The following is a 57671-nucleotide window of genomic DNA, read 5'->3' on the forward strand; positions in this document are numbered from 1 at the left end:
AGTTGCGTGGAAGGTTTGAGGCAGACGGGCTCACCACCAGTTCTGCGATTGCCCGCGCTGCGAGCATTGGCCAGCCTCAGGTCTACCGGAATTTGTTCGGTGGGCCCAAGCGCGTTACTCGGACATTGAAGCATCTATGCAAATATGCAGGCATTGATGCATACGAGGGCACCAGTGATCCCGGGGAGTCCAAGGTGTTGATGGATGCTCTGTCGGCTGTATGGGATGGAACCGACGGGCACGCTCATCGCCTGGCGAAGCTTCTTTTTGCCCACCAGCGGGCCCACATGTAAGAATTGGCCTAGGCCCAACGGAGGCCAAGGATGAACAAGAACACGCCAACGGTGACGGTCAAGAGCGCATATCACGCGCTCGGCGCGGCCGGCTACCCTAAGAGTTTTGTATCTCGCCTTTTACCGGACTGGTGGGACAACGCACTTTTCAAGACAAGCAGCGGGGCTATCGAGTTTGCCTCGATACTCAAGCAACGGCTTGGCTTGGATGTCCGATTTGGTGACAGCGGTGAGCTTGAAGTGCTCGCCTCAAATCGCCCTGCCCGTTACAAAAAGAGATCTGCCACGCTGGTGAGCGAGCTGCAGGTCTGCTCGAGCCTGGGCATGGCCCTGGGCAAGCTTGCGCTGTATTGCACTGATGGCACCGCCGACCCGCTCCCGGCAGACCCCAAGGAGCTGTCCAAGAGGGTGCGCACCTCGACCGGGGCTGCGGCAATAGGATTCGGGTCGTTGCTGGATTTCTGCTGGCAGCACGGTATCCCCGTGCTGTTCTTGAAGGAGCTCCCCCGCGGCAGCAAACGCATTACCGGTATGGCCATGCGGATTGAAGACAGGCCGGTGATCGTCCTAGGCTTCCAGTCTGGCCAGAATGCAAAGCAGCTGTTCGTGCTAGCCCACGAACTGGCCCATATCTGCCTTGGCCACGTCGCCGGTACCGGCGTGCTGATCGATGAGGGAATGGACGCCATCACGGAGGCTATCGAGCGTGAGGCGGATCAGCATGGCGACGCAGAGGAGCGCCAGGCCGATCAGTTTGCACTGGCCATGCTACGCAACGGGCGACTTACCCTTCCCCTCGATAACCACGGCACGATGTCGGCTGCCCAGCTGGTAAACATGGCCATGAGTCTCGGCGACAGCCTCAGTGTCGACCCAGGACACATCATCTTGAGCTACGCACGCGATCATGATGACTGGCTGTTGGCTAATCAGGCCCTTGGCTACTTCCCAGACCAGGCCAACGCAAAGGAACTGCTCAAGGATCGCTTCCTGGCCAACTGCGATGTTGACAGGCTCACGGACGACAATCGCGCCTACCTGCTCAGCATGCAAGGATTCTGATGAGCGCCAAGCACTACCTCTTGGACAGTGACGCCGCCAAAGCGCTTTGTCAGTACGGCCTCCTTCAGGACATGGCCACCGCCCTGCGGGTCGAGCTTCGGGACTTTTCGATCCTGGCCCAGCTGCGGTTCCAGCTGCACGCAGCCAATCCCGCCAAGGCGCTTGCCAAACTGGGGAGCGCGCTGGCGGTTGAGCAGCTCAACCTACTCGTAGCGCAGGCGAGCGAGGTCGTGGTTCTGGTTGAATCGGCGAACTACGCCCTGCTGGATGGCACACCGGACATAGATGGCGGAGAGCTGGCCCTGTTTGCCGCGCTCTGTGAGGACAGTAGCGCCGGCCTGATCACCGGCGACAAGCGATCGCTCGTTGCGCTGTGCAAGGTCGGCGGGACGGTGGAAGGAAGTTTCAGCTGGGCTCAGATCCTCTGCCTGGAGGACGCCATCGCAATCATCATCGGCCACTTCGGGTTGGCCTATGTATCGGCCAAGGTAAGATCCCGTCCGGACGTCAACAGCGCCCTGTCCAGCATCTTCGGAAGGTCCGTGGCGGCTGACGAACAAGCCATCTCTGATGGGCTATTAAGCTACCTAAATGACCTGCATCACAGGACCGCAGGAAAGTATCAATCTCCTTACGTGGCCGCGGTTTCCCGGTAGCAACCCGTCTTCCTGCATTCTGCGAAGGCGCTTAGGGATGTAGTGACCTTCCCTACAGCAGCAGCAGTGCATTGTCGCTTTTTATAAATTCTGTACGTCATGTCCTATGGCCGCGTCAGCCGATGCGCTGCTACGATTCGCGTAGGGCTGGACTGCCGAGGGCAACACCTCGGCCTGGAACAGCGTTGTCTTCGGCAAAGTGTGCACAGGGGGTGCCATGGCTTTGGTGAACTGCCGCGAATGTGGCAAGCAAATCAGTGATCAGGCTTCGGCTTGTCCGAATTGTGGATTCCCGATGTCCGCAGGAGTCAACCCGACTCCTGGCATCCCAACTCCAACACCGCTGGGCCCGTCTTCAGATCTGAACCGAGCCGCGCCAGCAGCGCCTGTTGCGACCTCCATTCCGGCACCGCGCCCAGCACCGAAGAAGTCGGGCTGTGGAACATTCGTTATGCTTGGACTCGTCGGCCTTCTCGTCCTGTTGGTCTTGGGCTACGGCATGGGGCCCGAGACGAAAGTAGCCACTCCATCGGCAAGCCGCGGCACTGCCAGCCAGAGCGGGGCAGCCTCCGGTCACGCATCGGACCAGAGCGCTGCGAAGGCAACAACGGTCGAGGTGTCTGCGCCCGAACTTCTGGCTGCCGCAAAGGACCAGGCCCGGCCAACTTCCGAACGCTTGGCGAACCTCACGCTGATCCTCAAGAATCATGCCGGCTCGGCCCAAGCCAAGGAGGCTGATGCAATGCGGCCGAAGCTGGAGGCTCAACTCCACGCCGAGCTTAACCCGATAGGCCTGCAGTGGTCCTATTCCACCCAGCAGGATGACATGTCGGGAAAACCCGTCCGCACGGCACGGGTAACCAGCACCAACAGCTTCAACTTTGACTTCCCCTACTCAGGCCGGCAGAAGGCAGAGCTCACGATCAGGCGTCACCCTCGATGGGGCAACGATGTAATGGTCAGCATCGAGAAGGGGCAGATCCTGTGCCATAGCTTCAGCTCCTGCCCCGTGCGTATCCGATTCGACGATGAGTCCGCCAAAACCTTCACCGGAACTGAGCCATCCGACAACAGCAGCGAGATGGTCTTCATCCCGGGATACAAGACCCTCACGAGTAAGCTGGGTAAAGCCAAGCGCCTCCGAGTGGAGTTCAATGTGTATCAGCAAGGCTCGGTCATGGCCGAATTTGACGTCAGCGGATTTGACGCAAAACGCATGACTCAGTAGCAGACTCTAACGGGAAACGAGGTGGTGGGTACATCGCGGTACGTAGCCTAGCCGGAGCCAGTACCGCTCCAGCGAGGATTCAAATCCGGCCATCTCACCGCCGCCCAAAGTTTGGAATATGTGCTTACCTCGTCCGCTCAGAGGAGAGCTAGAGCTAATTTTCAAGCCGATTTCGACCGATTCTGTGGAAGTTTCCGCTTCTTCGTACGTTGCTTCAGCCTCCATTGACTCCATTCCGTTGTCGACCCCTCAGCTATGAAGGTTACCAGGAGCCGCTTGAGTAAGGGCGAGAACTTCACCTCAGAATCGCGCAGAAGATTTGTCCAATACCGGCCCACAAGGAACGAAAGCAGACCCATGGATGCAACAGATGTCGCAAACCAAGATCGGCTAGTAACGCTGACGTTTGTTAGCACGCCCTTCCGGTACATGTATGCTGCAAACACGAGGGCGCTGCACTCAACAAAAACTACTAGCGCTGTGGGCATTGCCCGAGCTCTGTAGTACGCGGCAGACGTTAGCGTCTCCCCAAATGACAATCCAATCAAAAGAAGAACAGAGCTCAGCAATATTGGATCGAACGCTGCGGCTCCGGAAAGAGTGAGACCGATCGGGAACAGTACGAAAGGGACCAACTCAGAGCAAAGACTGGGGTAGGCCTTACTGAAGCCTCTCCATCTCTTCAGTCCGAACAAGAACATGTCTTGCAGGATTGCGGCAACCGATGCTATCGCCGCGCTCGTAAGTGCTAAGGACACCGGTATCCAGAACATATCTTCGTCCGGCCCTGGTGCGAACGGCACCATGGCTGCAGCGCCCCAAATTGCTGCGCCCATGAACGCAGCAAGCGGAAGAGCCGAGAGCTTCAACATGCTCATGAGCCGCTCAGCGCCCACAGCCAAGAAGTTGGCCGCACCACGTTTGCACTGACCTTTCCGAGATCATGGCTGCTCCTCACCATTAGCAGGGGGCGAGTGCACAGGTGCCGATACTGATATCAGCCGATAACCAAAGCGCGGCAACGTTTGGATCATTTTCTCATCAAACGGGCCGTCAAGAGCTCGGCGAAGGCTGGACATCTGTGAACGCAGAAGGTCGTCGTCAGGAGGGTTATCGCCCCAAAGCCGGCTCTCCAGTTGCTGCCTGGTGACAGCGGCAGGACTTGCCCGCATCAGCGCCTCAAGGAGCTTCCGGCAAGCTGGATAAAGATGCAGTCGCCTTCCAGCCCTTGTAGCTTCCAATGTCCTAAGATCTAACGTCAGATCTCCAACCACCAGTTGTCTCCTTGTCACCCGCCCTTCTGTGCGAGTGACCAAGGCCTCCAGTCGAACCTCAAGCTCGGTGAGATCAAAAGGTTTGGTTACATAGTCGTCGACACCAGAGCGGAACGCGGTGATCTTGTCCGAAAGGTCGTCCTTCGCGGTCAGCATCAAAACCGGCACTGGAACACCGTGGTCAAGCCGCATCCTTTTAAGAACCTCCAGTCCTTCCATGCGAGGAAGCAACCAGTCAAGCACGACTGCGTCGTATAGATTGGTAGCCGCCAGATGTAGGCCCGCCAGACCATCGGCCACTACATCAAGCTGATGACCACGGGACTCGAAGTAGTCCAGAATTTGCGCTGCGTCCTTGAGGTCGCGCTCAATCAATAGAATGCGCATGTCAGGATTGGCGGTAGCCGAGGAGTCTCAGCGCATTGAACACGACCAACAGAGTCGATCCCTCATGCACTGCTACAGCAGGACCAATCCCAAGACCCATGACTGTCGCAGGCACCAACACCGCCACTACGCCCAGGCTCACGTAAACGTTCTGGCGGATCACACTTCGGGTGCGTCGACTAAGCGCCACTGAGAACGCTACCTGCCTCAAGTCTTCGGACATGAGTGCTACGTCGGCCGTCTCCAGAGCAACGTCCGAGGACGCGGCGCCCATCGCGATGCCGACGCTCGCACTCGCCATCGCAGGCGCGTCGTTCACACCATCACCAACCATCGCCACTCGCTCCGTATCCTTGAGCTGGCGGATGGCCTTCACCTTGTCATCGGGCATTAGATTGCCCCAAGCATCGTCTAGGCCCACGTCCGTTGCCACGGCCTGTGCCACTGTCTGATGGTCGCCGGAAATCATGATCATCCGCTGGATGCCCAAGCTTCGCAGCTTGTCCAATGCTTCTCGTGCTTCTGGGCGCGGCGTATCCATAAGGCCAATGACACCGATATCACGGTCACCTAGGCGAACTGCCATCGTGGTTCGTCCAACGTTGCGAAGCTCGTCGATGGCCGACTGCGCCTCCGCAGTCAGGGTGCTGATGCCGCCGGTGCCGAACATCTCTGCCTTTCCGATCCAGACGTTTAGGCCATTCACCCTCGCCTGAACCCCGCTTCCAGTGAAGTTAGCGAGATCCGTGGCTACTGGCACGGGAACCTCTCCCAAGCGAGCGTTGCCATCTCGAACAATGGCTGCCGCCAGTGGGTGATCACTCAAGGCCTCTACGGCGACCGCAACCTGCAGCAGTTCCTGCTCTGTAGAGCCTTGCATCACCTTAATGTCGGTGATTCGCGGCTTTCCCTCGGTGAGGGTTCCAGTCTTGTCAAACGCGATGGCGCGAACCATTCCCAGTTCTTCTAGCGGGGCGCCACCCTTGATGAGCACTCCGCCCCGGGCCGCTCTAGCAATACCGGCCAGAACGGCACTTGGTGTGGCAATAGCCAGTGCGCACGGGCTTGCCGCGACCAGTACTGCCATCGCTCGATAGAAGCTATCTCGGAATGGCTCGTCGATCACTACCCACGAGAAAAGCAACAGCACTGCCAGAATCAGAACTGCCGGAACGAATACTCTTTCGAATTTGTCGGTGAAGCGTTGAGTTGGCGACTTTCTGGTCTCGGCCTCACTCACCATCTTGACGACGCGGGCCAAGGCCGACTCCCCTGATCGGCGGGTCACCTCAACTTCCATTGCGCCGGAGCCGTTAATGGTGCCGGCGAAGACGCGGGACTGCATCTCAACGGAGTCCGGACGCACCCGCGCCAGCGCACGATCACCTACCGGCAGCTTATCTACCGGGATGCTCTCACCGGTTACAGGCGCTTGATCAACGCTGCTGGTTCCTTTAACAACGAATCCGTCCGCCGGCATCCGATCATTGGGACGAACAACCACCACGTCTCCAGGTATCAGCGACTCAACCTGGACTTCAGTGACCTTCCCGTCTTTGACAACCCTGGCTGTCTCCGGGGCCAACTTGGCAAGCGCCTCAATCGCTCTCTTTGCGCGGCCCATCGCATAGTGTTCGAGCGCGTGGCCGAGGCTGAAGAGGAACAGAAGCAGTGCGCCCTCTGCCCATGCGCCCAGCGCAGCAGCACCTGCCGCCGCAACAAGCATCAACGTGTCGATCTCAAAGCGCTTTAGCTTGATGTTCTCAATAGCTTCGCGGAGCGTGAACCAACCTCCGAACAGGTAGGCAGCCACGTAAAGAGAAGTAGGGACCCAGTCGTTTGCGAGCAAGCCGAGCTTTTCAAGTGCAAAGCCAATCAGGAGGAGCAGGCCACATGCGAGTGAGAACAGTAGCTCACTGTTGGCACCAAGGATTCCACCATGGGAATGAGCATGGTCCTGCCCATCCTTATGATTGTGACCTTCGTGCTGACCTTGCGCGCCTTGGTCGGGGGCGGGGCCGCTCCTTCCCACTCCAAAATCCTCGAGCTTCGCCCTCAGATCAGCTTCTCCTGTCTGGGTCCGGTCGTACTCGATGTTCACCCTTCCAGCAGGGCTGGTGGTCGCTTCAACGACACCGGGTATAGCTTGTAGCTGCCCCGCGATCGTCCTTGCCTTGCGGGCATGCACGGACGAGTCCATCTCCAAGGACAGATGGCCGTATCGCTCACCCAGGCCAATCCCCATAGACGACGCTAGTTCGCGCACGCGCTGAAGTGAGATCAGCTCGGGGTCATAGTGAATGCATAGGGCCTCCGGAGCTCCTGCGCTTACCCCGCGCAGATGCACGCGTGATATACCGGCCATTTCCTCCAGCTCATCGGCCAGTCTCTGTACGCAGTGGTCCTCTTGAGGTACGCCGGGGAGTACGACCGGCAGTTCGACTTCTGTGGTCATGTTCACGTATTGCCTCCAACGTCAAGAGATTGGATCGGGAGGCCCGGCAGGCAGATGCGCTGCCGGGCCCAAACACTCATTCAATCAGTGGGCGGTCTCCGGCTCCACCTTAGGATCTGACTTGGCCAGTCGCCCCGCGAAGGTCGGCAAGACAAGCAGCGTCAAGACCGTTGCAGTCAACAAGCCACCAATGACCACCGTAGCCAGAGGCTTCTGCACTTCGGCACCCGAACCACTCGCAATAGCCATCGGAATGAAGCCGACGATGGCGACCAACGCGGTGGTCACCACGGCCCGAATTCGGCTGCCGGCGCCATTCATCGCAGCAATCAGAGGGCTATCGCCGGCGTCCAGGCGCTCTCGAATAGCCTGCATGAGCACCAGACCATTCAGCGTTGCCACGCCAGAAACCGCAATGAATCCGACTGCAGCAGACACCGAGAACGGCATGCCACGAACGAGCAAAGCGAGAATGCCGCCGACCAGTGCTAGCGGAACGCAGCTGAACACGAGGCCCGCTTCCTTTGCACTGCCCAGTGCCATGAACAACAGGCTACCGATCAGCAGGAACACGATCGGCACGACGGTCAAGAGTCGCTTTTCCGCCCGCTGGAGGTTCTCGAACTGCCCGCCCCAAGTCATGTGTGCACCCGGGGGCAACTGAACATCCTTCACTGCAGCTTGGGCTTCACCTACGAACCCGCCCAAGTCACGGCCGCGTACATTGGCCTGAACCACTACACGCCGGCTACCGTTGTTCCGGCTGATCTGATTAGGTCCCTCGCTGATGTCGATGCGTGCAACAGATGAGAGGGGCACAATCCCGCCGGTGGGAGTTGCAATTGGCAGTGATGCAAGCTGATCGGGATCATTGCGGGCATCGTCTCCGAGGCGAACGACGACATCGAAACGACGATCCCCCTCAAAGATCTTGCCGGCCGCCGCGCCGCCGATGCCCGTTGCAAGGGCGTCGCTAACATCTGCAGCCGTCAGACCGTACTGTGCTGCTGCAAGGTGGTCGATCGCTACATTGAGCGTGGGCAGACCAGAGATCTGTTCCACACGAACATCCGCAGCGCCCTCCACGTTCCTCAGCTTCAGCGCAACCTGATCGGCAACAGCCTGAAGCTGCTCGAAGTTGTCGCCGTAGATCATGACAGCCAAATCCGTACGCACACCCGAGATCAACTCGTTGAAGCGCAGTTCGATGGGCTGACTGAACTCGAAGCTGTTACCTATCTGCGAGGCTGCGATCTTCTCAAACCTGGCGATTAGATCCTCCTTGCTCAAGGAAGAGTCAGGCCAATCCTTGCGCGGTTTGAGCACGATCACGCTGTCAGAGATGTTGGTTGGCATTGGATCGATAGCAGCTTCGGCAGTACCTGTTCTTGAGAAGACGGTCACTACCTCAGGCTCAGCCGCGATGGACCTCTCCAGCGCCAGTTGCATAGCCAGCGATTGCTCCAAGGACGTCGAGGGAACGCGAAGCGCCTGCATGGCAAGGTTTCCCTCATCAAGCGTTGGCATGAACTCCCGACCCAGCATCGTGAAGCCGACCACGCCCATCACAAGCATCATCAGAGCGCCAGCAAGCACAGCCTTGGGCCTACGAATGGCACCTTGGATTGCTGGCTCAATGCGCCTTCTCAGGACGCGGATGATTGCAGTCTCGTGCTCTTCATTGTCGTGAGAATCCTTGCCGTCCTTGTTCGCATGAGGCTTTGGATCTCTCACAAGGAGCGCAGCCATTGCAGGCACGAAGGTAAAGGAGAAGATAAATGCGCCAATCAGGGCGAGCATGAAAGTAGCTGCCATCGGTTGGAACGTCTTACCTTCAACGCCCTCCAAGGTGAGGATCGGTGCGAACACCAGCAGAATAATCATCTGCCCGAACGCCGCAGGACGCGCCATCTTCTTGGCTGAATCTGCCGCCACGCGGAGCCGTTCCATGGCATTCAGAGGCCGGCCAAGTTCTGCTCGGCGTTTGCCCAGCATCAGCAGGGTGGACTCGATCACGATCACCGCACCATCTACAAGAATGCCGAAATCCAGGGCGCCCAAGCTCATCAGGTTGCCGCTGATACCAAACTTGTTCATGCCGATAACGGCAAACAGGAACGAGAGCGGAATCACCAGCGCGGTAATGGCTGCTGCACGGAAGTTTCCCAGTAGCAGGAAGAGAACCACAACTACCAGCAGAGCACCTTCAGTCAGGTTCTTGGCGACCGTCTTGACGGTCGAGTTGACCAGCACGCTTCGGTCAAGCACCGGTTCTGCAAAGATATCGGCCGGCAGAGATTCGTTGACCTGCGCCAGACGCTCAGCGGCCGCCTGTGCCACGGTGCGGCTATTACCTCCGGCGATCATCAGAGCAGTGCCAAGCACGGCCTCATGTCCGTTACGGCTAGCCGCGCCCAGCCGCGGGGCACGACCCAGACCGACCTCTGCTACATCGGCTACGCGAATAACCACGCCGTCCTTGGTCGCTACCGGGGATTGGGCCAAGTCGTCGGTCGTCAACGCAAGGCCGTCGGCCCGTACTACCAGGCCCTCACCTGCACGTTGAACGAAGCCCGCACCTGCTTGAACGTTGGAACGCTCCAATGCCTGTACGAGATCGGCCAAGCCAAGTCGGTATGCCGCCAGCCGTGCGCTGTCGGGGTAGATACCGTATTCCTTGACGTAGCCACCTACCGTATCAACCCCCGCCAAGCCCGGGCTTGAGCGCATCTGGGGCGCGATAATCCAATCTTGGACGGTACGCAGATACGTTGCGCGCTCCTGCGCGGTAGCAAGGCGATCGCCTTCCGGGGTCAGGTAGACCTCGCCCTCGTGCCAACCGGCTTGGCCAGGTTTGGCCAGCTTCTTGGGGTCGAATGGCCTGAAGTCCACTGTCCACATCAGTACCTCACCCAAACCCGTAGTAACGGGCGAAAGCATGGGTGAGACATTGTCAGGCAGGTCCCCGGCCGCTTCCCGCATGCGCTCAGCGACCTGCTGGCGTGCGAAGTAGATGTCAGTCTTGTCGGTGAAGATTGCAGTGACCTGGGAGAAGCCATTGCGCGATAGCGAACGGGTGGTGTTCAGCCCCGGGATGCCAGCCAAGGCCGTCTCCAAGGGGTACGTAACCTGACGCTCGATTTGCTCAGGGGTCAGGGCTGGGGCGATGGTATTGATCTGGACCTGGCGGTTGGTGATATCTGGTACGGCATCGACTGGTAGCTTGCTTAGTTGGAACAAGCCAAAGCAGGCAATCAATGCGGCCAGAAACACCATGAGCCAGCGGAACCTGACCGCTGCTTCGATGATGATGTTGAACATGGTGAATGAGTTCCCTTAGTGGCCGTGTTCGGCTTCGCCCTTGGCCAGTTCGGCTTTGAGCAGGAAGGCGTTGGCGCCTACGACGCGCTCACTGCCCGTCAGACCGTTAAGGATCTCGATTCGATTGCCTGCACGGCGCCCGGCGAGTACCGGCGTTGCTTTGAAGCCGCCCTCGACGGCCACGAAGACAACGCTTCTGCCGTCAACGGTTTGGACCGCGTCAGCAGGCACGCTCATACCTTCGGCGGCACCACCGGCAATGATCAGTGCCGAAACGGGGGAGCCGGCCGGTGGAAGTTTCTCGGAGATTGGCTTGGCACGAATCGTGGCGGTGCCACCCTGCTGCATCACATTCGCAGCCGCAGCAATTACTTCAGCCTCGAAGCTACCTCGGGGGCCCGTGACCTCCAACTTCATCCCTGGCATGGCGACGGTGGCCAGCGCGGGGGGCGCGGTAAACACGAGTTCATTCATGTCGGGATTGGAAACCTCCGCCACCAAGGTTCCAGGCGAGACGACACCACCTGGTGTTACCTGGACGTTGCCTACCAACCCAGCGACCGGACTGGTGATGGTCACCCGGCCGGAACTGTCCGGAGAGCCGCTGGCAGCGACTTGAGCACGGGCAGCACTGGCCGCAGCATCGGCCGCCAAAGAGCGGGCCCGCGAGGCCTCCAGCTCCTGACGCGCCACCACACCTTGGTCCACCAGAGATTTATCGCGGCTGTAGGCCAAGCGAGTAGCTTCTGCCTCTGCCGCCGCCGCAGTAGCTGCGGCCTTGAACGTCGCAGCTTCGCCGCTAACCACAACTACTAGAGGTTGATTGCTTTTGACCGCTGTTCCTGGCGCAACGAGTACGCGCTCAACCCGGCCAGTGACCGTCGAGGCGATCGCTGCGCGCCCCCCGATGGCGGGCTCGACGCGACCTGCAAGCCTAGTTGAAGCGCCACCGCCCCGCCCTACTGCAACCACGCCGATGCCAGATGCCTTGATCTGATCGGACGTCAGCTTGACTAGCCCCTCCTCAGCCTCCTCCTCGCCGTGTTCACCGTCGCCGTCGCCATCATTGTGGGCTTCTGCACCATCAGGCGTGGCCTCATCTGCGTGACCACCCTTCCCTTCTTCTTTGCTGCCCTTACTCTTGGCCTCGGTGCCGGCGGCTTTTTCCGTTTCCTCCGCACCGCCACTGCATGCGGTAAGCCCCCCGGTGAGCAGGAAGGCAGCCACCAGCGTCGCTCCGATGAGCGTCTTGTTTCCGTACTTATTCATTTTGCCTCCACAAACGGTGCGCGCCCTTCAAGGCGAGCGAGGTCGATTTCTGCTGTCACCCGGCTAAGGCGGGCATCTACAGCGCTGCCACGCGCAGCAATCAAAGTTGATCGGGTGCTACGCAGCTCCAATTGCGATATACGACCTGCCTCGAATCCGATGCGGGCCAACCGATAGGCTTCGTCTGCGGCTTGTACGCTCTCATCCGCAGCTCGCGCGCGGCTGTTGGACGCTTTGAGACTCGCTACCGCTCCCAACCGAGCCGCCTCGCTGTCACGCTTCTGACCCTCTAGAACCGCCTCAGCTGCACGTTGCTCGGCATATGCAGCCCGAATCGCCCCGCGGTTGCGGTCAAACAGGGGAATGGAAAGGCTGATGCCAACGTTGTAGGCCTCGTCGCCTGCTTGGCGGAAGCGCGTTTGAGCCACAGATGCGCTCAGTTGTGGCAAAGCGCGCTTACGCTCGACATCGATGAGCCGACCTGACGCCTCCGCTTCGGCTTGGGCGATTCGAACAGCGAGCGGGGCGGCCTCGTTTGCGACCGGGTGAGATGGCACGCGATCCAGAAGGCTTTCACCGATCTCGGTAAGCCGGCCATCCAACAAAGACACCCCGGCTAGCCGCGCTAGAGCCGCGTCCCGGAAGGCCTCGGCCTCATCCAGGCTGGCCTTCGCGTTAGCAACCTCGCTACGCGCCTGGACGCCGCGCAAGTTGGGTTCCCGACCTTCGCTAACCATCGCACCTACGGCTTTCGCGTCTTGTTCAATCAACGCCAAAGCTTCGCTAGCCAACTCATAGCGGCGCAGAGCAGCCTCTGCCTCCGCATACGTGGCTGCCAGACGACCAGCCGCATCGCTGCGCATCAGATCGCCCCGCAGGCCCGCTGCGCCTGCCTCTGCACGCGCAGCGCGCACTCGCGCGCCCCGCTGACCCCAAATTTCGAGCGGCTGGGAAAGCGTCACAATGGTGTCAGCGTTGGAGAAACCCCGATAGGCACCAGTACCGTACGCGTTCTCTGCGTCGATGGAGACCGTCGGATTGGGTACAGCCCGGGCCTGTTGCACCCGAGCCTCTGCGGCCTCGGCCAGCGCGGCACCTTGGACGGACGCAGGCATCTGGTCCAAACGAGAAAGCAACGATTCGTAAGACGGTGCAGTTTGAGCACCTACATCCCCGCCAGGCACCAATGCCAGCAGAACAGCAACAGCCAACCCGGTCGCTGATAGCGACCGACCTGTCAAAATCGACATAAAAACTCCCGTAAATTATCTGAGCGAACTACCCGCTAGCGCGGGGCAGAGCGAGATCAGATACGGGGGGGGCGCATGGGCCCGTCGAGTCGAAGTGCGTAGACATCCCCGTGCTCGGTATTGCGCAGCAAGGTTCGACCATTGGCGAGCAGATCGTCGTGGCCGGCGGCGGGGAGACTAGCGGTTGAGTGGTGGCAATGCCCGTGACCGCAGGAGTCGGCGCCGGATGATTGCTTACTCTTGTCCTTGCCCGATTCCAGGTCTGAGTCACTGCTCAGGGCGTGAACATCTCCCTGGCTAGCCGGTGCTTCCTGCGCACACGCCAACGACTCGGCCACAGGCACGACCACAAATACCGCCAAAAGCAGCAGCATTAGGTACATACGAATGGCAGGAAGGGACCGGCGCATGGTGGGAAGGCTATCAACCTGATTGAGACGGATACAATTACATAGAAGGGTGGAAGCGACCGCTTTTGGCACGATTTAGGCTTCCGTTCAGGTTTGGAGCTAAGGTGGTCAGTCTAGGAGGAGGAATGCCCAGGTCAGTCCGACATTGCAAAGTGCTACGAACACAGCGGCTGAGCCCATGTCTTTGGCACGACCAGCGAGCTCATGGATCTCCGGCCCGTATCGTTCAATAACTGCTTCGATGGCCGAGTTCAGTAGTTCCAACGCAAGCACCAACAGCACACTCCCTACCAAGAGGGCTCGCTCTACCCCTGAGTCGCCTAACCAGACTGCGGCGGGTAGAGCCGCCAGGGCCATGACGACCTCTAGCCTAAAAGAAGACTCATGCAGCCAGGCCGATCGCAGCCCCTGAAGAGACCAGCGCAGCGCTTTCAACACACGGGCGATGCTCCGTGGACGATGACCATACATGTCTGCCATTGTGATGTTTCCTTCTTCTGCCGTTAGGAGGCGCTGCCGGGATCTCCCGGCAGCGCTGCTCCCGAGAAATGGTTATGGGGCGGCGACACTGCCAACGGAGCAGCCGGAGAACAGATTTAGGCTCTGGTCCAACGCTTTTGTCCGCACCTGCATGAGACCGAGCACAGAATGGAAGAGGTTGTCGTGAGTGGCTGGCAGCCTTGAACGTCCCTGGACGCATTCAATATCCAGCTTGTTGCTGCTCTTCATGCCCTCTGACATCCACATCACCATCGGCACTTTGATCTGAGTCTCCGGGGCAATGGCGTAGGGAAGACCATGCAGATAGACGTTCGCCTCGCCCAATGACTCCCCGTGGTCGGATACATAGATCAAGCCTGTATCGTGGCTCTTGTCCTGTTCGAGCATACGGATTGTCTTTGCCAGAAAGTCATCCGTCGCTAAGACTGCGTTGTCATAGGCATTGACTATCTCGGCGCGAGTACACTTGCCAAGGTCGGCGTTGCGGCAGTCAGGAGTAAACTTCCTCAGGCTCTCGGGGTATCGCTTGTAGTAGCTAGGTCCGTGGTTACCAAGCTGATGCAGAACCACGACGACGTCGCCGGGATTGTCGTCAATGGAGTCATGCAATCCCTGCAGCATGATTTCGTCGCGACAAGCCTGATCGTCACATAGACTATCTTTGGCGGGAACGCGGTAAGACTCAAATGCAAGATCAGAGCACACCCCCTTGCATCCCGTCTGGTTGTCGCGCCACAGGGTCTTGATTCCGGCGCGCTCCAATACGTGCAGAAGCGACTCGGATCTTTTGATCTTGTCTCGGTCGTAGTCTCGCCTTCCATACATAGAAAACATGCAAGGAACGGACACCTCGGTATTGGAACCACAGGCCGTCACGTCGGTGAAGTTCACGACGTCCAGGGCTTCAAGTTGCGGTGTCGTGTTCCTAGCGTATCCGTTCAGCCCCCAGTTCTGGGCGCGAACCGTCTCGCCTACAACAATGACAAGAAAGTGTGGCTTCGCGCCTGGTGGATGAGGATCCATCGTGGCGTCGGGACCGACTACTTTGATCGGTCCACGCTCTGCGCGCGTCTCCTCTTTGATGACCTTCCCTATCGAGGCAAGGTAGTTCCCGGGCGTCGCAAGGTATCTGACTGACTTGTGGTTGCGCATAAGCGAGGATAGGTTGTCGAATGAGGCCAGTGCCGCACCAACAACTACCACTATAGCCATGCCCAGCAAGAGAGCTCTGGAAAGTAGTCCGCGCGCCATGGTGCAGTGAGGTCGAATTCGTACCGCACATACCGCAACGGCGGGAAGCAGACCTTTGACCAGCACCGACAGGAACAATCCCCAGGTCAGCAGCTCTCCGGCCTCCGCGCTGTCAGTCTTCAGCACGTTTCGAATCATGCTCGAATCGAAGTACACGCCGTAATTGTCGGAGTTGTATGCCGCCGCTGCTGACACAATGAGGAGCAAAGCAACAATCGGTTTCAACGTCCATCGGACGCACAGAAGCCCAAGAATAAGTACGTTCATAGCCGTAAGAAGCGCGGCCGTAGACGCGACAAGCAGCGCTCGCGCCACACCCTCCACACCACTCTTTTCAACTACCTCTGCAAAGAAGGCGTTGTTGAGGAACAACGTGAAGTAGAGTGCGACGATCACGATTAGTGTGTTGATCCCGGCCTGAGGCCCACGAAGAGGCCGGCCGAGCCGTCCTAGTGGATTTGAGCCATTCCCACCAAGCTTCCAACTGTGGTTCAGGTATTTTTTCATGTAACGCATAGCTGCTTCCTTTTGATCGACCGCCAAATGCGCTCATGGCGCATGCGGAGGCACTTCGCAGACCGCGCCAACTCGTCGAAGGGCGTTCCTGCTCGCGGGTCTAATTCCAACGGGCGCTTAGAGATGCGATGCAGGTCTGGGAGAAGGTGCGTCTGCACTCGCAAGAGGCGATGCATAAGGCCGCTGTATTGAGTCCGCGCAAGCAGACGCATCGCCGCCAAGAGGCAGAGTCCTGAAGTAGCGATTGGTTGGGGTAGAGAGCTTGCGAGGTTTCGGATCTTCACCGGGACAGTCGCCGAGCGCTGATCCCTCGATAAGTAGTCGACGCCTGCGCAGTCGGTGGCGGTTACAGTTCATCACCAGTGCAGGCTGCCGCTGACTGGCTTGCGCGAATCCATAACCGGTCGCGACTGACTGCGTCGAAGCCGAATGCTCCCCGAGCCACTTGTAGCGTCTATGCGCTGCGGAGGGCCGGGTACGTCTGGCTACTCGCGCGGAAGTCCCTGGAAATAGCTTTGAAGCGCTGTGCCATTTGGAACTCGCAAGCGCCTGGACGACTCCTACGGCGCTCATGCCCGGGGAAGGCCTCTTCAACGCACCGCGTGAGACTGAAAGCACTGAGACACTACGTATCCACGCATACGCAGAGACTGATACCCGGGAGGCACCCAAGAAGGAAGTCCGCAAGGTTTCGGTTAGTTGCGCCAGCGTGGCTTGAATCCCGGTCAGTAGCGGAGGTCTGCCTACGACCAGGCCGTCCCTGTGCCACGGCAACCAGGTAGCGGTATCCACGAATTCAGGGGAGAAGACCGAGGCCAAACGTGCCTCACCGGCTGGAGATAGAGCACCGTCTCCAGGGCGTGCGGGAATGATCAGCACAGAAGCTGTCGTCAGCACGGCAGATTGACCGTACGAAACTCGGTTAGAGGTGGGAATCGGAAGAGGCATTTAGTCCACCTTTTTGAAGGCGGCACGATGCCGTTCGGCGGCTGCACCAGCAGCCACGCGTCGGCCGGGCGCGCCAAGCGCCCAGCAACAAAGTTTGATCATGGAGAGACCTGTTAAAGGTGATCGCAGAAGTACGAGCAGACGCGCTGCGCCTGTGTCGCGATCAAGCCCTGGGAGGTCTAATCAGCCTTTCGGGCGTGTGGGAAGTCACAGGCTGTTCGTAGAACGTATGCCCGTCTTCATTTAGTGCAGCGTCGGCACTGGTGAATCCGTTGGACGCGACGAAGGTGCTGCTGTGGTGGCAGTGCCCATGACCACACGCAGGGTGTGACTTGTCGGAATGGCCGTCGCCTGCCCCTGCTACGTCCTGATGGGCCTGCTCTTCAGAAGAGCAAATCGACGCATCCACGAAAGGCACGACCACCAGCACTGCAAGTAGCAGTGCCAGAGCGTAGCGCTTAGCGTGGATGACGAAGGAAGTCACGTGCGGCTCTGACCAATACGGTTGAGGTCGAGAAGATACCGTGGACGGCGCTCATCAGCAAGCCGGCACTTGTTCATCAACCGCGCGGTCGTGTATGAGTCGCATCCTGCGGCTTGCTCGGAAGAATGAACGGGTTGAGGACTAACCACATGCGATGCGGGCGGGACGACAAATTAACGCTTTGCCTTGACTTCTGTACGGACTAACTGGCTGAGCAGTGCGGGATCGAGTCGCGGGAGCGGAGTTCCGTTCACAAAAAAGGACGGAGTTCCGCCAATCTTTGCAGCCTTCGCGTCGGCGAGATCGACCGCAATCACTTTTTCCACTACGCCCGTAGCGATGTATGCGCGGGCTTTAGCCACGTCCAAGCCAGCTTTTCGCGCAAATTCCCAAGCAATCGCTGAGTCTTCCCGCCCGTGTGAAGCCCAGGCGGGCTGGGCATCCATTAGCGCTTCGAGAACGGCCGCAAACCGGTTCTGCTGGCGCGCAGCCTCAAGAATGTTTATGCCGAGGACAGATGTCTTCCCGTGGAAGGGCGTATAGCGAAGCACCAGCCGAGCATCCGCATTTTCTCTCAGGATCCTTTTGACCTCTGGATGCATGGCCCGGCAGGCCTCACAAGCTGGATCGAAGAACTCGATGATGGTGACGGGCGCATTGACCGGGCCTATGACAGGCGAATGAGGCCGTACTACCACACCGGCTTGAGGCGATTGGTCATTGGCCGGGCCCTCGGCACTCCGAGCGAATGAAGTGGGGGAAAATGCGGCGAGAGATAGTATCAACACCGCTATGATCGTGCGTGCTGCTTTCATTGAAATAGCTCCAGTGTGCCTTGTGGTGTTTGAAAGGACCGATGCGGCTCGGGTAGCTTGGTGTGACGCAGTACCAACTAACGCTGCTCGGCTCCCAAGCGCCATGCGGGCCACGCCTCAACGATCACGCTTACAGCAGATCGAAGAAAGAGCAGGGCGATGATTGATCCTGCGGCGATGTCCGGCCACCCGCTGCCGATGAGGGCCACCCCGCCCGCGGCTACGAGAACGCCCACGTTGGCAGCCACGTCATTACGTGAGCATTCGAACGTGCTCTTCATGTTGATGTTTAGGGCGCGGAATCGCCAAAGGAAAGCCAAGCAGGATAGGTTCGCCACAAGTGCAATTGATCCGAAGATGAGCATGATGCCGCTGGCCGGTGGAACCGCGGTGATCATCTTGTTCACGACCTCGACGACAATGAAAACGAAGAATCCAAGGATCAAGAAGCCCTTTACCAAGGCCGCGCCTGCCTCCCACCGACTACCACGCCCCACGGCCCAGAGACTGAGCGCGTACACGGCTGCATCGCCAAGCATGTCCACCGCATCGGCTTGGAGCGCACTTGAGTTGGCGACTATGCCGGCGCCAAACTCGACGAAAAACATCACCAAGTTGATAGCCATCACCCATAGCAGCACGCGGCGCTGAGCGCCCTGTTGTGCCATCCGCTCGAGTTCTTGGCGCTTGTTACCGCAGCAGTGGTCCATCGTGAGTCCTATAAAAGGCTTCTGGGGTTGAAATCAGCTCATCCTGCCTTTATCAACCCTGTAGCAACTAGAGGGTCAAGCTATGTCCACCGTCTTCACGATCGGCCAACTCTCACTCCGTACCGGAACCAAGGCTGAGACGATTCGCTACTACGAGAAAATTGGCCTCCTTGCGTCTCCGGCCCGTTCACAAGCCAACTACCGCCACTACACTGAAGTTGATCGGCGCAGGCTTGCCTTCGTTCGCCGTGCCAGAGAGCTTGGACTCCCCATCGCCCAGATCCGGGATCTCATTGAATTAGAGACCCATGGCGACCAGGAGTGCGGGGCTGTGGATGAGTTGGTCCGGAGTCAGATTCGCAGTATTGAGGAGAAGGTAAGAGACCTCCAGGCACTGAACAAAGAGCTAACTCGCATACTCTCCCACTGTCCAGGTGGTCTGGTTTCCGAGTGTCGAGTCCTCGGCGCTTTGCAGGCGCCAGTCGGGCCGGCTAAACATGGCGGGATTCAGCCCCCGAAACGGTGAAGGTCCCTGAGAGCGCTGACCTTTGCCGAGCACGTAGAGATCTTCCTGCTACCGGCAAGGATAGTCAAAGACGCTTCAAGAAACCCGGAACCAACACCGGGTCTGCACTCAAAACTAACCGCTAGAGGTCCGCAGTATGGAGCAGGCCTGACGCCGATAGACCAAGCGCATCGGCGAGCCTAATAACGGTAGAGAGCCTGCAGTCCTTCTTTCCCTGCTCAATATGCCCAAGTTGCGTACGGTGCATACCTAGTCGGGCTGCGAAATCTTCCTGAGAGACGCCCAGCGCCGTCCGTCTCGCCTTCACGGCGGCGCCAAGGGCCAACTGGTGCTTGGAAGTTTTCACCCCCTAAGCTTTGGTTTCGTAGTACTTTTGGTCTACAGTACTTACGGTAGCATATTTGACAATGGCCGCCCCCTCCCCACCTCCCATTCGGGGGCCTGCGCCGCTTACGGACCTTGGCAGGTAGGTATGAGCTTCTTCTTGGTAGATGCTGAATCAGAGTTCACCTTAGAACTGTCATTGAGCCAACAGTCGGAGCAGGATCTGCGGCGCCAACTCGCAAAGCTTCAGGAGGGCGGAGACGCCGGAACCCTCTCCAGACGCCTTGCCGCCGAGCTATCTAGACTGGTCCCAGAGATGCTTGACTGGGATGTCAAAAGGCCCACAAAAGCGCAGATCGCCTATGCCCGTTCAATCTGCTACCAACGAAAGATTGAACTTCCTGAGCAGGCTATGGAGTCCCGTCAGGCCATGCATCTCTTCATAGCCTCGCGCGGCCGGTGGCCTTGAATCCATTGCCGCACCTCTCTCTGCACCCGCCTTCTGGTTGGCCGAAGCGACGCGCAAGAGCGCAGAATGTCGATGGCACATTACTACTATGACAAGTCGAACTAGTCTCACCCATCCACTGGCTATTGCCGAGTTACCGGTGGGAACGAAGGATGGGGCAATTGGCGTGACATTTGCTCCCGGAAAGCATCAAGAGAGCGCAATGACTGGCGCTTGGGCTAGGGATTTAGACATGGACTTGGAGGCGATTCGTGCTTGGGGCGCAAGATTTTTGATCACGCTTATCGAGCCGTGGGAGTTCGAGGACCTCAGGATCTCCTCCCTACCTGATCATGCTGCTAAGCATGGCTTGGCTTGGCATGGACTGCCTATCACGGATGGTAGCGCGCCAGACGACCGCTTCCTGGCACGTTGGAAGGAGCTCGGACCATATCTGAGTCGCGCCCTGCTCGACGGAGGAAGAGTAGTCGTGCATTGCAAGGGAGGGTTGGGTCGTGCAGGACTAGTTGCCTCGCTGCTTCTATTGAGCACTAAGACGAACAGTGATGCTGAAAGCGCGATCCTCGCGGTACGAAGGGTTCGTCCCGGAGCTGTAGAGACACTCGAGCAAGAATGCTTCATCCACAAGTGGGCTGAAGAGCACAGAGTATAGCCGGCGCGAAATGGCTCGGACTCCGCCATTGACTCTCTGACTGATCGAAAGACGTCCTTTCGAGATTATCGGATAGGAAAGAACCGGCGGAGGACCATCGCCGATTGATGAGCCTTGCCAGACCACCCCGTAGCACTTTCGGGCGGCGAGTGTATTTGGTCCTCCTCAGATCCCGGAGCTCGATCAAGGAATTCTTGATTCCGCATGCGTACCAGCAGGGTCACGGTGCAGAACGAATCTCGACATCCGCCAAACAGCGACATCAGAATAAGGAGAAACGCCCATGAGTCTCCGAGAAAGGAAGCTTCTGGTACTAGACCTTGATGAAACGCTCGTCTTCTCAACTGAGCGCCCCTTGGATCGTCCAGCGGATCTGAGTGTCGTCGGGTATCACGTCTACAAGCGGCCCCATCTCGACACATTTCTGGACTTCGCCTTCTCAAGGTTTAGGGTCGGCGTTTGGACATCGTCTGGACGTCTCTACGCTGAGCCTCTTGTCGCACAGTTGATGCCAAAGCGTCCCCTAGAATTTGTATGGTCATCCGAGAGGTGCAGCTTAGTTAGGGATTGGGAGGAAGGCGGCTACTCAACACAGAAGCGGATAGCGAAGCTGAAGAAGCATGGGTTCACACTGGACCAGATCATCGGAATAGATGACACCGCTAGCAAGTACGCTCGGAACTATGGGAATTTAGTTCTGGCACGGGAATTCCTCGGCGACGTGTCAGATGATGAGTTGCTGCATCTGATCCATTATCTAAAAGTGCTTGAGGAGGTGCCGAATATCCGTGCAGTCGATAAACGAGGATGGCGCGATCTGCTATCGCAGCGAGGAAACGAGCATCCCGGCTTTTTGAAAGCGTAGAGTGAGAAACTATCAGTGTCAGCTAAGCGTGCTTTCATTGAGCCAAATCACCGTGTCAGTTCTTGAATGGCCACGACGGCTCGATTCCCAGTTGGTGCTATTCACTCAAACCGGATGGCGGGAGGGTGGATAAGGGCTGGCCGCCGTGAGTCCTAGCTTCGTCCTAGGGTGCGGATGGTATGGGCCACAGTAGGCGTCGTACCTGATTCTTTTCCTAGACTTTGACGCGCCAACCGAGTGTCTGCGGTCAACGAATTCGACCAGACTCTCGTCGCCCGGCCAGACAAGCGCAAAGCGGGTTGAGGGACACCAATGGGCGGTCAAACGCCACGACTGAAGAACCGGACGGTTGCAGGGTCCGGCATGGAAGGTGCTACTGGGATCATTTTTGCAGATAACGGGGTTGATAACCCTAGCGATGAATCCCTGCCCGTGCGGTTGGGCTGGCGACCGCAGCGGTCGCTGCCGCTGCAGCGGCGACGCCATCCAGCGCTATCGCGGCCGCATTTCCGGCCCGCTGCTGGACCGTATCGACCTGCATGTGGTGGTGCCGAGGCTGGAACCGAGCGAAGTGCGCAGCGATGCACCGTGCGGCGAAGACAGCGCCACGGTACGCGGCCGCGTGGTCACGGCACGCAGCGTTCAGCTTGAGCGAAGCGGAAAGGCCAACGCACAACTCCTGCCCTCCGAGCTGGATGCGCACTGCCGACTGGACACCGCCGATCAGCAGTTGCTGGAAGCGGCCGTGGAACAGCTGCAGCTCTCGGCGCGCTCGATGCACCGCATCCTGCGCGTCGCCCGCACCGTGGCGGACCTGGCCAATTGCGACCAGATCACCACCGCGCATCTGGCCGAGGCCATCGGCTACCGGCAGGTGGACCGAGGAGGGGTGGGCTGAGCCGGTGCTCCGGTATCAGTCCTTGATGACGAATCCTTCGTTGAGACCCGGCACTCTCCTGAAGCGCCTGCGCAACCACCGACACAGACCTGCCACGGACATGCTCATGGAGCATTTTTCCCGTTCCACTCACGATCCCATGCCTGGAACATCAGCACCGGCCAGAGGTGGGTGTGGTACTTCCGGTTGCCGTCGACGAACGATTTCCAGAGTGCCGATACAACGTGTTCGTCGAGGATGCCGCGGTTGCGCATGGCAATCGGGTCCAGCAGTTCCTCGGCCCAGTCCCGCAGTGGCCCGTTGAGCCATTGTGCAACCGGGGCGCCGAAGCCCTTCTTCGGGCGTCGGGTGTGGTGCTCGGGAAGGTAGCGCTCAAGCGCGCGCTTCAGCACCACCTTGGTCTCGCCGTTGTGCAGCTTGTGCTCGAACGGGGTGCTCCACGCCAGGGAAAGCACCTCAGGGTCCAGGAATGGACTCCTTGCCTGCACACCGAATGCGCCAAACGAGCGGTCGGACTTGGTCATCAGCCCTTCACTCAGTTCGTTGCTCTGATCGAGGTAGAGCAGCAGCTCACCCGGGTGGCCGCCGACGGGATGCAGGGCCGCGTCCAGGAAGGGATGCGCGGGTTCATTCGCCGCCTTCAGCGCACGCGACGGATCACGCCAGCGCGAGACGCGCGCCAGGTAGGTTTCGGCAAGGGAAGCGGACCTGGCTTCGGCGATCAGCGCTGCGATCCCCCCCAGCCGTGCCCGTTCCGGCGAACGCGAGGCATACGCCCCGCACGCCCGGCGCAGTGGCCTGGGCAGATGCCGAACCAGGCCATGGTTGCGCAGCGCCTTCACATACGACGCGTGGCCAAAGAAGAGCTCATCGCCGCCATCACCGGTGAGGATCGTGCTGCACGATGTACCGGCCGCCTCTGCCGCAAGCAGTGTTGGAATCGCGGACGAGTCGGCATAGGGCTCGCAGAAGACGCGCGGCATGGTCTCGACCAGACGGATCGCGTTCGCGTCCTCCATGAGCAGGCGTGTGTTGCGGGTGCCGAGCAGTCTGGCCACCTCGGCGGCCCACTCCGATTCATCGTGCCCAGGCACATCAAAACCGACCGAGATCGTGTCCACGGCGTTTACGCTCTGCCGCTGCAGCAACGCGGCGATCAGGCTGGAATCCACGCCCCCGGACAGCAGGGTGGCAGTAGCGCCGCCGCGTGACGCGCAGACCGCACGTTGCAGGCTGGCGACTACCTTGTCCACCGAACGGCCCAGCGTCGCCTGCGTGCGCGAGGCCATCTGTGCCTCTGCTTCCTGCCGCAGGGTCCAGTAGGGGACGAACGGTCCTGCTGCCTCGCCGGCAGGGTGCCGTTCGGGGACGCCCGGAAGGCGGAACACCCGCAGGGTACCGGCGGGAAGTTTGTAGATGCCACGATAGGCCGTCAGCGGTGCCGGGATGTACCCGTAGCGGAACAGTTGGGATATCGCGTGCGGATCCACCTCCGGGGATCCGCCGTCTTCCTGCCTGAGCGTCTTCAGCTCGGAGGAGAAGGCCAGGCCGAAGGGGCTGCGCCTGAAATAGATATCGGTTTGACCCATGCGATCCCGGGCCAGGGTCAGCGTTCGCGCATGCTCGTCCCAGACGGCCACGCTCAGCGGGTCCTGCACGCGGCGCAGCGCCTCGATGACGCCCACTTCCGGAAGCAGGTAGGCAATGGATTGCGCCGCCGACGCGGCACCGGCTGCCACGCCGGATCCGCCGGTGGCCACGAGGTATCGGCCATCCGGGCTGGAGGCCAGGCACCTTGCTTCATCCAGCACCGAGACCGTAGCCAGCGCAAGGCCCGAGCCAGATCGCTCCACCACCGCCGAATGCCGGCCACGGTGTGCGAGGGAATGGGCCAGCCGCCTTGCTGTCTTACTCAACTCGTTGCCGCACACCTCCCTGTGGGCTATCCAACTTCCTGCCAATGCCGACACGTACTGCTCCACCCGATCAAATCTTCTATAGCCGCATCAGGGTGTGGCTTGCGTCGATGCTGAGCCATGCAAGTACTTTCAAAGCAGCCTTTGCGATGGTGCGGGCGTTCAGTTTGAGGTGGGCTCTGCTTCGTTGCCGGTCATGCGTTACCGGGTGTTGGGCTGCTATCGGCGGTTGTTTGGGAACCAACCCTACCGCGATACTTTGGCGGTAGGGTTGGATCTTGTCCTGCTTACTGGAAGTCCAGCGACAGCTCGACGAACATCGAACGGCCGAAGGCGTTGTACACGCCCTGGTCGTAGTACGGCCAGTTGCCGTTGGTGGTGTCCACCGGCGGGCGTTCGTTGGTGAGGTTGTTGGCGGTCAGCAGCACGCTGGCCAGCTTGTTGATGCGGTAGTTGAGCGTGGCGTTCCAGGTGGTCCACGGGCCGATGTTGCGTTCCTCGCCGGTGGCATTCCAGGTGCGGGCGTTGCGCACGCCGTACACGTTGGTGCTGAACGCGCCGATGTTCCAGTTCACGCCCAGCGTGGCGCGGTACTGCAGCTCATTGGAATAGCCACAGCAGAGCATGTCGTAGACCGGGTCGCCTTCCTGCTGCTGCAGCTCGTGCTTCAGCGGCCGGTAATAGCCCGCGGTCACCCCGAAGTCGCCTGCGCGCCCTGCGTTCCAGCGGTAGTCGCCCGAGGCCTGGATACCGGTCTGGCGCTGCTTGGCCAGGTTGATCGGATAGGAGAAGACCTTGGATACGCCGTTGGGATTGAGCGGATCGGTAGCCGGCAGGCGCTGCACCTGGGCGAGCACCTGGCGGCAGGTTGGCGAGTTGATGTCGAACGCGACGTCGCCGTTCTCGGACGTCCCCAGGCGGCAGTTGGCCTCGGTGGCCAGGATGCTGTCGGTACCCAGGATGGAGACTTCGTTCTCGATCTTCACCGAGTTGTAGTCCAGCGACAGGTTCAGGGCATTGTCCAGCGCCGACCAGACCACGCCATAGGTGAAGGTCTCGGCCGTGATGTCCTTGAGGTCGCGGTTGCCGGTGCTGGAGGACAGCACCGACAACGACGCCTGCGGGCACTCATCGAAGTTCTCCGAGGTGTAGCCCGCACTGCGGCACAGGAAGGTGTCCACGTTGGTGGTGTAGCCGCTGCTTTCGCGTGAGTACAGGTAGAACATGTCCGGCGAGCGGAATGCGGTGGCATAGCTGCCGCGCAGCAGCAGCGAGTCGATCGGGCGGTATTCCAGGCCGAGCTTCCAGGTTGCCTTGCCGTTGCCACCACCACCCTGCAGGGAGTATTTGTCATAGCGCCCCGAGAGATTGGCGCTGAAGGTGTCGAAGATCGGCACCTGCAGTTCGGCGCCGATCGCGTACAGATCACGCTGGCCTTCGGCCGAGGTGCCGGCGGTCTGGCCGCGGAACAGCACCGCGGCATTGGGATCGGCCGACTGGTTGAAGAACTTCTCGCGGGTGCCCTGCACGATCATCGCAAAGCCGACATCGCCGGCAGGCAGGCCAAACAACGAGGTGTTGGTCACCAGCGCGGTGACCCCGGTGCGCGATGCGGAGGACGCGGCGCGGTTGGTGCCGCTGAACTGGTCGTACTGCTCGCGGGTGAGCGGCTGGTAGAGCACGCCCAGGTTCGGCGCGTAGGCTTCGTAGCCGTTGACCATGCCCAGCTTCGGGCCAAGGTAGTAGTCGTCAACACCGCCCGTGGCCAGGAAATCGGTGGACTTGCGGGTGACGTCGGTGCTCGATCGGTTCACGTACACGTCGTAGTCGAAGCCGGTGTCGCCCAGCCCGCCGCGTGCGCCGGCCGTGATGTTCCACGAGCGGGTATAGACCCGCTGGTCCTTCGCGTCCATGCCCACTTCTTCGGGCGCGTAGATGCGCTGCCACTGCTCGTAGTTGCCGGTGGTCTGGTTGTAGAAGGTCTTGTTCCAGAACGGGCTGCCACCGGAGTAGGTGGGCCGGCCGAAGCTGAAGAGGATGTCCGAGTACAGCTCGGTGGTTTCGCTGAGGTGGTAGCGCAGGAACGTGGTGGCGTTGACGTCCTCGCTCTTGTTGTAGAGCGTGGCGGTGCCGACGTTGTCCGGGCTGCCGCAGTAATAGCCGGTGCCTGCCGCGTTGCGGTGCGCGTAGGTGGTGCTGCCACCGAACAGATAGGACAGCGGTGCGCAGGTGGCCTGGCCGGGGTCGATGTAGCCGTTGGGCGACATCTGCATGCGCAGGAAGGTACGCGAGGGGTCCTGCGGCCCGGTCGGGCTGTCGTTGACGCTGTCGATGTAGCTGCGGTCGGAGGCGAAGATCGGCTTCTGTTTGGTGTATTCGAGGCCGTAACTGAGGTCCAGGTTGCCGAAGGAATGGCCGCTGCTGAAGATGAAGCGCTGGCTGGAGCCGCCGCCGTCGCTGTAGCCGCCGGCACGGTAGCGGAAGTGAGTGCCTTCCACCTTGTCCTTCAGCACGATGTTGATCACACCCGCCACCGCCGACGAGCCGTACACCGACGACTGCCCGCCGGTGAGCACGTCGATGCGTTCCACCATGCCCAGCGGAATATTGGCGATGTCCACGATGCTGGTGTTGCCGTTGTAGGCAAGCGGATAGCTGTTGAGCGGCCGCCCGTTGAGCAGGGTGAGCGTGTAGCTCGGGTCCAGCCCGAACAGGCTGACCGTCTTCGCGCCCGGTGTGTAGAACCCCGTGCCCTGCGAGTCCTGCACCGAGCCGTTGGCCATCGGCAGCGAGCGCAACGCATCGAACACCGTGGTGAAGCCCTGTGCTTCGATTTCCTCGGCGGTGATGGTGGTCACCGGCGACGGCCCTTCGATCTGCGCGCGCGGAATAAGTGAGCCGGTGACGTTCACCGTATCCAGCTGGTGGGTGGCCGGCGTGGCGCCTTCTTCGTCGGAGGGGGACGCCTGTGCCTGTGCGGCCAGGGGGTGGAGCAGTACGGATGACACCAGCAACGACAGCAACGTGCGCTTCATCTTGCAGATCTCCAGTACAAGGTCTCCCGGCGCCGCATCGGCGCAGGAGAGTTGGGGTGCAGGGGGTTCCGTGGGGCGTGGGGTGCAGCTTTTCTAGATCGATCTAAATCAATTGTCAATAATTTGAAATGAAACCATTTCCAAGCGCTTAGATCGAACGAAATGGCACTTGCGGCGCGCCTTGGCCGTGTTGCAGGATCAGCGCGGTTGCCCATCACGTCCTGGAGTGCCGCGTATGCGTTTGCGCCGTTGCCTGATCGTCCCTGTCGTTGCTGCAACCCTCGCCTTTCCCGCTGCGCACGCGGCGGAGATCCAACAGACACGCGATGGCGTCACCCTCACCTACCAGGACCAGAGCGGTTCAACGGTTGCTGCCGTACGCGACCGCATCATCGCCACCTTCTTCGCCACCTATCCGCGCGAACGCAGCGACTACCATCCTGCCGCGCCGTCGAGCGTGCGCATCGTCATGGACCCGTCGTATGACGGGGTTGCCTACGTGGGCGAGAAGGAGAAGTCGGCCACCATCACCATCAACCCGCGCTGGCTGGAGAAGCACCCCAACGACACCGACCTGGTGACCCACGAGGCCATGCACATCGTGCAGGGCTACCCGGGCTACGCCAGCGAGCAGGCGCCTTCGTGGCTGGTGGAGGGCATCGCGGACTATGCGCGCGATCATTACGGCGTGGACAACGCGGCCGGCGGCTGGGCGCTGCCTTCGCAGGTCAAGCCGGAGCACAAGGTGGACACCGGCTACCGTGTCACCGGTGCGTTCCTGAAGTGGAGCGAGGCCGGGCATCCGGGCCTGGTGAAGGCGCTGGATGCGGCGCTGCGCAAGGGCAGCTATACGCCGGCGTTGTGGAAGGCGCACACCGGGGAGGACCTGGCGGCGCTTTGGGAAGCGTATGTCGCGCAGCAGGGTAATGCCGCGCGCGGCGCTTAATCGCGTAGCACGAAACGCTCGATTGCCAGGGCCACACCGTCTTCGGAATTGGGGGTGGTCTGGTGCAGTGCCGTCGCCTTGACGATGTCCACCGCGTTGCCCATCGCCACGCTGGTGCCGGCGTACTGCAGCATGGTCAGGTCGTTTTCCTGGTCGCCGATGGCCATCACCTGGGTGCGGTCGATGCCCAGGTGTTCGGCCAGCTTCTGCAGGCTGGGGCCCTTGCCGGCGCGGTGGTCGAACACTTCGAGGAAGAACGCCGCGCTCTTGAGCACGGCGAAGCGCTCGGTCAGCGCCGATGGCAGGCGCGGAATGACGGCGTCCAGGACCTGCGGTTCGTCGACCATCATCAGCTTGATGAAGGACATCGCCGGGTCCATCTCGTCCACGCTGCGATACGACAGCGGCACGCGTGACAGGTGGGAATCGGCCACGGTGTAGATGCTGATGTCGCGGTTGGGCGTGTACAGGCGTTCGCCATCCAGCGCCTGGAAGTGCACGCCCACCTCGCGCGCCACCTGCTCGCAGAACAGGAAGTCATCGAAGCTGAGCGGGTACTCCACCACCACTTCACCGGTGGCCACGCGCGTGACCAGGCCGCCGTTGCAGGCGATGCAGTAGTCCTCCGCGCCGTTGATGTCCAGCTCCTCCAGGAACGGGGCCAGGCCCGATACCGGGCGGCCGCTGGTCAACACGATCCGCACGCCCTGCGCCCGTGCGCGGGCAATGGCCTGCTTCACACGCGGGGTGAGGTTGTGCGCCGGGTCCAGCAGCGTGCCATCCATATCGATGGCCACCAGTTCAATGGCCGGCTGGCGGCGTCCCATCTCCATCTCGATCAACCTCGTTCACTGCCAGAAACGCTGCGATGCAGCCGCAGCGTAGTTTAAGCCAGTGGCGCCCCGGCAAAGAAAAGGCCAGCCGGGTTGCCCCGGCTGGCCTCCATACCACACACGCGGTTGCACAGATCGCGGGTGGGGCTCAGCGCCCCATCGCCACCTTCTGCTGCTCTTCCTGCACCTGTTGCTGCTGGCTGGCGTTGTTGCTTTGCAGCTGGGCGTTGGTGTGCTCCAGCGACGGCGCCTCGCTCAGGTCCACGGCGGCGCGGTAGCCCGGGGTGGTGCCCATCACGAACGCCTTGCCATCCTGCACGGTCACGCTCTGCAGCTTCTCCGGCGAATCAATGCCGGCCTGCTTGGCCTGCAGGGTGACGTTGGCCGCCGCTTCGTTGGAGATGGCAGCCGGCAGCTGGCCACGGATCGCGTTGTGCAGCGGCGTGTCCGCATGGCCCTTCTCGCCCAGCTGCGGACCGGTGGCGGTGCGGGTTTCCGCGCCCTGCGCCTGGGTGGCGGCCAGCTTGCCGAAGGTCTCCCGGCCCACGATGCCGTCGTCCTTCAGGCCCTGCTGCTTCTGGAAGGCCTGCACCGCTTCGCGGGTGTTGTCGCCGAACTTGCCGTCTTCGGACAGGCGGTTGCCGTTGGCATCGCGCACGCCCAGGCGGTTCAGTTCTTCCTGCAGCTTGGTCACTTCATCGCTGCGGTCACCCTTGCGCAGGGTGCCGGCCGGCGCGTGGTCATGGTCGTGCGCATGCCCCTGCTTGCCCGCTTCCTGCTGGATGCCCTTGTTCCAGTAGGTCTCCGGGTTGATCAGCTTCCCGGCCGGATCCTTCATCTGGTAGTGGACGTGCTGGGCGTACTGGTTGGCGCCCTGCGGGCCGCGGCCGCCCATGGTGCCGATGGCATCGCCCGGCTCCACGTGCTGGCCGACCTTCACCTTGGTGTCCTGCATGTGCAGGATCTGGTGCGAGTTGCCCTGCGCGTCCTGGATCATGACGGTGCCGTACTTGCCACCCACCGAGGTCACGGTGCCGGCGATCGGCGCGTGGATGGTCGGGTGCTGCAGGTTGCGGCCGGTCTGGCCACCGACGTAGTTGAAGTCGCTGCCGCCATGGCTCTTCTCGCCACGGTGCTCACCGAAGTGCCCAGTGATGTGCGGCTTGACGCCGTTCTGCGGCGGCAGCATCACCTGCATGGTGTGCTCGTAGGAGCGTGCCTGGGTGGCAGCGGCGCCAATGGCAGCAGCGCCGGCCACGGCCGCGGCGGCGCCCGCAACGGCATGCGGCTGGGCCGGTGCCTGCGCCTGGGTCTGGCTCAGGCGCTGGTTGACGAACTGTTCGTACTCATCCAAGTGCGGCGCGACCTTGCGCTGCGACAGCCCAAGGCCGCCGTAGTCCTTGGTCGGGCCATCGTGGTGGTACTTGTAGATGTAGTCTTCGCCCTGGCCACGGTCACGTGCCAGGTTGCGGTTGTCGACGAAGTGCGCCACCAGCGCGTCGGACTGTGCGTCGACGTCGAAGCGGTTGGCGTTGTTCAGGCCATAGTGCTTGCCGGTGCGGTCGATGAACTGGCCCAGGCCCGAGGCCGAGGTGGTGCCGGCGGCGGCATCCGGGTTGAAGCCGGATTCGACGCGGGCGATGGCCAGCACGTACGCGGTTTCGCGCGGGGTGAGGCCGGCTTCGCGCGAGGACTCGATCAGCGAGTCGATCACACGCGACTGTACTTCGGGGGAGGCATCGCCCCAGCGGCGCGATTGGCCGTGCAGCGGGCGGCTTTCGTCGATCGGCTCGCGGTAGTGGCTCCACGATTCGATCTGGTTGCTGCGGTACGCAGCACCGGCGGGCTGCACCATGTTGGTGTAGATGTCGTTTGGCATGTCTGTGCTATCCATTCTATGAGAAAGGGGCTTTCCTTAAGGGGTGTTGCTCCTTTGAAGCGTATCGACCAACGGTCGATACCTACCGCTGCGTTGTGTATCGGCGCGCGGCCGTTACGTACCAGAATTCATGTTCCGGGCAACGCGCATCGACGTCATGTCGATGTCCAGCTCAGTCTTCGATGTAGTCCACCTCCGGGTGGGTGATGCCGAGCTTGGCGATCAGCTGCGAGTACTCGTCATTGTTGGGCGACTGTGCATCGGCTTCGCCGCGCAGGGGCGGGGTGTTGTGGGTCAGCTGCCTGCCATCGGCGTCGTACAGGGTGAACCATTCGCAGAACGCGCAGCCGAACGGCAGTTCGCCGTACTGCACCACGAAATACGAAGCGCCCTGCTTGTCTTCAGCGCAGGCCAGGCCAACAGCGGTGTAGTCACCCAGCTCTGCCGGGGTCTCGATGGCACGGCGCTGGCCGTCCTTCTCGATCTCCAGGCGGGTGCGGGTGGTGTCACCGTCCTTGGCCGGCAACGCGGTCAGGTGCAACGTGGCACCTGGGCATTCCTTGTGCATGCCTTTCTCTTCTTGCGGTGTGGGTGAAGGGGTAGTCGCCGCTGCGACCGCGGGCGCAGCAGCGGTTTCCGGAGTGGCGGCGGTGCCGCCGCCCCCGGTGGGTGCATTGCACGCAGCCAGCAACAACGCCAGTGCGGCAGTGGGAACGAAACGCAGTGTGGACATCACCAGCTCCCTGGATCAGATCGACTCATCGGCCATGCGCACCAGCTGCCAGCACGGGCGCTGGGCGAAGTAGTACGACTGCTGGTTGCTGGTATCGGGCGTGCGGATCAGCACCTTCATGCTGCCGTCGGCCTCTTTGGTGACCTGCATCTCGCGGCCCACGGCCTTCAGGCCCGAGGGATTGGGCATGACCGGCCAGGTGACCTCGCTGAGCGGCACCTTCTCGCTGACCAGGGTGGGCTCGCCCTGCCCTTCGGTGTCGTAGCGTTCGCTCAGCAGCGGGTCGGCTACCGACTTCTCCTGCAGGGTGATCTTCCTGCCGAACTCCGGCAGGAACGCATCGAAATCGGCCAGTTCGCAGGTGGCGGAAGCATCGGCGGCAGTGGCCGGTGCGGCGGCCGGGGCGGCAGCAGGTGCTGCGGCGACGGGTGCGGCGGCATCTGCCGGAGCGGTCGGGGCGGCGTCGGGCTTGCACGCGGCCAGCAGGATGCTCAGCGACAGGGCGAGCAGCGTCATGGGACGATGATGGGACAACGGATCCTCCTGATTCGTGTCGTGGCGCGCATCACACTACGCCGGGGGGCGTAGCATAGCGGCGCGCCAATGCCATGGCGTTCACATCCCGCCCACGGACCGGGGTGGTGACGACATGCGTGATGAAACGCACGTAGTTAACGTGAAGCTCATCACATTGTAAGGGCCGAGAGTCCATTCTCCCAACGGGCGATGTCAGCCTTTTGACATCACCTCCTGCTTCCGGTGCCTGGTTCCATGCGCATCCATACGCTCCAGCTTCCCGTTTCCGATGTTGCACAGGTGGGCGCTTACTTCGCAGAAGTGCTGCAGCTACCGGTGCAGGACGGCGTGGTGCGGATCGGCTGGACGGACGTGCAACTGCGCCCGGCGGGCAGCGACCCGGTCGGCGGCGTGCACCTGGCCTTCAACGTGCCGGCCGATCGTTTCGAGGCAGCCACCACGTGGCTGCTGGCGCGCACACCGCTGCAGCGCAATGCCAAGGGCGAGGCGCACTTCACCTTTGGCGGGCGCTGGGAGTCGGAATCCATCTACTTCGATGGCCCTGACGGGCTGATCCTTGAACTGATCGGGCGGCGCAGGCTGCCTGCGTCCGGACGGGTCGGCGAGTTCCACGGCAGCGAGCTGACCTGCGTCAGCGAGGTCGGGCTGCCCACGGCCGACGTGGCCGCGCTGGGCGCACGCGCCGAAGCCGCGTTCGGGCTGGGCTACCTCAGCCCGCCGGTGCCGCACTTCGCCGCGCTGGGCGACGACGAGGGCCTGCTGATCGTGGTGGACGCCACCCGTTGCTGGTTCCCGGAGCAGAAGGTGCTGCCCAACGCGCGCGGGATCGTGGTGACGCTGGGCGCTGTGACGGCGGGCGTGCTGGACGACCCCGCGCAGGGCTGGCAGCTGCGCGCGCCGGCCGCAGTCTGATCGCCCCCATTCACCTGCGCCCAGTACATTTGCTGCCTTCCGGCAGGTAGAAGCGCGGTTGCCGGGGACGCCGGCTGCCAACACAGTGGGATGGTGCTCAAGCCAGGGTACCGCCGTGGAAAAGGTCACGTCCCCCTCCTGCCCCGACCCTACCCAGGCGGACCCTGCGCTTGCGCCTTTACTCGAAGTGGATGCGCGGCTGGCCAAGCTCGGCAACAGGATCCGCGTGTTGTCCGGGCTGGCGTGGCCAATAGAGATGGAAACCCGCTTCCTGGCCTCCTGGCGCAGTGGATCGCCAGAGATGCCCGCCCCGCCGACCCAGCCGGTTGACCACACCGACACCATTGCGGCACTGGACGACATCCTGCAGCACCTGGACCGCGGCCATCCCGTGGGCGACTGGCTGTACCGCACCGCGTGGAGCTACCGGGTGGCCGCCAGCATGCTGGCCAACATCGGCAACCCGCGCTTCACCGCCTGCTCCACGCTGCTGTACGGCCAGCCCGGCACCCAGTACCGCTCGCAGACCACCACCACGGCGCAGTCGGCCGCGCAGATGCTGGCCATCACCGACCAGCTGATCGGCTCGCAGTACGTGCCGCGCATCCAGTACGACATTCCCGCGCCGGATTTCTCCGTGCTGCTGCGCCAGCGCATCGAGCCGTTCTTCACCGACGACGAGGTGAAAGTGGTGCTGGATACCGAACTGGCCTCCAAGGCCGCCGCCGGCAGCAAAGTGATCCGCCTGCGCGCCGATGCGCTGTTTTCGCAGCTGGACCTGGACCAGCTGGTCGAGCATGAGGCCTTCATCCACTCGGCCACCCTGCTCAATGGCAAGCACCAGCCGTGGCTGCGCTGCCTGGGCGCGGGTGCGCCGCGTACCACGCGCACGCAGGAAGGGCTGGCCACGTTCTCGGAGATCATCACCGGGGCGATGGACATCAACCGCCTGCGCCGGTTGGCATTGCGGGTGGTGCGGTTGCAGGAAGCCCTGGAGGGCGCGGACTTCATCGAGGTGTTCCGCGCGTTCCTCGCCGCCGGGCAGACGGAGGTGGACAGCTACCGCAGTGCGGCCCGCATCTTCCGGGGCGGCGATGTGCGCGGGCGGGTGTGCTTCACCAAGGATGGCGCCTACCTGGAAGGGCTGCTGCTGGTGACCGCCTTCATCAAGCGCGCCCTGCATGAGAACCGGGGCGATACGCTGCGGCTGTTGTTCTGCGGGCGGGTGGACCTGGGCGACCTGGTCACGCTGGCGCCGTACCGGGAGAGTGGGCTGATTGCAGCGCCACGTTATGTACCGCCGTGGGCGCAGCACCCCGAGCGGGTGCTGGCAACGCTGGCGTTCTCCACGGCCGCGCAGGCGATGCGGCTGGATACCTTCGACCTGCAGCGCTTCTCGGCGGTGGAGGATGAACTGATGGCCGCTGCCGAACTGGGTTCCCTGCACTAGAAAGGCCCCGCCGGAGCGGGGCCTTCATCGGTCGGCGCTACAGCCAGCCGTCACTCTTCTTCGTCCTTCCAGCCCTGCTGCTGATTCTGGTTGCGGTGCTGTTCCTGCTGCTGTTGCTGCTGGTCGCGTCCGCGCTCCTGATCCTCACCACGCCGGTTCTGGGAGCTCTGATTACGCTGCTGCTGGGCCATGTCGGGTCTCCGGGTGCCGCGTGCGGTATGCCGCGGTCGAGTCAATCGTGTGGATGGGCTCGTTAAAACGACGTGGCAATTTGAATACAAATTCGTCAATTCCTGGCCGCCGCCTACGCCATCGCTTATGCGTAGACGGAATCCGTATATGGAGCGAAGCGCAGTCAGCTGGATGAATGTGGGGCGTTGCGACGACCTCCGTCGCCAGGGTTTGCGCAACGCATTTTTGCCGATTGATCCCGCCTACCCAAATCCGTCGAATCGAACGCTGCGCCTCTCGAACTTTGCGGTGCAGGTATCACTTTCCGGGGGTCCCACTGCACCATTCCGAATGGTGCAGAACGCTCATTTGACGTGCGAATTCGTGCCACGCATGGTTCGCCCCATGAACAATCCTCGTCGCAGTACGAAGCTCGCGGACATCGCCAGCATCCGCCAGGGACATCCCTTCCGGGGTGCCATCACCGCCTTCCCCGATGGGCCGGTCCGGGTGATCCAGTTGAAGAACCTCGGCGCAGCCGGCGTGCACGATCCGGACGATCTTCTGCGTACGCGGTTGCACCCACGCAAGGCGCCGGATTGGGTACAGGAGGGAGATGTGCTGCTTGCCGCACGTGGCACCCATCCGCTTGCCGTGCTGCTGTGCAATCCGCCCTTGGACACCGTCTGCAGCCCTCACCTGTATGTGATCCGGGTGAGCGACCGCGAGCGGGTCATGCCCGCCTTCCTCGCGTGGCAGCTGAATCAGGAAACGGCGCAGGAGCAGCTGCGCCGGCAATCCGCAGGATCGCGCCAGCAGAGTCTTCGCAAGGTGGCTATCGAGGAGCTGCGCGTGCAGTTGCCTCCCCTGCTCCTGCAGCAGCGGATAGTTGCCATCGCCAGGGCCGCGCAGCTTGAGAAGTGCCACTGCGAGCGGATGATCGCCGCCCGTCACCAGGAGGTTGCCCGTTATGCGGCGCACCTCCTGGGCGAGCAGGCGGGTTGAGGGTGTGTAATGTTCCCGCCACGCTCGCCGCGCTTGTCCATGCCCGCGATGCGCTCGAAAAGGGCAAGCGGCCGGACGCCGATACCTGCCTGATCCTGGCGTTGCTGCTGCTGAAAGTGGCCAGCGACGCCGCGTACTACGGCAACCCGGCCATTCCGTACTCGCCAGGCGAGCCGCCGCGCTGCGTGCCCTACTCCGTTCCGCTCCAGGCACGCTTCGACACCCTGTTCCGGCAGCGTCATGCGGAAGGCAACGGCCTGAGGGTGATGAACGCCCTGCGGGTGTTTGCCTTGGCCAATCCGCGCAAGCTGGGTGGGCTGTTCCCGACGTTGAAGCTGGAGGATGCGCTGCCCGACGACCCGGCCGTGCGCGATGCCGCGCTGCTGCAGGTGCTGGAGCGCCTTTCGCTGCCGGCGCTGGACTTCCGCCAGCAGCGCGGCCGGCCCCGCGCGGACGTCGGCGATGCGGTGGATGCCCTGCTGCCTGCGCAGGTGCCCACCGGGTTGAGCTGGCTGATGGCGGCGCTCACCCACCCCTGTGCCGATGAGGCGGTCTACGATCCCAGCTGCCGGCAGGGGGCCGTGCTGCGGGCAGCCGCCACCTGGATGCGTGACGAGCAGAGTGCGCTTGCCCCGGCAGGCCCGGCCCGCTACCCGCTGTATGGGCAGGACCCGGATGCCATGCAGTGCGCCATGGCCCGGCTGCGCCTGCTGCTGCAGGGCACCGACACCCCCCGCCTGTACACCCGCGACCCGCTGGAGGAACCGCTGCTGCAGGAAGGCGAATTGCAGCGCTTCGATGTGGCGCTTTCGTGCCCGCCGCTTTCGCTGAAGTGGGCGCCGGCGCAGGCCAGCCACGATCCCTACTTCCGCTTCCTGCAGGGGGTCCCGTCCCGGCAGTGGGCGCATACCGCGCTGATCCAGCACATGCTGGCCACGCTGGAGCCGCTGCGCGGGCGCATGGCCATCGTGGTGCCGCACGGGGTGCTGTTCCGCGATGGCGAAGAGGCGCGTATCCGGCAGTGCTGGCTGGACGACAACCTGGTGGACATGGTCATCGGCCTTCCCGACCGGCTGTTTGCCGGTGCCTCGGTGGCCACCGCACTGCTGGTGATGCGCAAGGTGCGCCGGCATGACGACGTGCTGTTTGTCGATGCACGCGGGATGGCGACGCGTGGAAAGCGCGGTCCGCGCCTGGGTGACCAGGCCGCGCGTACGCTGCATCGCCTCTGCAGCGAGCGCAGAACGGCGCCCGGCGTGGCGTATCTGGCCAGTTCTGAAGAACTTGCCCGCAATGGCGGCACCCTGAGCGTTGCGCGTTACGTGCAGCCGGCGGCCCGCTGCGCCACCGCCGATCTTGCGACATTGCGCGCGCAGCGTGCGGAGCTGTCCGCGCGCTTTGTGGCCCTCCAGGCGGAGTTGAATGCCGAGCTGGATGCGCTGGAGCGGGAACTGTCGGATCTGACCTGACGCCGTCGCTTCAATCGCTCAGCAATTGACCGAAACTATCTCGATTGGAAAATGCATCGAGAATGCGTTGCGCACTGCACTCGCCGAACGCATGAAACGGAACGATGCACACAGCAACGGCAGCATTCGTTCGTCCAGACTGGTGCCATGAACATCATTCGCCAGAAATTCGACGGCCTCTGCGTGCTTGTCTTCGGTTCACAACACGGAGGGCGCGCATGAACACCCCCCACAGCAGGTTCGGTGTGCGCGATTCCGTACTGGGGTGGCTGCGGCGATTGGGCTGGAATCCCCTTGATGAGCGCGCAGTGGCAGCGTTACGCGGCGAACACCACAGCGCATTGCTGGAGAAGCGGCTGCTGCCATGGTTGCGCCGTTATCGGTACGAGTGGGAAGGCGAGCGCGTGGCGCTTTCGCCCACTTCCTTCGAGCGGATCATTGCCGAGGCCGAAATGTGCTGCCACAGCCTGGATTGGGTGGCCTCCAGCAGCGCTGTGCACCGGCTGCTGGTCAGCGGCGTCCATACGGAACTGGAGTTGTCCAATGGTCGCCGCCTCTCGGTTCCGGTTCCGTTGATCGATTGGGACCATGTGCAGCGCAACCATTGGGATGTGGCCGATGCCCCGGCCATGACGGGTGCGCACGACCGCAACGTCCGCGAGCTGGTCGGTTACGTCAACGGGATTCCCTTGGTGGTGCTGGCCTGCGTGGAGCGCGATGCATACAGCCGATGGGGAACCGTGGACGATGGCATCCGGCACCTGTTGCGCGGCCTGGGCAGCATGCCCGTCAACCCACCGGTGCAGCACGCGCAGCTGCTGCTCAGCCTGGATCGCCGGGGCGGCCGCCATGCCGCTGTGGGCACGCCTGCACATGCGTGGGTGAAATGGCGCGAGCATGGCTGGAGCCGGGCCGCGCAGACCCGGCTGCGCGATACGGCACTGCCTTTCTCCGATGTCCCGCTGGACCCGCCGTGGTCCACGCATGCCGAACTGCTGCATGGCGTGCTGTCGCCGCCGCGGTTCCTGCAGCTGATACGGCATTTCCTGCGAGAGAGCCGAGGCGGCCGGCGCTGTCTGATCCGGTCAAACCAGTTCTTTGCGGTGCAGTGTGCGCTGCAGGCACTGGGCACCCGCGATGCCAGCGGCCGCCGTAACGGCGGACAGCTGTGCCTGGCAACCGGCAGTGGGCTGCAGCGGACGCGGCAGTGGCTGCTGCAGGCCCTGCGCGCCGATGCGGCGTTCAGGCCGATTCGCGTGCTGCAGCCGCTGATCCGGCTGACACCGCCTCCCGAGGACCGGCGCCAACGGCCGGGGCCGCTGCCTGCAGACCAGCTCACCGAGTTCCTGGCCGGCAGGCTCCCCTCGCCGCATGAGGTTCCGCTGCGCATCCTGCGCGGTTGGGCGCGCAGGGCCAGGCTGCCCACCGCCGATGACGAGGTGGCCGACATCGACGACGATATCGTCCTGCTGGTGGATGCCGATTTCTGGGACAGCGATCCCGTCCTGCTGCGGCGCCTGCGCCGCTGCCTGCCGCAGGCAACCTGGCTGACGCTCGTGGCCGCACCGGTTGCCGCACCGTTGCCCGATCTGGATCCTGGCCGAAGGCTGTACGAATACCCGCCCGAGCATGCGGTCGCCGATGGCGTGGTGGTGCAGGCATGGCGCGACGTCGGCCCCCGCCCCGACGGGGATTCCCCCTCCCGGCGCGTGGCCCAGGTTGCAACCGCGATCAGCCAGCATTTCCATGAGCTGGTGCGGCTGGCCGAACGCGGGCTTCGCGCCGCGCTGCTGGTGAGAACGGTCCACCAGGCGCTGGACTACCAGCGCGCGCTCTCGGTGGATGGGCGCTTGAAGACCCACGTGGCGGGTTTCGACAACCGGGGCCTGCCAACGGACCGCGGCTCGGAGCGCATCCCGCCGGAGGTGGAGCTGGTGATCGTGCATGGCGAACTGCCGGCAAGCCAGGATGCGCGATGGGCCGTGCTGTATGTGGATCGCGCGCTTACTGCACCGGAGCGGCTGCGCACGGTAGGCATGATCAACGCGCCGCATCCGGACAAACGCACGGCCATGCTGGTGGATTTCCACACCGGCGACAGCCCTGCGGCGGCACCGCCCGAGTGGCTGCCGTTACCGGTGCAGGACAACCATCCGGCGTTGGGCATACAGCGCCAACGCCTGCACAGCCTGCTGCCGGCCGATGCCGCCGACGACTTCTACGCCTGTCGTGACTACCTTGTGCCCGACTGGGACATCGGCCCGCAGGGTGATGACATCGACCTGCACCGGCACCGGCGCGACCTGCTGCACGGCCGGGTCACTGCCTTCGGGCAGCGGCTGCAGCTGGCCATCTCGGCCGAGACCGCACTGACCGGCAAGCCATCGCTGCTGGGCGACCAGTACCGCGCCCTGCTGCACCGGTTTTCACTACTGCGCGATGCGGTAAGCCGGTTGGCACTGGAGAACCATCGCTTCAACGCCGAAGACCGAAGGGTGCGGCACTGGGCGCGCGAGCAGGCCGCGCAGGTGTGCGAGCAGCCGATGGATTACCAGCTGCTGGGTCCGCTAGAGCCGGTCGAACCGTCGGCGGCGCAGAGCGCCAACCAGCTGTATACCCGCCTGCGCCAGCACCTGCAGGACACCGGCCCGGACCCTGATGCCGTGGAGCGTGGGCGGACCGCGTTGCGTCAGGTGCTGGTGGAGTTCCGCACCGCACAGGCGCGGCTTGCGGCGTTGCAGGCACTGGAGAAAGCGGTGGAGAAACCACCCCAGGCCGGTGACACGGGCACGCCGTCCTCCCGAGGCGAGCAGGTTCTGGCCAGTCTGTTCGACACCACGCTGGACAAGGAAATGTACGAGCAGCTCGGCCGCCGGATCGACGCGTTGGTCGCCAAAGGGCAACTCCAACCGCCGCACCAGTTCGATATGTACGTGCGGGACCGGCTGGAGCAGATGCTGCGGGGCCACCTGCGGGAGCCGCAGCTGGCGGCCGTGGTGCATGCCGTGGTGCTATGCGGGCCCCACTGGCCGCGTTACGGCATCACCGGCGGCACGTAGGTCAGGGTCATGCCCAGCAGCCACAACAGGCCCAGCACCAGCGGGATATGCACCAGCAGCTGGATGAAGGTGAAGCCGACAATGTCGCGCGCCTTCAGCCCGAGTACGCCCAACAGCGGCAGCATCCAGAACGGGTTGATCAGGTTGGGCAGCGCCTCGGCGGCGTTGTACACCTGAACGGCCCAGCCCAGGTGGGCGTGCAGTTCGTTGGCGGCCTGCATCACGTAGGGCGCTTCGATGATCCACTTGCCGCCACCGGAGGGCACGAAGAAGCCCAGCACCGCCGAGTAGATGCCCATCACCAGCGCGAAGGTATCGGTGGTGGCGATGTGCACGAACACGGTGGAGAGCCGATGGGCCAGCGTTTCCCCGCCACTGCCCACGGCATGGGTGAGGATCATGGCGATGCCGCCATACAGCGGGAACTGGATCAGCACGCCGGTGGTGCTGGGCACGGCCTTGGCCACCGCGTTGAGGAAGCTGCGCGGCCGCCAGTGCAGCAGCAGCCCCAGCGAAATGAACAGGAAGTTGTAGGTGTTGAGGTTGGCAATCGCGGTCACCACCGGCTTACTGGCGAACTCGCTGAACAACCACCCGAAGGCCAGCAGCGACAGCAGCACGGTCAGCAACGGGCTGTACTCCAGCCATTCGCCGGCGCGCGTGCGCGGCTGCAGCGGCTCCGGTTCGGCCTGCGCGGCCCCGGCGAAATCGCTGGCGGTGCGTGCGGTGGCCGGACCGGGGGCGGTCAGCCAGGCAATCAGCAGCGAGACCAGGATCAGCGCGGCGGTGAGCGCGATGGACTGCCACAGGAAGATGGTTTCGGTGAAGGGCAGCACGCCGGTGATTTCCACCAGGCCGGGCGGCATGCTGGCCGGATTGGCCTGCAGCTGGGCGGCCGAGGAGCTCAGGCCCATCGCCCACACCGCGCCCAGGCCCAGGTAGGCCGAGGCCCCGGCGGCGCGGTAATCCATCTGCAGTTCCTGGCGGCGGGCCAGCGCGCGTACCAGCAGCCCGCCGAACACCAGCGAAAAGCCCCAGCTGAGCAGCGAGGCCAGCATGCTGATCAGGCCCACGTACACCACCGCGCCACGGCCGGTGCGCGGCACCCGGGCCAGCAGTTCGATGAAGCGCGCCACCACGGGGGCCGTGGCGACCGCATAGCCGCCGATGACCACGAAGGCCATCTGCATGGTGAAGGGAATCAGGCTCCAGAAGCCGTCGCCGAAGGCTTTGGCAGTAGCCTGCGGCGTGGCACCGAAGCTCATGGCGGCTACGGCCACGATCACCACGCCCAGCACCGCGAAGACGTAGGCGTCGGGGAACCACTTCTCGGCCCAGGCCGCTGAGCGCAGCGCCGCGCGTGCCATCCAGCCGTCCCGTGGTGCCGCCGCTGCGTTGCTCGCCATGCCCTACCCTCCCATTTTTATTGGGCAGCCAACGCTGCTGCAATACCGGCGAACAACGCCGCACCCACCCAGTTGTTGTGCAGGAACGCCTTGAAGCACGGGTCGCGCTCGCGCTTGCGGGCGATCCAGAATTCGTAGGTGATCAGCCCGGCGGCCAGCAACACGCCCAGCCAGTAATAGAGCCCCAGCCCGCCACGCACTCCGACCAGCGCCATGGTGCCCAGGAACAGCGCATACAGAATGCCCTGGATGACCAGGTCCAGGTCGCCGAACAGGATGGCGGTGGAGTGCGAGCCCATCTTCAGGTCATCGTCGCGATCGACCATGGCGTACCAGGTGTCGTACGCGGTGGACCACAGGATGTTGGCACCGTAAAGCAGCCAGCCGATCACCGGCACTTCGCCCTGGATGGCGGCGAACGCCATCGGGATGCCCCAGCCGAACGCCATGCCCAGGTACACCTGCGGCAGGTGGGTGTAGCGCTTGAGGTAGGGGTAGCTGGCGGCCAGGAAGATGCCGATGAAGCTCATGCCGATGGTCAGCGCGTTCAGGGTCAGCACCAGCACGAACGCCACCAGCATCAGCCCGGCGAACAACACCAGCGCCTCGCGGCCGGATACCCGGCCACTGGCCAACGGGCGGTCCTTGGTGCGTTTCACGTGCGGGTCCAGCCAGCGGTCGGCGTAGTCGTTGATCACGCAGCCGGCCGAACGCGTCAGCCACACCCCGGCGGTGAACACGAACAGGATCCACAGCGGCGGCAGCCCGCCGGCGGCCAGCCAGAGCGCCCACCAGGTGGGCCACAGCAGCAGCAGGGTGCCGATCGGGCGATCGGCGCGCATCAGTTTCCAGTACTGGCCCCAGCGCGACGGCGGGGCACCGGCGGAGGCGTCAAAACGTTCGTAAGCCATGCGTAAAGGATACCGCCAAGGCCCGCGTCCGGCGCGATTCACCCAAGGGGGCAGACCTGCGCCGCGTTTACGGATAGAATGCCCGTCCCGCACCGCCTCATGGCGCTGCGATGCCCACCCCGGCCCGCTGGTGGTGCGGCGGCTCTTCAAGATGCGCCCGTAGCTCAGCCGGATAGAGTAGTGGCTTCCGAAGCCATTGGTCGGGGGTTCGAATCCCTCCGGGCGCACCATCTTCCTTGCATTCCCGTTCTGCCGGTTTTTGCCGAGCAGCCACGCAGGGCGTGGCTCTACCCGGGCATTCTGGATTTGCGTGCAGCCACGCAGGGCGTGGCTCTACCGGGGCATTCTGGCCGATGGACGTAGAGCCACGCCCTGCGTGGCTGCAGTGTCCGAAGACTGATCAATACGTCCCGTCAAACGCAAAGATCGGCTTGCGCTGCTGCCACAGGCCGGCGGTGAAGTCCGGGAACTCCAGGGTCTGGAAGCTGTTGGCGATGGATTGCTCCGACAGCGGGGTGATCGCGCTCCAGGTGATGGCGTCGTAGATGTCGATCGGCATCGGCGCCTTGGCCTTGAGGGCTTCGACGAAGGCGTGGATCACGAACCAGTCCATGCCGCCGTGGCCGGCGCTGGCGGCGGTGTCGGCGTGCTGCTTCCACAGCGGGTGTTCGTACTGGTCCTGGTAGCCCTGGAACGGTTCCCACTTGTGCGGCGGGCTGCGGCCTTCGATATGAATGGACTGGTTCACATCCATCCACAGGCCCTTGGTGCCCTGCACGCGGAAGCCCATCGAGTACGGTCGCGGCAGCGAGGTGTCGTGCTGCAGCAGGATGGTTTCGCCGTTCTCGCACGCCAGGGTGGTGGTGACGATGTCACCCAGCTTGAAGTTCACCTTGGTGCTGGGGTGGGTGGTGCCGCCGCTCTTGGCCACGGTGTATTCGTGCAGGCCGCGCGCCTTGCTGGCGAACGCATTGATGTGGGTGAAACGGTTGCCGCGGTTGATGCCGGTGTACATGGCGCACGGGCCGATGCCGTGGCTGGGGTACAGCTCGCCGTTGCGGTCCACCGAATGCTGGGTGCGCCAGCGCGCTTCGGACCATGCATGCGGGCCGAATTCCACGCCGCTGTCGTACGGCTGCGACGGATCGCCGGAGTTGAACTTCACCCCGCGCAGGTCGTGCTGGTAACCGGCCTGCAGGTGCACCAGTTCGCCGAACAGGCCGTTGCGCACCATCTGCAGGGTGGCCATCACGTCGCGGCGGTAGCAGACGTTTTCCAGCAGCATGTACGGGGTGCCGGTGGAGAGCTGGGTCTTGAGCACGTCCCAGTGGTCCTGCAGGGTGATGCCAGCCACCACTTCGCAACCCACGGCAACCTTGGCCTGCATGGCGGCAATCGCCATCGGGGCGTGGTATTCCCACGGCGTGGCGATGATCACGCCGTCCAGGCCGCGCTGTTCAAGCAGGCGCTTCCACGCGTTGCGGTCACCGTCCTGGCCGTAGGCGGTGGGCGCCTTCCTGCCGGCCTTGGCCACCATGTCCATGCCGCGCTTGAGCATGATCGGTTCGATGTCGCACAGTGCGACCACGTCAACGTCGTCGCGGCGGACCAGCTCCTTGAGCAGCACCTGGCCACGCATGCCGGTGCCGATCAGGCCCAGGCGCAGCGTGCGCCCGCGTGCCCAGGCCGGGGTTTCCGGCAGCAGGCTGGTGGCGGCCAGGGCCGCACCGGCGGCAATGAATTCCCTACGCTTCATGGAACGTTACTCCCTTTGGAAACGCGCCGGCCGGAACCGGCGCGCTGGAACAATCAGAACTTGTAGCCGACCTGCAGACTGTAGCTGCGGCCGAAGATGCTGGCATAGTCACTGGAGTCACCCAGGAAACTGTTCGGGTCGTAGAACGGCAGGCGGTTGAACAGGTTCTTGACCGTGAAGCCCAGGCTCCAGTGGTCATCCGGGCGCCAGCCCACGCTCAGGTTGGTGGTCCACCACGACGGCACGCCATCGCACTGGGAAGGGTTCACTGGCAGCGAGCCGGCGGTGCAGGTGTCCGGGTTGTTGTCTTCGGCATCCACGCGGTCCCACGCCCACTTGGTACCGCCCACGTAGTTCACGAAGAAGCTGGTGGTGACCTGCTTGTAGGACCAGTCGGCGTTGAACGTGGCACGCATGCGCGGGTTGCCGTAGTAGCCGATGGTGTTGCCGTAGTACCAGCGATCCGTGTCGTCGATATAGGCTTCCTTGCGGCGCGCGATGGTGGCGGCCACGCCGATGTTCAGCGCGCCCCACTCACCGAGCATGAAGCGGCCGCGCGCATCGATGTCGAAGCCGTCCACCAGGGTGCGGCCCTGGTTCTTGTACTGGCCTACCACGGCGGCCACGTTGCCCACGCTGTAGCCGGGCAGCGCACCCGGGCAGCTCACGCCGCTGGCCGGGTCGGCGCACATCTGCGCCAGCGCGGCCTCGTTGGCCCGATCGTTGTCGCTGATCGGGTTGCGGGTCATCGACAGGATGTCCTGTTCCTTGCTGTAGTCCGGCGCGGCGATCTCGTTGCGGCGGTAGATGAACCAATAGTCGGCCGAGATCGACATCCAGCTGGCCGGTTCGTACACGAAGCCCAGCGTGGAGATCTTTGCCTTTTCCGGCTTCAGGTCCTGGTTGGGCTGGGTCATGCGCGCCACGGTGCGGCTGCAGTCGCTGTTGAGCAGCGTGTTGCCCAGGTCCACGTCGCCCGGGCGGTTGGACTGGCGCAGCAGGTTGGCGATGGCATTGGTCTCATCGCAGCGGATGTCGTCTTCAAAGCCACCGAGCTGGGCGAACACGCCACCGGTGCCCGCTTCGGCCAGGCTGGGCGCGCGGAAGCCTTCGGAATAGGTACCGCGCAGCAGCAGCTGCGGCAGCACCTGGTACTTCAGGCCGATCTTCGGGGCCAGGTTGGCGCTGAAGTTGGGGTACTTGTCCACGCGCAGCGCGGCATCCAGTTCCAGCTTGTCGGTCAGCGGGGCCACGGCTTCGGCGAACAGCGCGTAGGTGTTGCGCTTGCCATCGAACCACGAGCCGCCCTGCTGGGTGATCAGGCCGTTGGCGGCATCTTCGTTGCCCGGGGTGTAGAAGGTTTCGCGGGTGGCGTTGAAGCCGAACGCGGCGCGCACGTCGCCGGCCGGCATGCTGAACAACGGGCCTTCGATCTTGCCATCCAACGTATGCAGGCGGGTCCACGACTGGATGTCGAAGGTGGGGTACGCCTCGCGGATCAGCTTGGCATTGGCTTCGTTGATGACGCCGAACTGGTAGGCCGGGTTGTCGGAGATGATCACCCGCCCGGTGCCCGGGTCGATGGTGTAGGGGCCGAACGCGCGTTCGAAGCCTTCCAGGTTTACGTTGACGGTCTGGTAGGTGACCGAGTGCGTGCCCGCGGTGGCGAAGGCGGTTTCCCAGTTCCAGTCCTCGCCCAGGCTGCCACGCAGGCCAGCCAGCACGCGGTAGCTCTGGTCGGTGTTGCGCTGGCCGAAGTGGCCGTCGCCCACGTCCTGCATCAGGTAGTTCAGGCCCACCACGCCGCCCATCATCGCCTTCAGTTCGGGGCTGGCCAGGTTGTAGACGTTGTTCGGCCCCAGGTAAGGCGTGAGGAACTGGTTGACCGTGTTGCCGGTGTTGCGCGAGTACCAGCTCGAGGGATTGCCGGTCGTGGTGTTGTACGCGGAGGGGGTGCCACCGTTGGCGGTCAGGTCGATGTCGGTGTAAGTGACTTCGGCGAAGGCCTCGGTGCTGTCGCCGATCAGGAAGTGCGAGCTGATGTAGGCGGTAGCGCGCTCGGTCTTGGCGCCGGCGTCGATCTCGCGGTTCATCCAGGTTTCCCAGATGCAGCGCGTGCCGGCGGCCTCGACCAGCACGTTGTTGCAGCCCGGCGCGGCTTCACGCACCAGCGCATTGGTGGTGGGATCGAACGCGAAGAAACTGCCCGGGTTGAATTCGCCCGGCTTGCTGCCGGTGCCCAGGCGCAGGCCGGGGATGTAGTTGGGGTTGTTGACGTAGTACTGGGGCGGCCGCTTGTCGTAGAAGTCGCTCAGCGGGATCGCATTGCGGCGGTACAGGTTCACCGAGGCGTAGACGTTGTAGCGGTCTTCGTCGAGGTCGCCGAAGCCGGCGGTGATGCTGCCCTGCTGCTCGCCGTAGGAATCGATGCGCGAAGACTTGTCGGCGGTGATGTTGATCTCCGCACCCTGGTAGGAGCGCTTGGTGATCACGTTGATCACGCCGGCCACCGCGTCGGTGCCGTACACGGCCGAGGCGCCGTCGGTCAGCACTTCCATGCGTTCGATGGCGGCGGCCGGAATGGCATCGATGTTGACGAACTGGGTCTGGAAGCCGGCCGGCGCACCGTAGTACGACAGGCGGCGGCCGTTGAGCAGCACCAGCGTGCCCTGCGCGCCGAGGCCGCGCAGGTTGGCCTGCGAAGCGCCATCGGAACCGGTGAACAGGGAGCGTGAATCCTGCTGGCCCGGGCGCGCGGCCGGCAGGTTGTCGAGCACCTGCAGCAGCGTGCGCGCACCCATGTTCTCGATGTCCTGCTTGCTGATCACCTGCACCGGCGAGGAGGTTTCCACATCGCTGCGGCGGATGTTGGAGCCGGTGACCTGCACACGCGCCAGTTCGGTGGCGTTGGCTTTTGCCTTGGCCTCAACGGCGGTGTCGTCGTCCTGGGCAAACGCCGGACCGCTCACGGCCAGGGCAAGCCCCAGCGCGACGGACAAGGGTGTAGCGGGGATGCGGCGATGGCGATGGCGTTCGTTCAACATCTTTGGCTCCTTGTGCTTCCGCAGCGTGGGGCTGCCTGGGTGGGTTTTTTCGGGCAACAGTCACCCGCACCACGGCCGGCGGGCCGTAGTCGGGAAACGGTGGGGAATTCTTTTTTCGATACGTCTGTGGGTTACGGCGACACGATGGTGGCGGTATCGCCCTCCTGTCCGATCAGTGCGGCGTTGGCCCAGTTGCCACACACCTGTGCGGGCTGCGTGCCTTGTGCGCCCAGCGTGCGCAGGCTCAGGCGCTGCAGGCCGCGGATATCCAGTTCGGGCTTGACCACGCCCGGTGCCTTCACCAGGCCGCTGTCGTAGAGCAGGCGGTCATCGCCCCACACCTGGAACTGCATGCCGCCGGCGCTGCGGCAGGCATCGTCGATGCCCAGGTCAGCTCGCAGCAGGCGCCACTGGCCGTGCAGCTGCAGGTCGATGCGGCTGGCCGGGCCGACGCCCAGCCCGCGGCGGAACAGCAGGCCGTTCATGCGCATGGGTTGGCCGCCCTGGAAGGCAACGTCTGCGCGCACCTGCGCGTTGGCGGTTGCCGGCAGGGCCAGTTCAGACAGGTAGCGCTGCTGTGCGGGACGTTCGGCCACCTGGTGCTCCAGGATCTGGAACGTGGACAGGGTGATCGGGCCCACGTCGCGCGGCTGCAATGCATCCACCGCGCGGGCCACGTTGCCCTGCGCGGCGGTGACCATGGGGTCGCTGCCGGCCGCGCCATCACCGTCGGGGTTCTGCACGCTGAGCACGCGGAAGCGCAGCAGGCGGCCGGCATGGGCGGGGAAATCGATCTGCTGCAGGTCCTGCTTCAGCGCCAGGCGACCGCGCTTGATCGGCTCGCCCCATTCGCCATTGGTGTCGGCCAGGTAGATTTCGTAGTCGCGAACCTGCCCGCTCTTCCAGTGCTGGTCGTTGCGCGGGGCCAGCGCGATGCCGTCGATCAGGCGGCGCTCGCCGAAGCCGATCACCCATTCGTGGGCGCCGGTACGCACGGCCTGGTTGCGCACGGTGCGGAACCAGGTGGCCGGGTCGTCGTCGAAGGCCTTCTCCAGCTCGTAACCGCGCTCTTCGGCCGGGCGGTTGACCACCAGCAGGCTGTCGGCCGGCAGTGCGCGGCCCAGCACCGGGGCGGCCGGGAACACATCATCTGCGGCGGCCGGTGCCTGCGCGATATCGAGCTGGAAGACGAGCGGCTGGCGGATGTCGGTGGGTACGCTACGCACATGCACGGTGCCACGGCGTTCGCCCGCGTCGAAGTACCAGCCTTCCGGCGCGGCCTGCCACGCGGCGGCATCTGCCAGCATCGGCAACGCGCGGCCATCAAGACTTACTGCTGCCGGCTTCTGCCGGCTGAGTACGCGCAGCGCATAGCGGCGCTGTGCCAGCTGCCCCTGGTACTGACCGCGCACGCCATCGATGTTCACCTGCACCGGGCCACTGCCCTGCGCCGGGGCCTGCAGGGTGACCTGCTGCTGGCTGGATTCGCCCTTCTCGTAGCGGCGCGTGCTGCCGTCGTCTTCGTACAGCGTGTACTGCGAGCTGCCCTGCGGGTACAGGTCGAAGGTGACCTCATCGAGCGGCTTCTGGCCGTCGTACAGCATCTCCGGGTACATCGGCACGATGGCACCGGCGCGCACGAACAGCGGAATGGTGGCCAGGTCGACCGGGCGGTCCAGCTGGCGGCCTTCGGCACCGGCCTGCAGCGCGCGGCCATCCCAGTAATCGATCCAGCGGCCCTGCGGCAGGTGGATATCGCGGCGCCAGCCCCGGCTGGCGGCCTGGCTGCGGTACACCGGCGCCACGAGAAGGTCACGGCCGAGCAGGAACTGGTACTTGTAGGTTTCGTTCCAGGCGTTGGGGTCCTGCGGGTAATCCCACATCAGCGCGCGCAGGATCGGCGCGCCGGTGGTGGCCGCGTCGTGTGCCAGCCCGTACATGTACGGGGTCATGCGCATTTTCAGCTTGAGGTAGTCGCGGTTGACACTGCGGTAGGGCTCGTCGAACCACCACGGGTGCTTGCGCGCACTGCCCGACCAGCCGGACATGCCCATCAGCACCGGGGTGAAGCTCTTCCACTGCAGGTCGCGGGTGAAGGTTTCGGCACTGCCGCCGAAGATCGCATCCACGTCGCCGCTGGCGTAGGCCATGCCCGAAAGCCCTGAGCCGACCAGGGTGGGAATGTGCCAGCGGATGTAATCCCAGCTGCTGCTCTGGTCACCGGTCCAGGCCACTGCGTAGCGCTGGATGCCGGCCCAGCCCATCACCGTCCACAGGAACGGGCGCGAATCGGAGTTGTGCAGGATGCCGTTGAACGCAGACTGGTTTGCGTCCATCGCGAACTGGTAGCCCTTGCCGGTCCACGCCACGTCCAGCTTCTGCACGCGGGTGCCGGCGGTGCCGACTTCCCAGGCGATCTTGTCCACGCCGTTTTCGGTCCACAACCCGGTCTTGAAGCCGTAGCCGGCCAGACCCTTCACCGTTTCCGGCAGGCCCTTGTAGCCACAGCCGTAGCCATCGTTGGGCAGGATCCAGCCGCCGGGCATGTCGTGCGCGCGGTACTGCTTTGCGACGCTGTCGACCACGTCCGGGGTGGTGCCGGTGGGGCCATCGCTCCAGCCTTCGGGCACGCTGCCGGGTTTCTTGATGTTGTCGCGATCGTTGTAGCAGTCGGCATCGCCGTACGAGAACGCCCAGCGCGGCAGCAATGCGGCGCGCCCGGTCAGTGCGGTGTAGCGGTCCAGCAGCGCGGGCAGGCCGGCGCCGACGAAGTAGTACGCATCGAAGCGGTCTTCGCGGTGCAGCAGGGTGGCCTGGTCGGCCTGGCGCAGGTCGTAGCTGCCATCGCTCCAAGTGTTGCGCAGCATGCCCCAGCCGCGCGAGCTGAGCAGCATCGGCGCCGGGTTGGGGCGGTCGCCCTCTTCCCAGCCACCGGAATACGACACCTCCAGCTCACGCCCCTTGAAGACGAAGCGCCCGTTCTGCTGGCCACCGCCGACGAACTGTTCGTCGGCCTGGCTGCTCAGTACCTGCACGCTCTGGGCGGTATCCAGGTCCAGCGGCTGCAGTTCGCGCCACAGCGGCACTACATTGCCGGCATCACGCCGGTCCAACGCCAGGCGCAGCGGCTGGCGCTGGATGTGCAGCACCAGCGCGTCGGTGCGGATGCGCACTTCGTTGCCGTCTTCTTCCAGCTGGAACGGCACGGCGGCAGACGCCTGCGGCAGCACGATGGGGGCGGCCTTGTCGCCGGCCGGCAGCAGCTTGCCGGTGCGGCTGGCCTGCACGCGCAGCAGGTCGGGGCGCAGCAGGTCCACGCGCACGGTCATGCCGTTATCGGTGGTCAGCGTCCAGGCCGTGGCCGACGCGGTCGGCTCGGCACGTAATGCGCTCAGGTTGCCCAACGGCGCGGCCAGTGCCGGCGTTATGGCCAACAGCGACAGAAGAGAGATGGCCAGTACGGTGCGTCGACAACGGGTAACCACTTCGCCCCCAAAGCCCGCGTTCGGCGGGTGTCCGAAACCAGTGCGGCCGACTATGGGGCAGGCTATCGAAAGATGTCAAGAAATTGAAAAGAAAAAAGATTAGGAATTCTACCAAAACGAAAGATGATGCAAAGCACCACTTTCCTTCTGGCTGCTGAATGGGCGGAATTTCCCTTTGCAGGACGCGCAGATAGGCGGCACCCATTGCGCAAGAACCGACAGCGAAAGTGAAAACTGTGATCCGGATATCTTATTTTAATCTTTCGATATTTGACATTTCGAAAGAAAACGCTGATCGTGCGGTCGCCCAACAGGAATAGCGAATGGACGTCACTCTGCTCCCCGATATGCCCGCCTGGCAGCGCCTGGGTGGCGCGCACACCGCAGAAGAGATCGCGCAGCAACCGGCCCTCTGGTCGGCGTTGGCCGACGTGCTGGAGGTGGCCCGCGAGCGCATCGATGCGTTCCTGGGGGACGCGCTGCGCCAGCCAGGCCAGCGGGTCATCTTCACCGGCGCCGGCAGTTCGGGCTTCATCGCCGAGATGGTTGCCGACCAGATCAATGCGCAGTGGCCGGCGGACGTCCGCGCCATCCACACCACCACCCTGCTCACCCACCCGGCGCTGTACCTGCAGCGCGACCGCCCGACCCTGCTGGTGTCGTTCGGGCGCAGCGGCTCCAGCCCGGAAAGCGTGGCGGCGGTGGACCTGGTGCGGGCGCAGGTGGACGACGCGCGCTTCCTGGACATCACCTGCAATGCCGATGGCGCCCTGGCCCAGCGCGGCCAAGGGCGCAGCGATACGCTGTCGCTGCTGATGCCGTCGGCCAGCTGCGACCGCGCCTTTGCCATGACCAGCAGCCTGAGCTGCATGCTGCTGGCCGCGTTGAGCGTGTTCGACAGCGCGCCGTGGGCCGAGCAGATCGCGCGCCTGCGCAGCCTGGCCGAACGCGGTACGCAGGCCGTAAGCCACTGGGACGCCCCGGTCGCAGCGCTCGCGCGCACGGATATCTCACGGGTGATCTACCTGGGCAGTGGTCCGCTGGAAGCGACCGCGCGCGAAGCGGCGCTGAAGGTGCTGGAACTCACCGCCGGCCGGGTGCTGGCGCTGGCCAACACGCCGCTCGGTTTCCGCCACGGCCCGAAATCCACGCTCAACGGCACTACGCTGGTGGTGGTGCTGCGCAGCGCGCAGCCGCTGGCGCGGCGCTATGAACAGGACCTGCTGGAAGAGCTGCGCCGCGACGGCATCGCCGCGCGCGTGATCTCGGTCGGCCCGGCTGGCAGCGACAGTGCCGACGGCGACTTCCTGCTGGATGTGCCTGCCCTGCCCGATCCGTGGCTGGCCCCGCTGTGGCTGGTGATGGCGCAGTGCTTCGCGCTGCAGCGCTCGGCCGCGCTTGGCCTGACCCCGGACAACCCGTTCCCGGATGGCACGGTCAACCGCGTGGTGCAGGGCGTGACGATCCATGACCATGGCTGAGCACGGCATGCAGGCCTGGTATGGCATCGACATCGGCGGCACCAAGATCGAGCTGGTGGCCTGCGACGCAGCGCTGACCGTGCATTACCGCCAGCGCGTGGCAACGCCGACGAATGACTACGCGGCCTTTGTGGCCGCCGTCGGCCAACTGGTCGAGGATGCGGATACCGCGCTGGGCACGCGTGCCGTTGCCGTAGGCCTGGGCCTGCCCGGCGTGCGCGATCGCGACAGCGGCCGCCAGTTGAGCGCCAACGTGCCCGCGCTGAGTGGCCACACGGTGGGGCATGACCTGGAAGCACGGCTGCAGCGCCCACTGGCGCTGGGTAACGACCTGCAGTGTTTCGCCCTGTCCGAAGCGCACGACGGCGCCGCCGCCGGCTACCCCAGCATGTTCGGGGTGATCCTGGGCACCGGTGCCGGCGGTGGCTACTGCCTGGACGGAAAGCTGGTGGCCGGCAACAACGGCATTGCCGGTGAGTGGGGCCATTGGAGCCTGCCGGCCACGCTGCAGCTGCGCCATGACCTGCCCTTGCTGGACTGCGGCTGCGGCCTGCGCGGCTGCCTGGAGCGCTATGTCTCCGGCAGCGGCCTGGCGATGATCCACGAACGCCATGGCGGCCTGGCCTGCGACGCAACCGCCGTGGTGGCGCAGGCGCAGGCCGGCGACCCGATCGCGCTGCAGGCGCTGGCCATCCATCGTGACCTGCTCGGCTACAGCTTCGCCAGCCTGATCCTGGCGCTGGACCCGCACGTAATCGTGCTGGGGGGCGGGCTGTCGAAGCTGGAGCAGCTGTACCGCGACCTGCCTGCGGCCATTGCGCCCTACCTGTTCAACGGCGTGCGCGTGCCGCCGATCCTGCCGCCGGCCTTCGGCGATGCCGGCGGTGCACGCGGCGCGGCGCTGCTGGCGCGCCAGCACCATCCCGCGCACTGAGTCATTCCCTTCCGTTCCGCTGCACCTGGAGTGTTGCCATGTCTGCCGTCCAATCGTTGATCGCCGCCCATCGCCAGGGCCAGCCCGTTGGCCTGTACAGCGTGTGCTGCAGCAACGAGCAGGTGCTGCTGGCCGCCATGCAGGTCGCACGCGACCACGGCACCGTGCTGCTGATCGAAGCCACCTCCAACCAGGTCGACCAGTTCGGCGGCTACACCGGCATGACCCCGCGGCAGTACCGCGATTACGTGCTGCAGCTGGCGCGCAGCCAGGCATTCCCGGTGGAGCGGTTGATCCTGGGCGGCGACCATCTCGGCCCGAATGCCTGGCAGAAAGGACCGGCCGAGGTCGCGATGGCCAATGCGCGCACGCTGATTGCCGCCTACGTGGCCGCCGGTTTCCACAAGATCCACCTGGACTGCAGCATGTCCTGCGCCGATGACCCGACGCCGTTGCCCGATGCAATCGTGGCCGCGCGCTCGGCCGAACTGGCGCGCATCGCCGAACGCACCGCTGCCGAGAACGGCCTGCCGCCACCGGTGTATGTGATCGGTACCGAAGTGCCCGTGCCGGGCGGCGAGGCCTCGCTGGAAGGGGGGCTGGCCGTGACCACGCCCACCGCCGCCGCGATCACGCTGGCGATTCACCGCGAGGCGTTTTCCGCACCGGACCTGTTGCCCGCCTGGGAGCGCGTGATCGCCATGGTGGTGCAGCCCGGCGTGGATTTCGACCACAGCAGCGTGCACCACTACGACCCGGCGGCCGCCCGGGAACTGTCCGCGTTCGTGGAAACCCAGCCGCGCATCGTGTTCGAGGCGCACTCCACCGATTACCAGACCGAAGCCGGCCTGCATGCGCTGGTGCGCGACCACTTCGCCATCCTCAAGGTGGGACCGGCGGCGACGTATGCGTTCCGCGAAGCGGTGTTCGCGCTGGCAATGATCGAACGCGAGCTGCTGCCGGCCGCTGAAGCGTCAGGGATCATCGAGGTACTGGACCGCTGCATGCTCGACAAGCCGGCCAGCTGGGCCAGCTACTACCAGGGCGACGCGCACGAACAGCGCCTGCTGCGCGCCTATTCCCTGAGCGACCGCAGCCGCTACTACTGGGGCGAGGGGGCCGTGCAGGCCGCGCTGGCCACCCTGGTCGACAACTTCACCCACCAGGCACCGCCGCTGATGCTGCTCAGCCAGTACCTGCCCGAACAGCTGCGCGCGGTGCAGGCCGGTGAGCTGGCGGCCGAACCGCTGGCGCTGATCCGGCACAAGGTGGGGCTGCGCCTGGCCGAGTACGCCCGGGCTTGCGCTCGCAATGCGTTTGGCACCGATAACGAAGCTTTTTCTGCCACGGAGCTTTCGGAACGGTAAGCTTCGGCTTTCCTTCCGAATGGAATCGCCCCATGCGCAATACACGGCAGCGCCGCCAACAGATCCTGCAGTTGCTGGTCGAACACGGCAACGTGCAGGTCAGCGAACTGGTGGAGCGCTTCGGCGTCTCGGCAGTGACCATCCGCGCCGACCTGACCCACATCGAAGCGCAGGGCCTGGCCACGCGCACCCACGGCGGCGCCACCCTGGTGCGCAAGCCGCCGCTGGAGCAGGACATCCATGAAAAGGACACCCTGAACCTGCCGCTGAAGGACAGCATCGGCGCGCATGCCGCGCGGCTGGTGCGGGCCGGCGACAACATCATCATCGATTCGGGTTCCACCACCATGACGCTGGCGCGCCACCTGCGCGAACACCGCGACGTGACGGTGATGACCAACGGGCTGAACATCGCCTGGGAGCTGGCCAATGCACCAGGCGTGGAACTGCTGCTCACCGGGGGCCTGCTGCGCAAGCAGTCGCTGTCGCTGCAGGGCAGCCAGGCCGAAGCCAGCCTCAACACCTACAGCTTCGACACCCTGTTCCTGGGCGTGGACGGGCTGGACCTGCAGTTCGGACTCACCACGCACCATGAAGCCGAAGCCCGCCTCAACCACCGCATGGTGGAGCGCGCACGCCGCGTGGTGGTGCTCACCGACGCCTCCAAGTTCGGCCACGTCAGCCTGCACCGCATCGCCCGCCTGGACCAGGTCCACACCATCATCACCGACGCCAGCATCGATGCGGAGTACCTGGAAGGGCTGCAGAAGCTGGGCATTGAAGTGATCATTGCCGAGTCGCCGCCTTGAACCCGGTTTCCACCCTGCATGGCCGCGTGCTGACCCCGTTCGGATGGGTGCGCGGCGACATCGCCTTCGACCAGCGCATCGTGTCGATCAACAGCGCCCACGCCGACCCGCGTGGCGATGAAGAGGTGCCGCTGATCCTGCCCGGCTTCATCGACCTGCATGTGCATGGCGGTGCCGGGGTCGACATCATGCAGGGCGGGGATACCGCACGCACGGTGGCGCGCGCGCACGCGCGGCATGGCACCACTGCACTGCTGGGCACCACCATGACCGCCGAGGCGGATGACATCGTGCGTGCGCTGCAGGGCCTGTCCACCGCGATCGCGCAGCGTGACACCGGCATGGCGCGCGTGCTGGGCGTGCACCTGGAAGGCCCGTTCATCAGCGCCGAGCGCCTGGGTGCGCAGCCGCCGCTGGTGGTGGAAGCCACGCTGGACGATGTGCGCCACCTGCACGCCATCGCACCGATCAAGGTGCTGACCCTGGCGCCGGAGATCGGCCAGCACCTGGCGTTGATCCCCGCGTTGAACGCGCTCGGCATCCGCGTGCAGCTGGGCCACAGCGCCGGCAGTTACGAGCAGGGCGTGGCCGCGCTGGATGCAGGCGCCGCCGGCTTCACCCACCTGTTCAACGGCATGACCGGCGTGGACCACTACCACCCCGGCATCGCCACCGCGGCGCTGGCGCATGCCGAGTACGCCGAACTCATTCCCGACCTGCAGCACGTGCACCCTGGCGCGATCCGCACCGCACTGCGCGCCATTCCGCGCCTGTACTGCGTGACCGACGCCACCGCCGCCACCGGCATGCCCGATGGCGAATACGCGCTGGGCGTGCAGCGCGTGCACAAGTGCCTGGGCTGCGTGCGCCTGGAAAGCGGCTCGCTGGCCGGCAGCGCGCTGACCATGGACCAGGCGCTGCGCAACCTGGTTGCGCTGGGTCTGGCGCTGGATGACGCATCCAACCGCGTTTCACGCTACCCCGCCGACTATCTGGGCCTGGATGACCGCGGCCGCCTGCAACCGGGCGCGTGGGCGGATCTGGTGGTGATGGACCATGACCTGCGCGTGCAGCAGGTGATCGTGGAAGGCGAACGCATCACGCTTGACTGAGTGATTCCGCGCCGCGTGCGGCGCGTTCCAACGTAGACAGGACCGCACCATGAACGACGCTTCCGCCGTTATGCCCGTGCCCGCTTCCGCCAACGCGCCGCGTTGGCCGGTGCGCTATCTCTTGTTCATTGGCGGCATGGGCGGCCTGCTCTACGGCATCGACATCGGCATCATCGCGGGTGCGCTGCCCTACCTGGAAGCCACGGCCACCGCCAGCTGGCATCTCACCACGCAGCAACTGGGGTTCGTGGTGGCGGCGGTGCTGCTGGGCAGTGTGCTGTCCTCGTTGTTCGCTGGCGCGGTGGCCGACCTGATCGGCCGGCGCGGCACGATGCTGCTGGCCGGGGTGCTGTTCACCGCGAGCATTCCGGTAATGGCGTTGTCCGAAGGCTATGGACCGTTGTTGATGGGGCGCCTGCTGCAGGGCATCAGCGGTGGCCTGATCGGCGTGGTGGTGCCGCTGTACCTGGCCGAGGTGCTGAGTCCCGAACGGCGCGGACGTGGCGCGGCGATGTTCCAACTGCTGCTTACCATCGGGCTGGTACTGGCGGCGGTGATCGGGCTGTACCACGCCCACAGCGTGGATACCGCCGCGGCCGCCGTGCGCCACCTGCCCGGCGAAGAGCAGCAGCGTCTGTTGTTCGCGGTGAAGGACCATGCCTGGCGCACCATCTTCTGGAGCTGCCTGTTGCCCGGGCTGGTGTTCACCGGCGGCGCGCTGCTGATCAGCGAATCGCCTCGTTGGCTGGTGCGGCGCGGCCGCATCGAGAAAGCGCGCATTGCCCTGCAGCGCACGGTCGCGCCGGCGGAGGTGGAAGCCACGCTGGCGCGCATGCAGGCACCCGATGCACCGGCCA

The 57671-nt window shown here is 63.6% G+C and carries 43 protein-coding genes, 1 tRNA gene and 1 pseudogene (2 of these 45 cut by a window edge); 22 read left to right on the forward strand and 23 right to left on the reverse strand.

From position 1 onward, the window contains the following. From NMB40_RS16895 to NMB40_RS16910, 4 genes are all read left to right on the forward strand, one after another. Positions 1 to 293 carry the 3' portion of a hypothetical protein gene (locus tag NMB40_RS16895; RefSeq protein WP_102946302.1) on the forward strand. 37 nt of this gene lie to the left of the window's left edge, so only the last 293 of its 330 coding nucleotides appear in the window; its start codon lies off the left edge, out of view; its stop codon occupies positions 291 to 293. A 30-nt stretch (positions 294 to 323) separates the two neighbouring features. Continuing rightward, positions 324 to 1355, forward strand: a complete 1032-nt coding sequence (locus NMB40_RS16900; protein WP_101099249.1) for an ImmA/IrrE family metallo-endopeptidase — start codon at positions 324 to 326, stop codon at positions 1353 to 1355. After that, positions 1355 to 2011 (forward strand): hypothetical protein, encoded by a 657-nt coding sequence (locus tag NMB40_RS16905; protein ID WP_101099248.1) that lies wholly within the window; start codon positions 1355 to 1357, stop codon positions 2009 to 2011. The genes NMB40_RS16900 and NMB40_RS16905 overlap by 1 nt, the downstream gene beginning before the upstream one ends. 451 nt (positions 2012 to 2462) lie before the next feature. Then, on the forward strand, positions 2463 to 3239 hold the full coding sequence (locus tag NMB40_RS16910; protein ID WP_101099247.1) for a hypothetical protein: 777 nt from the start codon (positions 2463 to 2465) through the stop codon (positions 3237 to 3239). 161 nt (positions 3240 to 3400) lie between these two features. On the opposite strand, the gene NMB40_RS16915 is transcribed toward NMB40_RS16910, so the two are convergent. From NMB40_RS16915 to NMB40_RS16960, 10 genes are all read right to left on the reverse strand, one after another. Further along, positions 3401 to 4117 (reverse strand): hypothetical protein, encoded by a 717-nt coding sequence (locus NMB40_RS16915; RefSeq protein WP_101116303.1) that lies wholly within the window; start codon positions 4115 to 4117, stop codon positions 3401 to 3403. A 63-nt stretch (positions 4118 to 4180) separates the two neighbouring features. Further along, positions 4181 to 4900, reverse strand: coding sequence for a response regulator transcription factor (locus tag NMB40_RS16920; protein ID WP_054663593.1), 720 nt, complete (start codon positions 4898 to 4900; stop codon positions 4181 to 4183). 1 nt (position 4901) lies between these two features. Beyond that, positions 4902 to 7355 carry a heavy metal translocating P-type ATPase gene (locus NMB40_RS16925; RefSeq protein ID WP_232767661.1) on the reverse strand — a complete coding sequence of 818 codons (2454 nt, stop codon included), beginning with the start codon at positions 7353 to 7355 and terminating at the stop codon, positions 4902 to 4904. Positions 7356 to 7439: 84 nt separating this feature from the next. Beyond that, positions 7440 to 10676, reverse strand: a complete 3237-nt coding sequence (locus tag NMB40_RS16930; protein ID WP_101099244.1) for an efflux RND transporter permease subunit — start codon at positions 10674 to 10676, stop codon at positions 7440 to 7442. A gap of 15 nt (positions 10677 to 10691) precedes the next feature. Next, positions 10692 to 11945, reverse strand: a complete 1254-nt coding sequence (locus NMB40_RS16935; protein WP_494359174.1) for an efflux RND transporter periplasmic adaptor subunit — start codon at positions 11943 to 11945, stop codon at positions 10692 to 10694. Then, on the reverse strand, positions 11942 to 13195 hold the full coding sequence (locus tag NMB40_RS16940) for a TolC family protein (RefSeq protein WP_101099243.1): 1254 nt from the start codon (positions 13193 to 13195) through the stop codon (positions 11942 to 11944). The genes NMB40_RS16935 and NMB40_RS16940 overlap by 4 nt, the downstream gene beginning before the upstream one ends. A gap of 518 nt (positions 13196 to 13713) precedes the next feature. After that, positions 13714 to 14085 carry a diacylglycerol kinase gene (locus tag NMB40_RS16945; protein ID WP_101099241.1) on the reverse strand — a complete coding sequence of 124 codons (372 nt, stop codon included), beginning with the start codon at positions 14083 to 14085 and terminating at the stop codon, positions 13714 to 13716. 72 nt (positions 14086 to 14157) lie between these two features. Further along, positions 14158 to 15873, reverse strand: coding sequence for a phosphoethanolamine transferase (locus NMB40_RS16950; protein ID WP_101099240.1), 1716 nt, complete (start codon positions 15871 to 15873; stop codon positions 14158 to 14160). A gap of 1605 nt (positions 15874 to 17478) precedes the next feature. Beyond that, the gene (locus NMB40_RS16955) at positions 17479 to 18120 is read right to left on the reverse strand and encodes a DsbA family protein (RefSeq protein WP_157825118.1); all 642 of its coding nucleotides are present in this window, start codon (positions 18118 to 18120) and stop codon (positions 17479 to 17481) included. Between the two features lie 77 nt (positions 18121 to 18197). Next, the gene (locus tag NMB40_RS16960) at positions 18198 to 18830 is read right to left on the reverse strand and encodes a cation efflux transmembrane domain-containing protein (RefSeq protein ID WP_101099238.1); all 633 of its coding nucleotides are present in this window, start codon (positions 18828 to 18830) and stop codon (positions 18198 to 18200) included. A gap of 82 nt (positions 18831 to 18912) precedes the next feature. On the opposite strand from NMB40_RS16960, the gene NMB40_RS16965 reads away from it, so the two are divergent. Further along, positions 18913 to 19356, forward strand: coding sequence for a MerR family transcriptional regulator (locus tag NMB40_RS16965; RefSeq protein WP_101099237.1), 444 nt, complete (start codon positions 18913 to 18915; stop codon positions 19354 to 19356). Between the two features lie 121 nt (positions 19357 to 19477). Here the strand turns inward: NMB40_RS16965 and NMB40_RS16970 are convergent, their stop codons facing one another. Beyond that, positions 19478 to 19702 carry a helix-turn-helix domain-containing protein gene (locus tag NMB40_RS16970; protein ID WP_101099236.1) on the reverse strand — a complete coding sequence of 75 codons (225 nt, stop codon included), beginning with the start codon at positions 19700 to 19702 and terminating at the stop codon, positions 19478 to 19480. 126 nt (positions 19703 to 19828) lie between these two features. On the opposite strand from NMB40_RS16970, the gene NMB40_RS16975 reads away from it, so the two are divergent. The 4 genes and pseudogenes from NMB40_RS16975 to NMB40_RS16990 all read left to right on the forward strand — a co-directional run. Next, positions 19829 to 20149, forward strand: coding sequence for a hypothetical protein (locus NMB40_RS16975; protein ID WP_101099235.1), 321 nt, complete (start codon positions 19829 to 19831; stop codon positions 20147 to 20149). A gap of 232 nt (positions 20150 to 20381) precedes the next feature. Continuing rightward, the gene (locus tag NMB40_RS16980; RefSeq protein WP_232767658.1) at positions 20382 to 20801 is read left to right on the forward strand and encodes a cyclin-dependent kinase inhibitor 3 family protein; all 420 of its coding nucleotides are present in this window, start codon (positions 20382 to 20384) and stop codon (positions 20799 to 20801) included. A 283-nt stretch (positions 20802 to 21084) separates the two neighbouring features. Further along, entirely contained in the window at positions 21085 to 21666 is a 582-nt protein-coding gene (locus NMB40_RS16985; RefSeq protein ID WP_101099233.1) for an HAD family hydrolase, read from the forward strand. Between the two features lie 406 nt (positions 21667 to 22072). Further along, positions 22073 to 22564 (forward strand): annotated as a pseudogene (locus NMB40_RS16990) (magnesium chelatase subunit ChlI family protein); the annotation flags it as partial. A gap of 104 nt (positions 22565 to 22668) precedes the next feature. Here the strand turns inward: NMB40_RS16990 and NMB40_RS16995 are convergent. After that, positions 22669 to 24534 (reverse strand): asparagine synthetase B family protein, encoded by a 1866-nt coding sequence (locus NMB40_RS16995; RefSeq protein ID WP_494359175.1) that lies wholly within the window; start codon positions 24532 to 24534, stop codon positions 22669 to 22671. Positions 24535 to 24767: 233 nt separating this feature from the next. After that, positions 24768 to 27515 carry a TonB-dependent receptor plug domain-containing protein gene (locus NMB40_RS17000; protein WP_494359176.1) on the reverse strand — a complete coding sequence of 916 codons (2748 nt, stop codon included), beginning with the start codon at positions 27513 to 27515 and terminating at the stop codon, positions 24768 to 24770. A gap of 235 nt (positions 27516 to 27750) precedes the next feature. Here NMB40_RS17000 and NMB40_RS17005 point away from each other — a divergent pair, with 235 nt between their 5' ends. After that, positions 27751 to 28461, forward strand: a complete 711-nt coding sequence (locus tag NMB40_RS17005; protein ID WP_494359177.1) for a basic secretory protein-like protein — start codon at positions 27751 to 27753, stop codon at positions 28459 to 28461. Here the strand turns inward: NMB40_RS17005 and yidA are convergent. The 4 genes from yidA to NMB40_RS17025 all read right to left on the reverse strand — a co-directional run bounded on the left by yidA (position 28458) and on the right by NMB40_RS17025 (position 32422). After that, entirely contained in the window at positions 28458 to 29294 is an 837-nt protein-coding gene (gene yidA, locus NMB40_RS17010; protein WP_494359178.1) for a sugar-phosphatase, read from the reverse strand. The genes NMB40_RS17005 and yidA overlap by 4 nt on opposite strands. A gap of 148 nt (positions 29295 to 29442) precedes the next feature. Continuing rightward, positions 29443 to 31173 (reverse strand): peptidoglycan-binding protein, encoded by a 1731-nt coding sequence (locus NMB40_RS17015; protein WP_494359179.1) that lies wholly within the window; start codon positions 31171 to 31173, stop codon positions 29443 to 29445. A 172-nt stretch (positions 31174 to 31345) separates the two neighbouring features. After that, entirely contained in the window at positions 31346 to 31906 is a 561-nt protein-coding gene (locus tag NMB40_RS17020; protein ID WP_494359180.1) for a hypothetical protein, read from the reverse strand. A 15-nt stretch (positions 31907 to 31921) separates the two neighbouring features. Further along, entirely contained in the window at positions 31922 to 32422 is a 501-nt protein-coding gene (locus NMB40_RS17025) for a hypothetical protein (RefSeq protein ID WP_494359181.1), read from the reverse strand. Positions 32423 to 32677: 255 nt separating this feature from the next. Here NMB40_RS17025 and NMB40_RS17030 point away from each other — a divergent pair, with 255 nt between their 5' ends. Beyond that, the gene (locus tag NMB40_RS17030) at positions 32678 to 33355 is read left to right on the forward strand and encodes a VOC family protein (protein WP_494359182.1); all 678 of its coding nucleotides are present in this window, start codon (positions 32678 to 32680) and stop codon (positions 33353 to 33355) included. A 115-nt stretch (positions 33356 to 33470) separates the two neighbouring features. After that, positions 33471 to 34805, forward strand: coding sequence for a peptidase MATCAP family protein (locus NMB40_RS17035; RefSeq protein ID WP_494359183.1), 1335 nt, complete (start codon positions 33471 to 33473; stop codon positions 34803 to 34805). A gap of 50 nt (positions 34806 to 34855) precedes the next feature. Here NMB40_RS17035 and NMB40_RS17040 read toward each other — a convergent pair whose 3' ends face one another. After that, complete coding sequence (locus NMB40_RS17040; RefSeq protein WP_282243088.1) at positions 34856 to 34996, reverse strand: hypothetical protein; 141 nt, start codon at positions 34994 to 34996, stop codon at positions 34856 to 34858. Between the two features lie 385 nt (positions 34997 to 35381). On the opposite strand from NMB40_RS17040, the gene NMB40_RS17045 reads away from it, so the two are divergent. The 3 genes from NMB40_RS17045 to NMB40_RS17055 all read left to right on the forward strand — a co-directional run bounded on the left by NMB40_RS17045 (position 35382) and on the right by NMB40_RS17055 (position 40509). Beyond that, positions 35382 to 35981 (forward strand): restriction endonuclease subunit S, encoded by a 600-nt coding sequence (locus NMB40_RS17045; RefSeq protein WP_494359184.1) that lies wholly within the window; start codon positions 35382 to 35384, stop codon positions 35979 to 35981. A gap of 2 nt (positions 35982 to 35983) precedes the next feature. After that, positions 35984 to 37450, forward strand: coding sequence for an HsdM family class I SAM-dependent methyltransferase (locus NMB40_RS17050; protein ID WP_494359185.1), 1467 nt, complete (start codon positions 35984 to 35986; stop codon positions 37448 to 37450). A gap of 218 nt (positions 37451 to 37668) precedes the next feature. Continuing rightward, on the forward strand, positions 37669 to 40509 hold the full coding sequence (locus tag NMB40_RS17055; RefSeq protein ID WP_494359186.1) for a type I restriction endonuclease: 2841 nt from the start codon (positions 37669 to 37671) through the stop codon (positions 40507 to 40509). Here the strand turns inward: NMB40_RS17055 and NMB40_RS17060 are convergent. Both NMB40_RS17060 and ubiA read right to left on the reverse strand, forming a co-directional pair. Next, positions 40485 to 41915 (reverse strand): short-chain fatty acid transporter, encoded by a 1431-nt coding sequence (locus NMB40_RS17060; protein ID WP_282243079.1) that lies wholly within the window; start codon positions 41913 to 41915, stop codon positions 40485 to 40487. The genes NMB40_RS17055 and NMB40_RS17060 overlap by 25 nt on opposite strands. A gap of 17 nt (positions 41916 to 41932) precedes the next feature. Next, entirely contained in the window at positions 41933 to 42826 is an 894-nt protein-coding gene (gene ubiA, locus NMB40_RS17065) for a 4-hydroxybenzoate octaprenyltransferase (protein ID WP_494359187.1), read from the reverse strand. A 153-nt stretch (positions 42827 to 42979) separates the two neighbouring features. On the opposite strand from ubiA, the gene NMB40_RS17070 reads away from it, so the two are divergent. Beyond that, positions 42980 to 43056 (forward strand) — tRNA-Arg (locus tag NMB40_RS17070). Between the two features lie 170 nt (positions 43057 to 43226). On the opposite strand, the gene NMB40_RS17075 is transcribed toward NMB40_RS17070, so the two are convergent. The 3 genes from NMB40_RS17075 to NMB40_RS17085 form a co-directional block, all read right to left on the reverse strand. Continuing rightward, entirely contained in the window at positions 43227 to 44582 is a 1356-nt protein-coding gene (locus tag NMB40_RS17075) for a Gfo/Idh/MocA family protein (protein WP_494359188.1), read from the reverse strand. Between the two features lie 53 nt (positions 44583 to 44635). Further along, positions 44636 to 47626, reverse strand: a complete 2991-nt coding sequence (locus tag NMB40_RS17080) for a TonB-dependent receptor domain-containing protein (RefSeq protein WP_494359189.1) — start codon at positions 47624 to 47626, stop codon at positions 44636 to 44638. Positions 47627 to 47757: 131 nt separating this feature from the next. Continuing rightward, a complete protein-coding gene (locus NMB40_RS17085; RefSeq protein WP_494359190.1) occupies positions 47758 to 51111 on the reverse strand; it encodes a TIM-barrel domain-containing protein in 3354 nt (1117 codons plus the stop codon). A 323-nt stretch (positions 51112 to 51434) separates the two neighbouring features. On the opposite strand from NMB40_RS17085, the gene NMB40_RS17090 reads away from it, so the two are divergent. The 6 genes in view from NMB40_RS17090 to NMB40_RS17115 are tightly spaced (at most 49 nt apart) and all read left to right on the forward strand, a layout consistent with a single transcriptional unit that may run on beyond the window. Then, a complete protein-coding gene (locus tag NMB40_RS17090; RefSeq protein WP_494359191.1) occupies positions 51435 to 52592 on the forward strand; it encodes an SIS domain-containing protein in 1158 nt (385 codons plus the stop codon). Beyond that, positions 52585 to 53526 carry an ROK family protein gene (locus NMB40_RS17095; RefSeq protein ID WP_494361094.1) on the forward strand — a complete coding sequence of 314 codons (942 nt, stop codon included), beginning with the start codon at positions 52585 to 52587 and terminating at the stop codon, positions 53524 to 53526. Before NMB40_RS17090 ends, NMB40_RS17095 begins: the two co-directional genes overlap by 8 nt. A 38-nt stretch (positions 53527 to 53564) precedes the next feature. Then, positions 53565 to 54893, forward strand: coding sequence for a D-tagatose-bisphosphate aldolase, class II, non-catalytic subunit (locus tag NMB40_RS17100; RefSeq protein WP_494359192.1), 1329 nt, complete (start codon positions 53565 to 53567; stop codon positions 54891 to 54893). Between the two features lie 32 nt (positions 54894 to 54925). Then, complete coding sequence (locus tag NMB40_RS17105) at positions 54926 to 55702, forward strand: DeoR family transcriptional regulator (RefSeq protein ID WP_068854349.1); 777 nt, start codon at positions 54926 to 54928, stop codon at positions 55700 to 55702. Beyond that, entirely contained in the window at positions 55699 to 56814 is a 1116-nt protein-coding gene (gene nagA / locus NMB40_RS17110; protein ID WP_494359193.1) for an N-acetylglucosamine-6-phosphate deacetylase, read from the forward strand. The genes NMB40_RS17105 and nagA overlap by 4 nt, the downstream gene beginning before the upstream one ends. 49 nt (positions 56815 to 56863) lie before the next feature. After that, positions 56864 to 57671 carry the 5' portion of an MFS transporter gene (locus tag NMB40_RS17115; protein WP_494359194.1) on the forward strand. 1001 nt of this gene lie beyond the right edge of the window, so the window shows 808 of its 1809 coding nt (coding positions 1–808); the start codon lies at positions 56864 to 56866; its stop codon lies off the right edge, out of view.

It is taken from the genome of Stenotrophomonas sp. FBCC-B152, assembly GCF_059134105.1.

What these genes read in the sequence shown, in the direction of transcription:
- NMB40_RS16900 (WP_101099249.1), top strand. Translation starts at nt 324, where the DNA reads ATGAACAAGAACACGCCAACGGTGACGGTCAAGAGCGCATATCACGCG.
- NMB40_RS16905 (WP_101099248.1), top strand. Translation starts at nt 1,355, where the DNA reads ATGAGCGCCAAGCACTACCTCTTGGACAGTGACGCCGCCAAAGCGCTT.
- NMB40_RS16910 (WP_101099247.1), top strand. Translation starts at nt 2,463, where the DNA reads ATGCTTGGACTCGTCGGCCTTCTCGTCCTGTTGGTCTTGGGCTACGGC.
- NMB40_RS16915 (WP_101116303.1), bottom strand. Translation starts at nt 4,117, where the DNA reads ATGAGCATGTTGAAGCTCTCGGCTCTTCCGCTTGCTGCGTTCATGGGC.
- NMB40_RS16920 (WP_054663593.1), bottom strand. Translation starts at nt 4,900, where the DNA reads ATGCGCATTCTATTGATTGAGCGCGACCTCAAGGACGCAGCGCAAATT.
- NMB40_RS16925 (WP_232767661.1), bottom strand. Translation starts at nt 7,355, where the DNA reads ATGACCACAGAAGTCGAACTGCCGGTCGTACTCCCCGGCGTACCTCAA.
- NMB40_RS16930 (WP_101099244.1), bottom strand. Translation starts at nt 10,676, where the DNA reads ATGTTCAACATCATCATCGAAGCAGCGGTCAGGTTCCGCTGGCTCATG.
- NMB40_RS16935 (WP_494359174.1), bottom strand. Translation starts at nt 11,945, where the DNA reads ATGAATAAGTACGGAAACAAGACGCTCATCGGAGCGACGCTGGTGGCT.
- NMB40_RS16940 (WP_101099243.1), bottom strand. Translation starts at nt 13,195, where the DNA reads ATGTCGATTTTGACAGGTCGGTCGCTATCAGCGACCGGGTTGGCTGTT.
- NMB40_RS16945 (WP_101099241.1), bottom strand. Translation starts at nt 14,085, where the DNA reads ATGGCAGACATGTATGGTCATCGTCCACGGAGCATCGCCCGTGTGTTG.
- NMB40_RS16950 (WP_101099240.1), bottom strand. Translation starts at nt 15,873, where the DNA reads ATGCGTTACATGAAAAAATACCTGAACCACAGTTGGAAGCTTGGTGGG.
- NMB40_RS16955 (WP_157825118.1), bottom strand. Translation starts at nt 18,120, where the DNA reads ATGAAAGCAGCACGCACGATCATAGCGGTGTTGATACTATCTCTCGCC.
- NMB40_RS16960 (WP_101099238.1), bottom strand. Translation starts at nt 18,830, where the DNA reads ATGGACCACTGCTGCGGTAACAAGCGCCAAGAACTCGAGCGGATGGCA.
- NMB40_RS16965 (WP_101099237.1), top strand. Translation starts at nt 18,913, where the DNA reads ATGTCCACCGTCTTCACGATCGGCCAACTCTCACTCCGTACCGGAACC.
- NMB40_RS16975 (WP_101099235.1), top strand. Translation starts at nt 19,829, where the DNA reads ATGAGCTTCTTCTTGGTAGATGCTGAATCAGAGTTCACCTTAGAACTG.
- NMB40_RS16980 (WP_232767658.1), top strand. Translation starts at nt 20,382, where the DNA reads ATGGACTTGGAGGCGATTCGTGCTTGGGGCGCAAGATTTTTGATCACG.
- NMB40_RS16985 (WP_101099233.1), top strand. Translation starts at nt 21,085, where the DNA reads ATGAGTCTCCGAGAAAGGAAGCTTCTGGTACTAGACCTTGATGAAACG.
- NMB40_RS17000 (WP_494359176.1), bottom strand. Translation starts at nt 27,515, where the DNA reads ATGAAGCGCACGTTGCTGTCGTTGCTGGTGTCATCCGTACTGCTCCAC.
- NMB40_RS17005 (WP_494359177.1), top strand. Translation starts at nt 27,751, where the DNA reads ATGCGTTTGCGCCGTTGCCTGATCGTCCCTGTCGTTGCTGCAACCCTC.
- yidA (WP_494359178.1), bottom strand. Translation starts at nt 29,294, where the DNA reads ATGGAGATGGGACGCCGCCAGCCGGCCATTGAACTGGTGGCCATCGAT.
- NMB40_RS17015 (WP_494359179.1), bottom strand. Translation starts at nt 31,173, where the DNA reads ATGCCAAACGACATCTACACCAACATGGTGCAGCCCGCCGGTGCTGCG.
- NMB40_RS17020 (WP_494359180.1), bottom strand. Translation starts at nt 31,906, where the DNA reads ATGTCCACACTGCGTTTCGTTCCCACTGCCGCACTGGCGTTGTTGCTG.
- NMB40_RS17025 (WP_494359181.1), bottom strand. Translation starts at nt 32,422, where the DNA reads ATGACGCTGCTCGCCCTGTCGCTGAGCATCCTGCTGGCCGCGTGCAAG.
- NMB40_RS17030 (WP_494359182.1), top strand. Translation starts at nt 32,678, where the DNA reads ATGCGCATCCATACGCTCCAGCTTCCCGTTTCCGATGTTGCACAGGTG.
- NMB40_RS17040 (WP_282243088.1), bottom strand. Translation starts at nt 34,996, where the DNA reads ATGGCCCAGCAGCAGCGTAATCAGAGCTCCCAGAACCGGCGTGGTGAG.
- NMB40_RS17045 (WP_494359184.1), top strand. Translation starts at nt 35,382, where the DNA reads ATGAACAATCCTCGTCGCAGTACGAAGCTCGCGGACATCGCCAGCATC.
- NMB40_RS17055 (WP_494359186.1), top strand. Translation starts at nt 37,669, where the DNA reads ATGAACACCCCCCACAGCAGGTTCGGTGTGCGCGATTCCGTACTGGGG.
- NMB40_RS17060 (WP_282243079.1), bottom strand. Translation starts at nt 41,915, where the DNA reads ATGGCGAGCAACGCAGCGGCGGCACCACGGGACGGCTGGATGGCACGC.
- ubiA (WP_494359187.1), bottom strand. Translation starts at nt 42,826, where the DNA reads ATGGCTTACGAACGTTTTGACGCCTCCGCCGGTGCCCCGCCGTCGCGC.
- NMB40_RS17075 (WP_494359188.1), bottom strand. Translation starts at nt 44,582, where the DNA reads ATGAAGCGTAGGGAATTCATTGCCGCCGGTGCGGCCCTGGCCGCCACC.
- NMB40_RS17080 (WP_494359189.1), bottom strand. Translation starts at nt 47,626, where the DNA reads ATGTTGAACGAACGCCATCGCCATCGCCGCATCCCCGCTACACCCTTG.
- NMB40_RS17090 (WP_494359191.1), top strand. Translation starts at nt 51,435, where the DNA reads ATGGACGTCACTCTGCTCCCCGATATGCCCGCCTGGCAGCGCCTGGGT.
- NMB40_RS17095 (WP_494361094.1), top strand. Translation starts at nt 52,585, where the DNA reads ATGGCTGAGCACGGCATGCAGGCCTGGTATGGCATCGACATCGGCGGC.
- NMB40_RS17100 (WP_494359192.1), top strand. Translation starts at nt 53,565, where the DNA reads ATGTCTGCCGTCCAATCGTTGATCGCCGCCCATCGCCAGGGCCAGCCC.
- NMB40_RS17105 (WP_068854349.1), top strand. Translation starts at nt 54,926, where the DNA reads ATGCGCAATACACGGCAGCGCCGCCAACAGATCCTGCAGTTGCTGGTC.